At 72.4% G+C, this 57,671-nt stretch carries 43 protein-coding genes and 1 tRNA gene (2 of these 44 cut by a window edge); 21 read left to right on the top strand and 23 right to left on the bottom strand.

The features are described from left to right. The 13 genes from ACUYMY_RS05980 to ACUYMY_RS05920 form a co-directional block, all read left to right on the top strand. Positions 1-551: the final stretch of a uroporphyrinogen-III synthase gene (locus ACUYMY_RS05980; RefSeq protein ID WP_481704973.1), read on the top strand. Its footprint begins 586 nt before the window's first position; 551 of the gene's 1,137 nt are visible here — the last part of the coding sequence; its start codon lies off the left edge, out of view; its stop codon occupies positions 549-551. 156 nt (positions 552-707) lie between these two features. After that, the gene (gene deoC, locus ACUYMY_RS05975) at positions 708-1,406 is read left to right on the top strand and encodes a deoxyribose-phosphate aldolase (protein ID WP_481702700.1); all 699 of its coding nucleotides are present in this window, start codon (positions 708-710) and stop codon (positions 1,404-1,406) included. 22 nt (positions 1,407-1,428) lie between these two features. Then, positions 1,429-1,659, top strand: coding sequence for a hypothetical protein (locus ACUYMY_RS05970; protein WP_481702699.1), 231 nt, complete (start codon positions 1,429-1,431; stop codon positions 1,657-1,659). A 575-nt stretch (positions 1,660-2,234) separates the two neighbouring features. Next, positions 2,235-3,023: a glycosyltransferase family 2 protein gene (locus tag ACUYMY_RS05965; RefSeq protein ID WP_481702698.1), complete on the top strand. Its 789-nt coding sequence runs from the start codon at positions 2,235-2,237 to the stop codon at positions 3,021-3,023. Position 3,024: 1 nt separating this feature from the next. Continuing rightward, positions 3,025-4,011 carry a glycosyltransferase family 2 protein gene (locus ACUYMY_RS05960; protein ID WP_481702697.1) on the top strand — a complete coding sequence of 329 codons (987 nt, stop codon included), beginning with the start codon at positions 3,025-3,027 and terminating at the stop codon, positions 4,009-4,011. Positions 4,012-4,343: 332 nt separating this feature from the next. Next, positions 4,344-8,057, top strand: a complete 3,714-nt coding sequence (locus ACUYMY_RS05955) for an Ig-like domain-containing protein (protein ID WP_481702696.1) — start codon at positions 4,344-4,346, stop codon at positions 8,055-8,057. Positions 8,058-8,165: 108 nt separating this feature from the next. Then, positions 8,166-9,257: a hypothetical protein gene (locus ACUYMY_RS05950; RefSeq protein ID WP_481702695.1), complete on the top strand. Its 1,092-nt coding sequence runs from the start codon at positions 8,166-8,168 to the stop codon at positions 9,255-9,257. Positions 9,258-9,270: 13 nt separating this feature from the next. Next, a complete protein-coding gene (locus ACUYMY_RS05945) occupies positions 9,271-10,089 on the top strand; it encodes a glycosyltransferase (protein ID WP_481702694.1) in 819 nt (272 codons plus the stop codon). Then, entirely contained in the window at positions 10,079-11,362 is a 1,284-nt protein-coding gene (locus tag ACUYMY_RS05940) for a lipopolysaccharide biosynthesis protein (protein ID WP_481702693.1), read from the top strand. The genes ACUYMY_RS05945 and ACUYMY_RS05940 overlap by 11 nt, the downstream gene beginning before the upstream one ends. A gap of 8 nt (positions 11,363-11,370) precedes the next feature. Next, a complete protein-coding gene (locus ACUYMY_RS05935) occupies positions 11,371-13,149 on the top strand; it encodes a glycosyltransferase (RefSeq protein ID WP_481702692.1) in 1,779 nt (592 codons plus the stop codon). Further along, complete coding sequence (locus ACUYMY_RS05930) at positions 13,146-13,478, top strand: hypothetical protein (protein WP_481702691.1); 333 nt, start codon at positions 13,146-13,148, stop codon at positions 13,476-13,478. The genes ACUYMY_RS05935 and ACUYMY_RS05930 overlap by 4 nt, the downstream gene beginning before the upstream one ends. Next, positions 13,475-13,681 carry a hypothetical protein gene (locus ACUYMY_RS05925; RefSeq protein WP_481702690.1) on the top strand — a complete coding sequence of 69 codons (207 nt, stop codon included), beginning with the start codon at positions 13,475-13,477 and terminating at the stop codon, positions 13,679-13,681. The genes ACUYMY_RS05930 and ACUYMY_RS05925 overlap by 4 nt, the downstream gene beginning before the upstream one ends. Further along, on the top strand, positions 13,678-14,730 hold the full coding sequence (locus ACUYMY_RS05920; RefSeq protein WP_481702689.1) for a hypothetical protein: 1,053 nt from the start codon (positions 13,678-13,680) through the stop codon (positions 14,728-14,730). The genes ACUYMY_RS05925 and ACUYMY_RS05920 overlap by 4 nt, the downstream gene beginning before the upstream one ends. Before the next feature lie 50 nt (positions 14,731-14,780). On the opposite strand, the gene mfd is transcribed toward ACUYMY_RS05920, so the two are convergent. Continuing rightward, positions 14,781-18,443, bottom strand: coding sequence for a transcription-repair coupling factor (gene mfd, locus ACUYMY_RS05915; protein WP_481702688.1), 3,663 nt, complete (start codon positions 18,441-18,443; stop codon positions 14,781-14,783). Positions 18,444-18,576: 133 nt separating this feature from the next. Between mfd and ACUYMY_RS05910 the strand changes: the two genes are divergently transcribed. The 3 genes from ACUYMY_RS05910 to ACUYMY_RS05900 all read left to right on the top strand — a co-directional run bounded on the left by ACUYMY_RS05910 (position 18,577) and on the right by ACUYMY_RS05900 (position 19,850). After that, on the top strand, positions 18,577-19,044 hold the full coding sequence (locus tag ACUYMY_RS05910) for a VanZ family protein (protein WP_481702687.1): 468 nt from the start codon (positions 18,577-18,579) through the stop codon (positions 19,042-19,044). An 81-nt stretch (positions 19,045-19,125) separates the two neighbouring features. Continuing rightward, positions 19,126-19,629: a DUF2505 domain-containing protein gene (locus ACUYMY_RS05905; RefSeq protein WP_481702686.1), complete on the top strand. Its 504-nt coding sequence runs from the start codon at positions 19,126-19,128 to the stop codon at positions 19,627-19,629. Continuing rightward, entirely contained in the window at positions 19,629-19,850 is a 222-nt protein-coding gene (locus ACUYMY_RS05900; RefSeq protein ID WP_481702685.1) for an SCO4848 family membrane protein, read from the top strand. Before ACUYMY_RS05905 ends, ACUYMY_RS05900 begins: the two co-directional genes overlap by 1 nt. 57 nt (positions 19,851-19,907) lie before the next feature. Here the strand turns inward: ACUYMY_RS05900 and ACUYMY_RS05895 are convergent, their stop codons facing one another. Further along, complete coding sequence (locus tag ACUYMY_RS05895) at positions 19,908-21,215, bottom strand: acyltransferase family protein (protein WP_481702684.1); 1,308 nt, start codon at positions 21,213-21,215, stop codon at positions 19,908-19,910. 181 nt (positions 21,216-21,396) lie between these two features. Between ACUYMY_RS05895 and nhaA the strand changes: the two genes are divergently transcribed. Further along, positions 21,397-22,737, top strand: coding sequence for a Na+/H+ antiporter NhaA (gene nhaA / locus ACUYMY_RS05890; protein WP_481702683.1), 1,341 nt, complete (start codon positions 21,397-21,399; stop codon positions 22,735-22,737). Here nhaA and ACUYMY_RS05885 read toward each other — a convergent pair. The 19 genes from ACUYMY_RS05885 to ACUYMY_RS05795 form a co-directional block, all read right to left on the bottom strand. Next, positions 22,734-23,375, bottom strand: a complete 642-nt coding sequence (locus ACUYMY_RS05885) for a NeuD/PglB/VioB family sugar acetyltransferase (RefSeq protein ID WP_481702682.1) — start codon at positions 23,373-23,375, stop codon at positions 22,734-22,736. The genes nhaA and ACUYMY_RS05885 overlap by 4 nt on opposite strands. 283 nt (positions 23,376-23,658) lie before the next feature. Continuing rightward, the gene (locus ACUYMY_RS05880) at positions 23,659-25,146 is read right to left on the bottom strand and encodes a sugar transferase (protein ID WP_481702681.1); all 1,488 of its coding nucleotides are present in this window, start codon (positions 25,144-25,146) and stop codon (positions 23,659-23,661) included. 199 nt (positions 25,147-25,345) lie between these two features. Beyond that, positions 25,346-27,988 (bottom strand): AAA family ATPase, encoded by a 2,643-nt coding sequence (locus ACUYMY_RS05875; protein WP_481702680.1) that lies wholly within the window; start codon positions 27,986-27,988, stop codon positions 25,346-25,348. A 17-nt stretch (positions 27,989-28,005) separates the two neighbouring features. Next, entirely contained in the window at positions 28,006-30,708 is a 2,703-nt protein-coding gene (locus tag ACUYMY_RS05870; RefSeq protein WP_481702679.1) for a helix-turn-helix transcriptional regulator, read from the bottom strand. Positions 30,709-31,009: 301 nt separating this feature from the next. Then, the gene (gene sufU / locus ACUYMY_RS05865) at positions 31,010-31,489 is read right to left on the bottom strand and encodes a Fe-S cluster assembly sulfur transfer protein SufU (RefSeq protein ID WP_481702678.1); all 480 of its coding nucleotides are present in this window, start codon (positions 31,487-31,489) and stop codon (positions 31,010-31,012) included. Next, positions 31,486-32,832, bottom strand: coding sequence for an aminotransferase class V-fold PLP-dependent enzyme (locus tag ACUYMY_RS05860; protein ID WP_481702677.1), 1,347 nt, complete (start codon positions 32,830-32,832; stop codon positions 31,486-31,488). The genes sufU and ACUYMY_RS05860 overlap by 4 nt, the downstream gene beginning before the upstream one ends. A 381-nt stretch (positions 32,833-33,213) precedes the next feature. Then, positions 33,214-35,895 carry a helix-turn-helix transcriptional regulator gene (locus tag ACUYMY_RS05855; protein WP_481702676.1) on the bottom strand — a complete coding sequence of 894 codons (2,682 nt, stop codon included), beginning with the start codon at positions 35,893-35,895 and terminating at the stop codon, positions 33,214-33,216. Positions 35,896-35,905: 10 nt separating this feature from the next. Further along, positions 35,906-38,626, bottom strand: a complete 2,721-nt coding sequence (locus tag ACUYMY_RS05850; protein ID WP_481702675.1) for a LuxR C-terminal-related transcriptional regulator — start codon at positions 38,624-38,626, stop codon at positions 35,906-35,908. A gap of 149 nt (positions 38,627-38,775) precedes the next feature. Next, positions 38,776-39,363, bottom strand: a complete 588-nt coding sequence (gene pth, locus ACUYMY_RS05845) for an aminoacyl-tRNA hydrolase (protein ID WP_481702674.1) — start codon at positions 39,361-39,363, stop codon at positions 38,776-38,778. Between the two features lie 82 nt (positions 39,364-39,445). Next, positions 39,446-40,051, bottom strand: coding sequence for a 50S ribosomal protein L25/general stress protein Ctc (locus tag ACUYMY_RS05840; RefSeq protein WP_481702673.1), 606 nt, complete (start codon positions 40,049-40,051; stop codon positions 39,446-39,448). A 260-nt stretch (positions 40,052-40,311) separates the two neighbouring features. Next, positions 40,312-41,292 (bottom strand): ribose-phosphate diphosphokinase, encoded by a 981-nt coding sequence (locus tag ACUYMY_RS05835; RefSeq protein ID WP_345882417.1) that lies wholly within the window; start codon positions 41,290-41,292, stop codon positions 40,312-40,314. Continuing rightward, on the bottom strand, positions 41,293-42,906 hold the full coding sequence (gene glmU, locus ACUYMY_RS05830) for a bifunctional UDP-N-acetylglucosamine diphosphorylase/glucosamine-1-phosphate N-acetyltransferase GlmU (protein ID WP_481702672.1): 1,614 nt from the start codon (positions 42,904-42,906) through the stop codon (positions 41,293-41,295). It abuts the gene before it with no gap. A gap of 111 nt (positions 42,907-43,017) precedes the next feature. Further along, a tRNA-Gln gene (locus tag ACUYMY_RS05825) sits at positions 43,018-43,089 on the bottom strand. A 154-nt stretch (positions 43,090-43,243) separates the two neighbouring features. Then, the gene (locus ACUYMY_RS05820) at positions 43,244-43,456 is read right to left on the bottom strand and encodes a hypothetical protein (protein ID WP_481702671.1); all 213 of its coding nucleotides are present in this window, start codon (positions 43,454-43,456) and stop codon (positions 43,244-43,246) included. A 114-nt stretch (positions 43,457-43,570) separates the two neighbouring features. Further along, positions 43,571-45,451 (bottom strand): ABC-F family ATP-binding cassette domain-containing protein, encoded by a 1,881-nt coding sequence (locus ACUYMY_RS05815; RefSeq protein WP_481702670.1) that lies wholly within the window; start codon positions 45,449-45,451, stop codon positions 43,571-43,573. A 57-nt stretch (positions 45,452-45,508) separates the two neighbouring features. Next, complete coding sequence (locus tag ACUYMY_RS05810; protein ID WP_481702669.1) at positions 45,509-46,489, bottom strand: 4-(cytidine 5'-diphospho)-2-C-methyl-D-erythritol kinase; 981 nt, start codon at positions 46,487-46,489, stop codon at positions 45,509-45,511. Positions 46,490-46,499: 10 nt separating this feature from the next. Continuing rightward, on the bottom strand, positions 46,500-47,369 hold the full coding sequence (rsmA, locus tag ACUYMY_RS05805; protein WP_481702668.1) for a 16S rRNA (adenine(1518)-N(6)/adenine(1519)-N(6))-dimethyltransferase RsmA: 870 nt from the start codon (positions 47,367-47,369) through the stop codon (positions 46,500-46,502). Between the two features lie 149 nt (positions 47,370-47,518). After that, positions 47,519-48,679, bottom strand: a complete 1,161-nt coding sequence (locus tag ACUYMY_RS05800; protein WP_481702667.1) for a ubiquitin-like domain-containing protein — start codon at positions 48,677-48,679, stop codon at positions 47,519-47,521. Between the two features lie 248 nt (positions 48,680-48,927). Continuing rightward, positions 48,928-49,884 (bottom strand): TatD family hydrolase, encoded by a 957-nt coding sequence (locus tag ACUYMY_RS05795; RefSeq protein ID WP_481702666.1) that lies wholly within the window; start codon positions 49,882-49,884, stop codon positions 48,928-48,930. A gap of 125 nt (positions 49,885-50,009) precedes the next feature. Here ACUYMY_RS05795 and ACUYMY_RS05790 point away from each other — a divergent pair, with 125 nt between their 5' ends. From ACUYMY_RS05790 to ACUYMY_RS05780, 3 genes are read left to right on the top strand one after another with little or no spacing between them, the layout of a single operon-like run. Then, entirely contained in the window at positions 50,010-51,104 is a 1,095-nt protein-coding gene (locus tag ACUYMY_RS05790) for an AAA family ATPase (RefSeq protein ID WP_481702665.1), read from the top strand. Between the two features lie 12 nt (positions 51,105-51,116). Then, positions 51,117-52,538: a DUF58 domain-containing protein gene (locus ACUYMY_RS05785; RefSeq protein WP_481702664.1), complete on the top strand. Its 1,422-nt coding sequence runs from the start codon at positions 51,117-51,119 to the stop codon at positions 52,536-52,538. Beyond that, positions 52,535-54,922, top strand: coding sequence for a transglutaminase TgpA family protein (locus tag ACUYMY_RS05780; RefSeq protein ID WP_481702663.1), 2,388 nt, complete (start codon positions 52,535-52,537; stop codon positions 54,920-54,922). Before ACUYMY_RS05785 ends, ACUYMY_RS05780 begins: the two co-directional genes overlap by 4 nt. Positions 54,923-54,979: 57 nt before the next feature. Here the strand turns inward: ACUYMY_RS05780 and ACUYMY_RS05775 are convergent, their stop codons facing one another. Next, complete coding sequence (locus ACUYMY_RS05775; RefSeq protein ID WP_481702662.1) at positions 54,980-56,473, bottom strand: NAD-dependent succinate-semialdehyde dehydrogenase; 1,494 nt, start codon at positions 56,471-56,473, stop codon at positions 54,980-54,982. A gap of 191 nt (positions 56,474-56,664) precedes the next feature. Then, positions 56,665-57,588: a 16S rRNA (cytidine(1402)-2'-O)-methyltransferase gene (gene rsmI / locus ACUYMY_RS05770; RefSeq protein ID WP_481702661.1), complete on the bottom strand. Its 924-nt coding sequence runs from the start codon at positions 57,586-57,588 to the stop codon at positions 56,665-56,667. 47 nt (positions 57,589-57,635) lie between these two features. Between rsmI and ACUYMY_RS05765 the strand changes: the two genes are divergently transcribed. After that, a protein-coding gene (locus ACUYMY_RS05765; protein ID WP_481702660.1) for a dolichyl-phosphate-mannose--protein mannosyltransferase crosses the window boundary here: on the top strand, positions 57,636-57,671 show its start. The gene runs 1,626 nt beyond the window's last position; only the first 36 of its 1,662 coding nucleotides appear in the window; it begins with the start codon at positions 57,636-57,638; the stop codon falls past the right edge of the window.

Genomic DNA, 57,671 nt, shown 5'->3' with positions numbered 1-57,671 from the left:
CGCTCATCGCGGCCATCTGCGCCGGGGACCTCGACGTCGTGACGTTCACGAGCGCCCCCGCGGTCGACGCCCTCTTCAGCACCGCGCACGAGCTCGGCGTCTACCCGCAGCTCATCACGGCGATGCGCCAGCGCGTCGCGACGGCCGCCGTCGGGCCCGTCACCGCGGCGCCGCTCGAGGCCGCCGGGCTGCGCCCGTGGGTCCCCGAGCGCTTCCGGATGGGCGCGCTCATCAAGCTCGTCACCGACAACCTCGCCCGGCGGCAGGTGCGGCGGCTCACGACGCCGGCGGGCGACGTCGAGCTGCGCGGCCGCACGCTGAGCGTGGACGGCACCGAGCTCTCGCTCCCGCCCGCGGCGATGCTCCTGTTCAGGACGCTCTTCGACGCCGGCGGCGCCGTCGTGCCCCGCGACACGCTCGCGCGCCTGCTCTCGCAGTCCGGCTCGAACCACGCCCTCGACATGGCCGTGAACCGGCTGCGCAACGCGCTCCCGAGCGCGGACATGGTCCAGACCGTCGTCAAGCGGGGGTACCGGCTGCGGGTCGTGTAGCCGCGCGGAGGCACCATGACGGGGCCGGTGCCGGGTTCGACCCGGCACCGGCCCCGTGCTGTGCCAGCAGTGCCGTGTGCCAGTGTCGCCCTGTGCCAGTATGGGATGACCCGAGGGGGCGACCCCGAGGACGGACCCGACCGAAAGGACGCCGCCGTGTCTTCCGCATCTGCCGAGCTCACCCCCCAGGACCTCGCAGGCTACATCGACCACACCCTGCTCAAGCCCGAGGCGAGCGAGGCCGAGATCCTTCGGCTGTGCAGCGAGGCGGTCCAGTACGGGTTCAAGTCCGTGTGCGTGAACCCCGTCTGGGTCAAGACGGCGGCCAAGGCCCTGCGCGGCTCGGGCGTGCTCACGTGCGCTGTCGCCGGGTTCCCGCTCGGGGCGACGCCGACCGACGTGAAGGTCTTCGAGGCCCGCGGGGCGACGCTCGACGGCGCCGACGAGGTGGACATGGTCATCAACATCGCCGCGGCCCGGGCCAACGACCGCGGTGCCCTCGTCGAGGACATCCAGGCCGTGGCCGAGGCGGTGCACGGGAGCTCCTCGGTCCTCAAGGTCATCATCGAGACCTCGCTCCTGACCGACGAGCAGAAGGTCCTCGCGTGCGAGGCCGCCGTCGAGGCCGGAGCGGACTTCGTGAAGACCTCCACAGGGTTCAACGGGGGCGGCGCGACGGCCCAGGACGTCGCGCTCATGCGGGCCACGGTCGGTCCCGTCATCGGGGTCAAGGCCTCGGGCGGCGTGCGCACCGCGGACGATGCGCGGGCTATGATTGCTGCTGGCGCCACGCGGATCGGCGCGAGCTCCGGCGTCGCGATCGTCACCGGCGGCTCGGGCGCCGCTGGCTACTAGACACTTCGCACCAGGGAGAGACATGTCCGACGACCTGAACAAGCGCCCTCTCGAGAACGACAACAACCTGGCCGCGAGCGCCGTGGTGTTCGTCATCCTCATGGCCATCTTCCTGCTGGGGCTCTACCTCGTGCAGTTCCTGACGTTCACCACCTGGTGGCCGATGGCGGCCCTCATCGGCCTCTTCGCGCTCGCGTACTTCGTCCCGATGGCGATCATGGGCGCCTCGGACTCGGGCGACGACCACCGCTGACAGCTTCAGTGCCGCGCTCCCAGCAGCAGGGATCGTAGCGAGGCGCCCTGGGATGTGAATCCCGGGGCGCCTCTTTTTGTGCGCCCGAGGCGCCCGGGCCTGGTCTTCTGGCGGACATGTACCGATCCTAGAGAGCCTTGATGGCGATCGCCCGCGTAGCGAGTACCTCATCGAGTGCTCGGGCACTACTTGCCGTCTCTGCCGGCCCCCGAGCGCAGAACACCGCATCCTGAGCCCTTGCGCGGAGTCGATTCCTTGTGCGAGTAGCAGCACGGCCGAGGGGAAAGTACACGAGTGCGAGGATCCTGAGTACTACCGTGCGCGCAGGCTGGGCGATGTGCGTACTCGATACTCGTGACACTCCAATTTGGCGGAATCTACGCTCGGCTGAAGGGCAGAACCTGAACACCCGTGGGTTGGGGAGGCACACGGGGTCTGGTTCCCGAACTGCTCTCGACCTATTCGCACCATAGCCGGGTTCTCCAAGAACCCCGCGAGCACATGAAGCGGTGAGCGCCGTGTCAATAGCCAGTCAGGTTCCCAGCCTCCCCGACCAGGAAAGGTCGTCCTCGGCCTTGGTCAGCGTCGTGATCCCGACGCTCAACGAAGCGATGAACCTTCCATGGGTTCTCCGCCGCATGCCGTCCTACGTCGACGAAGTCGTCATTGTGGACGGGCGCTCCACGGACCTCACGGTCCAAGTGGCGCGTTCTCTTCGTCTCGACGTCACGATTGTGGCGGAGCCCAGACGAGGGAAAGGCTTGGCGATGCGAGCCGGCTTCGCGGCCGCAACGGGGGACATCATCGTCATGCTGGATGCCGACGGAAGCATGGATCCCCGGGAGATTGGCTGGTTCCTGGCCCCAATCCAGCACGACTATGACTTCGTCAAGGGCTCCCGCTACGTCACCGGCGGCGGCTCGGAGGACATCACCTGGCTGCGCAGCATGGGGAATCGCACCCTCACTCGGCTGGCAAACACCGTCCTCCACAGCAACTATTCCGATCTCTGCTACGGCTACATCGCCTTCCGCCGTGAGTGCCTCGAAATTCTCGAGCTGGCGTCTGACGGCTTCGAAATCGAAACCGAGCTCATCGTCCGTGCGGCCCGCGCAGGACTGCGGATCGCAGAAGTACCCAGCATCGAGCTGAACCGGATCTCGGGCGACTCGCATCTGCGCACGTTCCGCGATGGGTGGCGGGTCCTCCACACCCTCGCGCGCGAATGCGTGCGGTGGGATGCCCCCACTGCCGGTGCCCGGCCCGAGTCGCTGCGCCGTGTCCGGTACACGTATCCAGACGTCCGGTTCCCCCGAACGCCCACCGATCCCAGAAGCGTTCTGGCCCCGATGGAAGGAATGTGAGATGCGGATCGCTGCAGAACCTCCGTCAGTCTCAGTAGTGATCTGCTGCTACACCATGGATCGGTTTGACCTGCTCATGCGGGCCATCCAGTCAGTCAGGGTGCAGACGTACCCTGCCCAGCAGATCTTGGTCGTCGTCGACAACAACCCCGACCTCTACAAGCGGCTCATCGCCTCGGTCAGGGATACGACGATCATGGAGAACGCTGGCTCCCGGGGGCTGTCGGGGGCACGGAACACCGGCGTGAGCCTGGCAACCTCGGAGGTCGTTGCCTTCCTCGACGACGATGCTGAAGCGAACCCCGACTGGCTCGAGCGGCTCACCGCCCTCTACGACGATCCCGACGTCCTGGCAGTGGGCGGCAGGGTTGAACCCGCATGGGAGGCCGGCCGGCCCGGGTTCTTCGGGGCGGAGCTGGACTGGATTGTGGGCTGCACCCACCAGGGGCTGCCCAGGATTGCCTCGGAGGTGCGGAACGTCATTGGCGCGAACATGTCGTTCCGCCGGGACGTCCTCGTGCAGGTCGGGGGATTCAATACGTCGCTTGGGCGCCAGGGCACAGTGCCCTTGGGCTGCGAGGAGACCGAAATCTGCATCCGCGCGACCATCGGCAGTCCAGGATCACGCGTCGTGTACGAGCCCGCCGCCGTCGTTCGCCACAGTGTGCCCGCGGCCAGGGGAACGCTCAAGTACATGCTGTCGCGCTCCTGGTCGGAAGGGATATCGAAAGCCCGCGTCAGCCAGATCGTGGGCCATAAGAGGGCTCTTGGCCCCGAACGCCGCTACGTCAGGCGGGTGTTGCCGCTCGCCGTCATCACCGGGCTCGGCGACTGGCTCCTGCGAGGCGAGAGCGATGGTCTCCGCCGAGCGGGCGCGATCGTCGCGGTCCTTGCCCTCACGACTGCGGGCTATGTGAGAGGCCGGCAGCTGGCCTCTTCTGAGGCCGGAGCCGTGAGCCGTTCCAACTCTGGGGAGCAACATTGGTAGAGAATGGACAGTCTCGACGGGCGCCGCGGCATATGCGGCTTCGGGCACTTCTGACAACGCTGCTGCTTGCGCTGGGCAGTCTCATGATGCCCCTGGCGGCCTCGGCTGCTACGGGTGATGTCGGGGTTGAGGGCCCCTCGCATTCGGGGACTGGGACACCGACGGGGACGAAGCGGGCGACGAGTGCGCTGTGGTTCAACGACGGGATCTGGTGGGGGAACCTGTGGGACACCGCCAGCTCGAGGTTCGAGATCTTCCGGTTCAATGCCTCGTCGAGCTCGTGGACCAGCACAGGTCTAGCGACGGACGCGCGCGCGAACACGCACCATGACGTGCTGTGGGACGGGACGACCTTGTATGTGGCGAGCTATCGGTTCGTCAACGACGGTCTGCCCGCTGAGCCGAACTTCCCGTCGACGATGCGGCGTTACAGCTACAACTCGAGCACGAAGACTTACTCGCTGCTGGGTTCTTCAACCATCAACAACTACAAGGTGGAGACCCTGGTCATCGACAAGGACTCGACTGGCCGAGTGTGGGCGACCTGGCAGCAGGGCAACCGGATCTATCTGAACGTCACCGGCACGGACGGCAAGACGTGGGGGACGCCGTTCCAACATCCTGCGTCGCTGAGCAACGTGTCTGTGGACGACACGTCGGCTGTGATCGCCTTCGGTCCCGGCAAGATGGGCATCATGTGGAGCCGGCAAGTCGGCGACTCCACCGATGGCATGTACTGGAGCTATCACGTCGATGGGGCCTCGAACACCGCCTGGACCACTCCTGTGGCGGCGGTGAAAGGCCTGCACAGCGCCGATGACCACATGAACCTGAAGTGGCTGGACTCCTCGGGGGATCAGGTGTTCGCCGCTGTCAAGACGTCCTTCACGGCGGCGTCCGAGCCGCTGATCCAGCTGCTGGAATTGAACGGTACGACGTGGACGGCGCACACGATCGCGCATGAGTCGGAGTGCCCGAACCGCGTGATCGTCTTGATTGACGAGAGCACGCGGATGCTGCGCACCTTCGCCACCTATCCGAAGCCGAGTGGCACGACGAACGCCGGTGTCTGTACTAGCTCGGGGGGTGCGATCTACGAGAAGACCACGCCGCTGAGCAACATCAGCTTCACGACGGCGAAGACGGCTCGCATCGTGGACGCCGACCAGTATGTGCACAACGTGACCTCGACGAAGCAGAACCTCAACAGTGCGGCGCGGCGCACGGCGAACAGCGGTCTGCTGGTGCTCGCCGATGTGAATGCCACCAACCGGTACTGGCACTTCTACGATCCCAGCAGTGGCGGCGGTGATACGACGGCTCCGACGGTGACGGGGACCTCTCCGGCTGCTGGTGCGACCGATGTGGCAGTGACGACGGATGTGACCGGGACGTTCTCGGAGGCGATGGACGCCTCGACCATCACAGGGACGACGTTCACGCTGACGGCGGGAACGACGACGGTGCCGGCCGCCGTGACGTACAGCAGCACGACCAAGGCTGCGACGCTGAACCCGAGTGCTGACCTGGCGGCGGATACGACGTACACGGCGACGATCGAGGGCGGCTCGAACGGGGTGAGGGATGCTGCCGGCAACGCGCTGGCGACGGACAGGACCTGGACCTTCACGACGGCTCCCGCGGGCGGCGGTGACACGACGCCCCCGACGGTGACGGACACGTCTCCGGCTGCCGGTGCGACCGGCGTGGCGGTGACGGCCAATGTGACCGGTTCGTTCTCTGAGGCGATGGACGCCTCCACGGTCACGACGGACACGTTCACCCTGCAGGCGGATACGACGCCACCGAAGCCACTGGCGGCCGCTGTGACGTTGGACAGCACCAACAGGGTCGCGACGCTGAACCCGGATGCTGACCTGGTGGCGGGCACGACCTACACGGCGACCATCAAGGGCGGCTCGAGTGGGGTCAAGGATGCTGCCGGCAACGCGCTGGCATCGGACAGGACCTGGACCTTCACCACGGCTCCCGCCGGCGGCGGTGACACGACGCCCCCGACGGTGACGGACACGTCCCCAGCCGCCGGCGCAACCGGCGTGGCAGTGACGACGAATGTGACCGGGACGTTCTCGGAGGCCATGGATCAGTCGACTGTCACGTCGGCCTTCACCCTGCAGTCGGAGACTTCGCCGACGCCGGTATCGGCCGCCGTGACGTACGACAGCACGACCAAGGTCGCGACGCTGAACCCGAATGCCGACCTGACGGCAGGCACGAAGTACACGGCGACCATCAAGGGCGGCTCGAGTGGGGCCAAGGATGCTGCCGGCAACGCGCTGGCGACGGACAAGACCTGGACCTTCACCACGGCTCCCGCGGGCGGCGGCACGTCGGAGACCGTTACGCTCACGGCCATCGCTGACAGCTACGTGTCCAACGGGACCGGGCTGTCGGGGACGAACTTCGGCACGGGCACCATGCTCGGCGTGGACAACAGCCCGGAGGAGCGCACGTACCTGAAGTTCGACCTGTCCGCCTATGCGGGCAGGACGCTGGAAAGCGCGACATTGCAGCTGCGCAGCGCCGGGAGCGGCTCGACGGGCACGCAGAACGTCAAGCTGGTTGCCGACGACAGCTGGACCGAGGCTGGGATCACCTACAGCAACCGTCCGACGCTCGGCACGAGCATCCTCGGCACGCTCGGCCCGACGACGACCAACACCGACTACAGCGTCGTGCTGACGGTCGGCGCCCTGACCGGCGAGCTGGGCCAAGAGCTCTCTCTCGGCCTGGACACCACCAGCGGCGACGGCCTGGACCTCAACTCCAGAGAGGCCGGCAGCACCGCCGCACCCAAGCTCGTGCTGACGCTGAGCGGCGGCGGCAGCGGTGGTGGCGATACGACGGCCCCAACGGTGACGGGTACGTCTCCGGCTGCCGGTGCGACCGGCGTGGCGGTGACGGCGGATGTGACCGGGTCGTTCTCGGAGGCGATGGACGCCTCGACCATCACGTCGAACACGTTCACCCTGCAGACGGGGACGACGCCGACCACGACGGTATCGGCCGCCGTGACATACAGCAGCACGACCAGGGTTGCGACGCTGAATCCGAATGCCGACCTGGCGGCGGGCACGACCTACACGGCGACCATCAAGGGCGGCTCGAGTGGGGTCAAGGATGCTGCCGGCAACGCGCTGGCGACGGACAGGACCTGGACCTTCACCACGGCTCCCGGGGGCGGCGGTGACACGACGCCCCCGACGGTGACGGACACGTCCCCGGCTGCCGGTGCGACCGGAGTGGCGGTGACGGCCAATGTGACCGGATCGTTCTCGGAGGCGATGGACGCCTCGACGGTCACGTCGAGCACGTTCACGGTGAAGGCCGGGACGACGACGGTCTTGGCCGCCGTGACGTTGGACAGCACCAACAGGGTCGCGACGCTGAACCCGAATGCTGACCTGACGGCAGGCACGACCTACACGGCGACCATCAAGGGCGGCTCGAGTGGGGTCAAGGATGCTGCCGGCAACGCGCTGGCGACGGACAAGACCTGGACCTTCACCACGGCTCCCGCGGGCGGCGGCACGTCGGAGACCGTAACGCTCACCGCCATCGCTGACAGCTACGTGTCCAACGGGACTGGGCTGTCGGGGACGAACTTCGGCACGGGCACCATGCTCGGCGTGGACAACAGCCCGGAGGAGCGCACGTACCTGAAGTTCGACCTGTCCGCCTATGCGGGCAGGACGCTGGAAAGCGCGACATTGCAGCTGCGCAGCGCCGGGAGCGGCTCGACGGGCACGCAGAACGTCAAGCTGGTTGCCGACGACAGCTGGACCGAGGCTGGGATCACCTACAGCAACCGTCCGACGCTCGGCACGAGCATCCTCGGCACGCTCGGCCCGACGACCACCAACACCAACTACAGCATTGTGCTGACGGTCGGCGCCCTGACCGGCGAGCTCGGGGGAGTTCTCTCTCTCGGCTTGGACACCACCAGCGGCGACGGCCTGGACCTCAACTCCAGAGAGGCCGGCAGCACGGTCGCACCCAAGCTGGTGCTCACGTTGAAGACGTAGATCGAGGGCCGGCATTGAGGCCACCGCGAGGACAGCGCGGGCACCGTCGACTGCCGGCACCGTGCACACCAGCAACATCATCCGACACCACTCAGATAGGGGACGACCATGCGCACCAGACACACCAAGGCAGTGCACTTCGACATCCACGGCCGCGCCACGATCCGCGTCGACGCGAAGGCGCCCGCGGCGAGCCAGCTGAAGACGATGCTGGCGTGCTTCGCTACCGAGACGGAACGGCCGGCCGACATCCTCGTCGATGACACGCCGGAGGAGATGCCGGACGCTGGCCTGCTCGAGCACGAGCTGCTCTACACGGACAAGAGCGTGCGTTTCCAGGCCGACCGGGTTCAGGTCGTGAGGGACGCAGAGCAGTGGCGCATCCACGGGCCGGGCGAGCTGCTGACCACAGTGGTCCCGGTACTCGATGCCGCCATGGTCGGTCGAGGAGCCGGCATGATCCATGCGGCGACCATGGCCTATCGGGGCCATGCGATCGCGCTCCCCGCGGCCGGGGGGACCGGTAAGACGAGCACCGTCGCCAAGCTGATGCGGCGCGAGGGGTGGTCGTTCATGGGCGACGACTGGGCCTTCCTCTCCGAGGACGCCACGCTGCTCGGCTATGCGAAGCCGATGTTCATCAAGCCGCACCACCGGGCCATCTACCCGCACCTGTTCGAAGGGCCGCGGAAGCCCCTCGTACCGCCGCGGCTCTCGCAGAGCGTCAGCCGCCTCACCACGCTCGTGCACCCGTACGTCATCCGCTATCCGCGCCTCGCGGACTTCTCCCGGCGGTGGTCGCCCGAGCACCGGATGGTCACGCCGGGGATGGCGTTCCCTGGGCGAGAAGTGACGACCTCGGCCCCGCTCGCGGCCGCCGTCTACGTCGAGCGTTTCGAGGGCACCAGGTCTCGGCTCGCTGAAAAGACGAGCGAGTGGATGGTCGACCGCATGCTCGGCAACTTCCACATCGAGATGGCGGGCTTCTCCCAGCGGGTCGTGACCGGCCTGGCGGCAACGTCCGTCGTCCCGTGGCGCGAGCACTTCGCGGCGAAGGGGGTCGTGCTGAACAAGGCGCTCGACGGACGGCCCTGCCACCTGCTCCAGGTGCCCTCCGCATACTCGGCGGACGAGGCGTCGGACGACATCGTCCGGCATCTCGAGGAACTGCTGCCATCTGTCCTCGACGAGCAGGCCTGAGAGGTGAGACGCAGTGGGTAACAGCCCTGCCGAGGTCACTGCCGTCGTTCCGGCCCGGAACGCGGAGCGCCTGCTCCCGCGCTGTCTGGAGGCACTGCGCCAGTCCGGTGTCGCCGAGATCATCGTGGTGGACGGATTGTCCACTGACGGCACCGTCGACCTCGCCCTCGCGGCCGGTGCCCGGGTCGTGAGCGATGAGGGCCGCGGCCTGCCGTGGGCTCGAACGCTCGGTGTCCGGAGCAGCAGCACTCGGTGGGTCCTGCTCGTCGACGCCGACGTCGTGTTCGGGCCCACCGGAGTCGCGGACCTGCTCACGGAGCTGGTCGAGGGCGGCTACGACGCCCTCCAGGCCGGTCTGGAGAGCGTCGCTGGGCCGGGCTACTGGGGGCAGGCGCTGGCACACCACCATCGCACCGGCCGCAGCCGCAACTGGTTCGGGCTCGTGGCGACGATCGTCGACCGAGACCTGATGCTGGGCGTGGGTTTCGATGACTCCTTCAAGTCTGGGGAGGACATCGAGCTGCGTTGGCGGATGCGGGAGTCGGGGCTGCGAACCGGAGTGTCACGCCGAGTCCTCGTCGAACATCGTTTCGCCTCAGACGACTTCGACTTCGCCCTCGACCAGTTCCTCATGGACGGAACCGGATTGGGACGGATGATCCGCAAGCACGGCTGGCGCGGTGCCAGGTTGGCGCTGCTGCCCGCTGCCGCGGCAGTCCGTGGCAGCGCGTTGAGCCTCGCCGCGGGCCAGCCCCGGTGGCTGCGCTACTACGTGGCCTTCTGCTGGTACAACTACGCAGCCATGGCAAGGAGTCTCGCTCATGAGCACTGAAGTGGGGAAGGTTATCAAGGAGGCTCCGACGATCCGGCATTCCGCCCTGCACAGCTCGCTCGGCCTCATCCTGGGCAAGGCCGCCCAGACGGGCGCCGGCTTCGCCTTCTGGATCATTGCCGCGCATGCGGCCTCCGTCCGTGAGGTCGGGCTGACCACGGCCGCGGTCTCGGCCGTGATGATCTGCACGCAGCTAGCGGTGCTGGGCACCGGGTCGGCCGTGATCGTCTCGGTGGGACGAGGGGAGCCGCCCGGGCGGGTTCTGGACGCCGCGTTCGCCATCGTGGGGATAGCCGGCACGCTGCTGGCCCTCGGCTACCTCGTGCTGCAGTCGGCCGTTGCGGCGGATACGGCCGTGACATCGGTTCTCTTCTGGCTCACGTTCCTCGTCGCTGCCGTCACCGGCACCCTCGTCATCGTGCTGGACCAGGCGCTCGTGGCGTTGGGACGCGGTGCCAGTGCAACCCTCAGGTACGTCCTCGGCGGCGGGGTCTCACTCGGGGCTGCGGCGCTCGTCGGTTGGCTGGGGCAGGGCGTCCCCGCCGATGTGCTGATGGCCTGCTGGACGCTCGGGTCGACCGTGACCTGCGTGGTCGGTGCGGTGCAGCTGCGACGACTCGTCGGCTACCGGCCCCGACCGTCCTTCCGCTCGGCTCGCGGCCGGCCACTGCTCGCGCTGGGCATTCCGCACCAGCTCCTCACGCTCACCGAGCGGGCCCCAGGGCTCGTGCTGCCGCTCCTGCTCGCGCACATGGTCGCGCCGGAGGCCGCTGCCTACTGGTATCCGGCATGGATGGTGGCCTGGGCCGCCTATACTGCTCCGACGCTCATGGGGATCGTCCAGTTCTCCGAGGGTGTCCGCGAACCGGACCGTCTGGTGTCGACCACCATGGCGAGCTTCCGTTGGTCGCTCGTCGTGGGAGGTCTGGCAGCCGCCGTCCTCGCCCTTTTCGCCCACCCGCTGCTCAGCCTGCTGGGTGAGCGGTACGCCGAATCTTCCGCCGGCGCTCTCCAGTGGTTGGCGGCCGGACTGGTGCCTTACGCAGTGCTGCAGGCCTACAACGCCGTCTGTCGGGTCCGCGGTCGCTCCCTGGAGGCGATCATCGTCGGCGTGGCGCTCGGGGTCGCCCTCTGCGCCTCAGCGCTGTCGGCCGCCGACAGCGGCGCCACGACGATGGCCCTGACGTGGCTCGTGGTGCTCTCCATCGGGGCTGCGGCCGTCGGCCTCCGGCTGGTCGCCGTCCTCCGGCGCGTCACTCGGGACGCACGATGAGCCGCGTGATGGCCGGCAGGCTTGATGCGACCGTCCGCACCGTGGGGCGCTGGAAGCCCCGTGAGGTGTGGTGCGCAGTGGCAGGCGCCGTGTCGCTGGCGCTTGCTGTGGCGGCCGCCTTCACGGTGGCCGTGCCGGTGAACAGCGATTTGGGGCTCGTCGCCGTGCTGCCCTACCCGTTCTGGATCGGGGTCCTGCTCCTGAACATCGCCTTCATCGTGGCGCTGCGGGGGGATGCCTCGGGTCCAGCCCGCCGTCTGGTCATGCTGTGGCTCATCGCGGTGCTCGTGCTCATGCTCTTCGGAACCGCGGCCTTCGTGACGGACGTGCCGCGGGGGGAGGTCGCGTTCCGCCATCTTGGGGTCGCGGATGCTCTCACGGACAGCCAGGGGATCAACCCGAGAATCGACGCGTACTTCAACTGGCCGGCTTTCTTCGCCCTCCTGGCGACGGTGCTCCAGGCAACCGGTCTCGACCCCATAGCCGTTGCCCTGTGGGCGCCGGTGCTCAACATGGGTCTGTGGCTCGCCGCCCTGGGCGTGCTGGTGCGCTACCTGACGAGCGATCCGCGTCGCCGCTGGCTCGTGCTGTGGATCTTCTGCCTCGGCAACTGGCAGGACCAGGACTACCTGTCTCCTCAGGCCTTCGGCTTCTTCCTGTACCTCGTCGTGGTCGCGCTGCTCCTCGGCCCGTTGGCCGCGCGGCCGTCCGAGTTCCGCGGCTTCCGACGCGCCGATCTGGCAGCGTGGTGGCGGGGGCGGACGCCCGCCGAGCCCCGGCCGGCGCACAGGGTGGGCGCCCTCGCGGTGACCCTCCTGCTCGTCATGGTCATCTCCGCGAGCCATCAGCTGACGCCGTTCATGGCGCTCATCGCCATGACCGCACTCACCCTGACTGGACGTCTCTGGCCCAGCCGGCTGCCCCTGATCACCGCGGTCATTCTGGGGCTCTGGCTCGCCTTCCCCGCGAGCACCTTCCTCGCCGGGCATCCGCCCCTGCTTGACGCAGGGATTGAGGCCGCGATCGACGCGAATGTCGTCGACCGCGTGTACGGGACCGCTGGGCATGTGGTCGTGGTGCAGGTCCGGATCATTCTCACCCTCGTGCTGTGGGCGCTGGCCGCGGCGGGGGCGGTGCGCGACTGGCGCAGCGGCCGCCTCGACCTCCGCGTGGTCCTCCTCGCCGTCACCCCGCTGCTGCTCTTCCCTGTGCAGTTGTACGGCGGGGAGATGCTCATCCGCGTCTCGCTGTTTGCCCTGCCTTTCGTGGCCTTCCAGGCCTGCTCGGTCCTGCTTCCCACGGGCGGCAGCACCCGCCCCTCTGTCCCCGCCGCGGGTGTCCTTGCGCTCACCGGGTTCCTGCTGGCCGTGCTGACCGTGACGGGCCGGTTCGGGAACGCCCAGTACGACGTCTTCACTGACGAGGAGATCACCGCTGTCGCCGCCGCGCAGAGTCTCGCGCCGCCCGGCTCGGCGATCATCTCGGCTGCCCACCCGACGCCGTGGCGCAGCGAGGCGTACCTCGAACACCGATACAGGACGATCGAGGATCTGTGCCGGAACGACTTGTCGACGGCGACGTGCGGCCCACTCGTCTACGACTACGCACGGCGCAATCCCGCCGGCGCCATCATGCTGCTCACGCGCTCGTCGGAGGCGAGCCTCGTGATCCAGGGCGCCAGCAGCGCGGACGGCCTCGCCGAGCTCGAGGCGTGGCTGAGCTCGCAGGACGGCGTGGAGATCGCGTTCGGCAACGCCGACGCCCGCGTGTACCGGGTGACGCCATGAACCGCGTCAGCCGGACCACGGCGGCGCTCGCTCTCGCGGCCGTGGCGCTGTCCCTCGTGACGCTCGTCGGGCTGCCGACGCCGCTGCAGGCGGTCGCCGCGCTAGCCGCCCTCGTCCTGCTCCCGGGGCAGGCCCTGGCCCGACTCACGCCGGTGACCGACCCCGCGCTCGTCGCGCTGCTCGTCCTGGCGCTCGGTCTCGGCGCGCTCACGGCGGTGTCCACGGCCATGTTCTACCTCGCTGTGTGGTCGTGGCAGGCGTGCGTTGTCACGATGGGCGTCGCCACCGTCCTGGCATGCGCAGCACGCGCACGGAAGGAAGCATCGTGATCGACCTGGTGGCGGCACTGCTCGCAGGTGCCGCCCTGCTCGTCACCCTCGTCACGCTCGAGGTCCGACGCGCAGGGCCAGATCCCGGGCCGCCCAGCCGCCGGAAGCTCGTCGGCCGAACGGTGAGCCGCTGGGCCATCGGCGTCATGTGGGCGATGTTCCTGCTCCTCTTCCTTCCACGCGTGCTGGGACTGCTCGCATGAGCCGCGCGGCGTTGTGGTGGCTCCTCAGCGACGTCCACCTGGGCGTGTCCGACGACGATCCCAGACGTCCCAGCAGAGTGCTGCCCGAGTTCCTGCGCCGCGAGGTGCTCGCAGCCTCCGATGCCCGGCGGCACGTGGCCTTCGTCGGTGACACGTTCGAGCTGGTCGGGCTCACCGAGGAGGAGAGCCTGGCCCGGCTCGAGTCCATCCTCGCCCGCCACCGAGATGTGTTCCAGGCGCTCCAGGCGTGTGCGGCCCGCGGCGTGCGGCTGCACTTCGTGTGCGGAAACCACGACGTCGAGCTGGCCCGGCCCTCGGTCGCAGCCCGCCTGTCGGCGCTGCTGTCGCCGCTCGAGCCCACGCGGGTCCGGGTTCACCCGTGGTTCCTGCACGTGCCCCACGTGCTGGTCGCCGAGCACGGGCACCAGCACCACGCGCTGCACCGGATTCCCGAGGTGCTCCGCACGGCGGTCAACGGCACAGACGAGCTGGACCGACCGCCGCTGGCCGCCTGGCACGCCCATCCTCCGAGGCCGCGCCTGAGCCGTCTCGGAGCCCTGGCCCGCGCCTGCCTGGCATCGGAGCGCGCGGAACGCCGCGTCCAGACACTCGCCTACGAGCATCTGCTGCAGACCGAGTCGCTGCGGCTCGGGCTCGAGGGGGCGGCCATTCGCGACCTGGCGCGGCTGTCTCGGTTCCGGACGGCGTCGGCGCTCCCGATGGCCGCGACCCGCATGGTGCTCGCGGCCGCCGGGCACAGCATCACCGGCCAGGATGCTCCCGCGTCAGCGGCCCGGTTCGCACGTACGCTCGAGGCCTACGGTTCCGGGGTGGCCTGGTACGTCTCCGGCCACACCCACCGGGCCCTCGAATCGACGCTCGAGGCGTGCTCCACCCGGTACATCAACACCGGCACATGGTCTTCGGACGTCCGCGGCCGCGGGCCTGACCAGTCCGACCGGCTGGCGTTCCCCTACGCCATGGTCGGCGTGGCCAGCGACGGCGCCACGAGGGGCGGGCTGCGGTACTGGCATCCCGACGGCGGCTGAGCCGTACCCGGCGTCGCCGCACGGGCCGGGCGGACGGCTGCCCCCCGGAGTCAGGGGGTGAAGACCGCGTCCAGGACCTGGCCCGCCCAGGCGAGGATCTCGCCGTCGACGAGGTCGCGGCCTCCGATCGGCGCGGACTTGGGCTTCGGGATGAGCACAGCATTGAGCGCGGGCTTGAACTGCGCCCCCTTGTACATCCGGGTCAGCCGCATGACCTTCGACTCGGGCAGGTCCGCGGGCGCGAACTTCACCATGTTCCCCTGGAGGGCGACGTCGGTCAGGCCCGCCGCACGGGCCCGGACCCGGAAGCGCGCGACAGCCGCGAGATGCTGCACGGGCGCGGGCGGGGCGCCATAGCGGTCCTCGAGCTCCTCCATGACCTCGTCGATAGCAGCGTCGTCCGTGGCGGCGGCGAGTTTGCGGTAGGCCTCGAGCCGGAGCCGCTCCCCCGGCACGTAGTCGTGCGGGAGGTGGGCGTTGACCGGCAGCTCGATCTTCATCTCGGCCGCCTTCTCCTCCCCCTCGCCGCGGAAGTCCGCGACGGCCTCGCCGACGAGCCGGATGTAGAGGTCGAACCCGACGCCCGCGATGTGGCCGGACTGCTCGCCGCCGAGCAGGTTGCCGGCGCCGCGGATCTCGAGGTCCTTCATCGCGAGCTGCATGCCGGCGCCGAGCTCGTTGTGGGCCGCGACGGCCTTGAGCCGCTCGAGCGCGACCTCGCCGAGCGGCTTCTCCGCCGCGTAGAGGAAGTACGCGTACGCGCGCTCGCGCCCGCGCCCCACGCGCCCGCGCAGCTGGTGCAGCTGGGAGAGCCCGTACTTGTCCGCGCCGTCGACGATCAGCGTGTTGGCGTTCGAGATGTCCAGGCCCGTCTCGATGATGGTCGTGCACACGAGGACGTCGAAGCGCTTCTCCCAGAAGTCCACGATGATCTGCTCGAGCCGGCTCTCCGACATCTGCCCGTGCGCAACCTCGACGCGCGCCTCGGGCACGAGCTCGCGGATCTGCGCCGCGATCTTCTCGATCGACGAGACCCGGTTGTGCACGAAGAACACCTGGCCCTCGCGCATGAGCTCGCGCCGGATCGCCGCCGAGACCTGCTTGTTCGTGTACGGGCCCACGTAGGTCAGGACGGGGTGCCGCTCCTCGGGCGGGGTCGCGAGCGTGGACGTCTCGCGGATGCCGGTCAGGGACATCTCGAGCGTGCGCGGGATCGGCGTCGCGGACATCGCGAGGACGTCCACGTTGGTGCGCATCTTCTTGAGCGCCTCCTTGTGCTCGACGCCGAAGCGCTGCTCCTCGTCGATGATCACGAGCCCGAGGTCCTTGAACTCGACCTCCTTGGACAGGATCCGGTGCGTGCCGATGACCACGTCGATGGAGCCGCTCTTCACGCCGTCGAGCGTGTCCTTGGCCTCCTTCGCGCTCTGGAAGCGCGAGAGGGCGCGCACGTGCAGGGGGAAGCCCGAGAAGCGCTCGGAGAAGGTCTCGTAGTGCTGTTGGGCGAGCAGGGTCGTGGGCACGAGGACGGCGACCTGCTTGCCGTCCTGGACGGCCTTGAAGGCAGCGCGGACGGCGATCTCGGTCTTGCCGTAGCCCACGTCGCCGGAGACGAGCCGGTCCATGGGCACCTCGCGCTCCATGTCCGCCTTGACCTCGTTGATCGTCGTGAGCTGGTCCGGCGTCTCGATGTAGGGGAACGCCTCCTCGAGCTCGCGCTGCCACGGCGTGTCCGGGCCGAAGGCGTGCCCCCGCGAGGCCATGCGCGCCGAGTACAGCCGGATGAGCTCGCCCGCGATCTCCTTGACCGCCTTCTTGGCCTTGGACTTCGTCGCGGCCCAGTCGGCGCCGCCCATCTTCGACAGGGCCGGGGTGTCGCCGCCGACGTACCGGGTCACCTGGTCGAGCTGGTCGGTGGGGACGAAGAGCCGGTCCCCCGGTGCGCCGCGCTTGCTGGGCGCGTACTCGAGCACGAGGTACTCGCGCGCGGCGCCGTCGCCGGAGCCGGCGATCTTCCGCTGCACGAGCTCCACGAACTTCCCGATCCCGTGCTGCTCGTGCACCACGAAGTCGCCCGCGTGCAGGGACAGAGGGTCGACGGCGTTGCGCCGCCGGGAGGGCATCTTCCGCATGTCGCGGGTCCCCGAGGCGCTCGCGCGCCCGAGCAGGTCGGCCTCCGTCAGGAGCCCGAGGCGCAGCCCGTCGAGCACGAAGCCCTTGCCCGCGGGCGCCGTCGTGATCTCGATGATCCCGGGTTCCGGCTCCCGCTCGAGGCTCTCCACGCGGCTGCACGGGATGCCCGCGTCGTGGAAGAGCTCGGCGAGGCGCTGCGCGGGGCCGGGGCCGTCGGTCGCGACGACGAGGCGCCACTCGTCCCGGACCCGGCCGCCGATGAACTGCATCATCTCGGCCACGTCGCCCTGGTACCCGCGGGGCTCCCGCGCGGCGATCGTGACGACGTCGACGTCGAGCACCGTCTCCTCGTCGACGCCGAGCGACGTCACCGACCACCACGAGATGCCGCGGCCCTGGGCCGCGGCACGGGTGTCGGCGAGGGTCGCGAAGCTCGCGTCCTCGAGCCGGCCGATGTGCTCCAGCTCATCCCCGCTCCCCCCACCCACGGCGAGGCTCACGTCGAGCGGCGCGGCGCCGCCGTCGGACGCCGTGGCCCACGCCGCGGCGAGGAACTCCTCGTTCGTCGCGGCGAGGTCGTGGGCACGGGTGCGGACCTTCTCGGGCTCCATGACGAGCACGAGCGAGCCCTCGGGCAGCTCGCCGATGAAGGGCACCATGCGGTCCACGAGCAGCGGCGCGAGGGACTCCATGCCCTCGACGGCGATCCCGCCGGCGATCTTCTCGAGCAGCTCGTCCGCCGCGGGCAGCCGCCCCCGGAGCTTGGCCGCTCGGCTCATGACGGCGGGCGTGATGAGCAGCTCGCGGCAGGGCGGGGCGTAGAGCGACGTGGGATGGTGCACGTTGGGGCCCGCGAGCGAGCGCTGGTCGGCCACGGCGAACCAGCGCATCTGCTCGACCTCGTCCCCGAAGAACTCGACGCGGACCGGGTGGTCCTCGGTGGGCGGGAAGACGTCGATGATCCCGCCGCGCACGGCGAACTCGCCGCGGCGGCTCACCATGTCCACGCGCGCGTAGGCGGCATCGGCGAGCGAGCGGACGACGTCGTCGAACGCCCGGTCCTGGCCGACCGCGAGCGAGACCGGCGCGAGGTCTCCGAGCCCCCCGACGAGCGGCTGCAGCACGGCGCGGATCGGGGCGACGACGACCCTGAGCGGTGCGGTGCCCGCACCCGATCCAGCGCCGTCGGCGCCCGGGTGCGCGAGGCGGCGCAGGACGGCGAGCCGGCGGCCCACCGTGTCCGAGCGCGGGGAGAGCCGCTCGTGCGGCAGCGTCTCCCAGCTCGGGAAGAGCGCGACGGAGCCCGGGTCGAGGTACGCGCCGAGGGCGGAGACCATGTCCTCCGCCTCGCGTCCGGTCGCGGTCACCGCGAGCACGACGGCGCCGGGCTCGGGGAGGCTCTCGAGCACATCCGCGAGGATCACCGGGCGCAGGCCCGCGGGCGCGGCGACCTGGAGGTCCTGGCTGCGGCGGCCGGCTGGCTTGGTGGCGTACTCGCGCAGCCGCGCGATGCTCTCGTCCTCGCCCACGGCGCGGCGCAGGCCCTCGAGGCTGGCGGGGCGAAGCACGTCGACGGTCACGGTGACTCCTCACGAACAGCACGAAAGCCCGGACTCTGGGACAGGGGCCGGGTGCTGTCCCAGCTTAGCCAACGCCCCGCGCGGGCGTCAGCCGACGCCGGCCCCGCGGGCGCCGGCCCCTAGCATGGAGGCGATGGACAGACCCTCCCCCTTCCGGCGCTCCGCCCTGTGGCCCGCCGCCCTCGTCTACCTCGCGGGGGTCGCCGCCGTCGTGCTCTGGCCGGACCCCGTGGACCGGCCCGCGTCCGGGGACCTGGCCGCCGCGATCGCGTGGCTGCACGCGCGGGGCCTGCCCGGCTGGATCGGGTACGTCCAGATCGAGTGGCTCGCCAACGTGGCCTTCTTCGTCCCGTTCGGGGCGTTCGCGGTGTTCCTGCGGTTCCCCGCGTGGGCCGGGGTCCTGGCCGGCGCGTGCTTCTCGGCGGCGGCCGAATCGGCCCAGCTCGTGTTCCTCCCCGAGCGCACCGCCTCGCTCTGGGACATCGCCGCCAACGCGCTCGGGACCGTGCTCGGCGCGGCGGCCGCGTCCGCCGTCGTGCGCCTGGCGCCCCGGCGTCACAGTGCGCCCAACCCGGCAGAGCGGACCGCAACGGACCCCTAGGATGGGTGACGGCGCGCGCCCCCTCAAGCGCTCCGCCGGTGCGGACATCCCGCCAAACCCCAGTCCTGACGGAAGGATCCCATGGCCCTCGAAGCCAGCACCACCCTCAACCACCCCGTCGACCGCGTCGCGGCAGTCTTCACGGACGAGGCGTTCCAGAAGCACGTGAGCGAGCTCGTCGGCGGCCGTCTCGAGTCGTTCTCGGTCGAGGGCGACGTGGCCGGCGCGTTCACCGCGACGGTCGTGCGCCAGGTGCCGACCCAGCGCCTCCCCGAGATCGCCCGCAAGGTCGTGGGCGAGTACCTCAACGTGACCCAGACCGAGAAGTGGAGCGCCCCCGAGGCGGACGGCTCGCGCCAGGCCGACATCACGGTCAAGATCGCCGGCGCCCCCGTGGACGTCGCCGCCGTCCAGCGCCTTGCGGCCGACGGCGCCTCGACCCGCGTCGAGCTCTCCGGCACCGTGACCTCCTCCGTGCCGCTGCTCGGCGGCAAGATCGCCTCCGCCGCAGAGCCGCTCGTGGGCAAGGCGCTCAACATCCAGGCCGCGCAGGCCGATGCGTGGCTCTCCGGGCAGATCGGCTGATGCAGCTCCCCGTCGCCCTGTCCTGGCTGCTCATCGTGGCCGGCGTGTGGAACCTCGTGGTCTGGCCCCAGTTCCTGCGCCGCGTCATGAAGGATCCGCGCGCCCGGGACGAGCAGGGCCGCGCGACGCGGTTCCTGACCGTGCACCTGTTCCTCGTCGCGATCTCGGTGACGCTCGGCGTCGCCGTCGCGATCGTCGGGATCCGGACGCTGGTCAGCTGAACCGACGGGGCTGGGCTCTGCGCCCGGCCCCGTCGGCTCGGCCCGCCGGCCGGACTGCTAGGCGAACCTGCGCCCCAGCCACCGCGCGATGCGGTGGCTGGGGCGTTCCACGATGCGGTGGAACGCCGTGGCCACGGCCAGCGACGCGGCGAGGCCGAGAGGCATCGAGACCCACAGCGCCGCGAGGCCGCCGCCCGCCGGCGGGCCCACGAAGTGGTATGCCGCGACGACGATCGGCTCGTGGGTCAGGTAGAGGCTGAACGAGACGGTGCCGAGCCACGACGCGGCCCTGCCCGAGAGGACGCGCACCGCCGGCCCCCAGTGGAGGGCGACGACGACGAGGGCCACCGCGGCGCCCGACCAGGCCCAGTGCGCCGCGGGCGTGCCCGTGCCGAGGGCCCATGGCAGCCACAGGCCGGTGAGGCCGACCGCCAGGAGGCCTGGCCAGATCCAGCGGGACCGCGTCTGGCCCCGGGCCCCGGCGCCGAGGCGGGCGGCCCAGGCAGCGAGCTGCTCGCGGTGGCCGGCCAGGAGCACGCCGAGCATGAACAGCGGCAGGTCGCGCAGCACGCCGTCGTTCGAGAAGCCGCCGCCGACGACGGTCGCGCCCATCGCCGCCCACACCGCCCAGCGCGGGGCATGCAGGCGGGCCGGCAGTGCGAGCCCGAGCACGAGGTAGAGCGGCAGGAGCAGGGAGAACCACATCTCCCAGCGCAGCGACCACAGCGGCGGGACGACGAGTCCGTCGGTGAAGAGCAGGGTCATGTCCCCCGCGATGCGCTCCCACGTCACGCGCGCGCCCATCGCGTCGACCCAGCCGCTGCCGGTCTTGGGGCGCGGCACGAGCGCCCAGACGGTGGCGGCGAGGGCGACGGCGCCCCACACCGGCAGGTAGAGCCGGGCGAGCCGCTTCGGGTAGTACGCGCGCCACAGGCGCGGATCGCGCCACGGCTGCGGGGCCCCGGCCGCCCCGCCGCGCGTGAACGCCGCGCCCTTCGTGAAGGGCAGCGCGAGCACGAAGCCCGAGAGCACGAAGAAGACGTAGACGGCGCCAGTGCCCTCCCAGAGGACATGCAGCGGCGTCTCGACGAGCCACCACTCCCACGTCCCCGGCATCGCCGTGCCCGAGTGGTACGCGAGCTCGCCGAGGCGCGGGACCGTCAGGAAGGTGTGGCACACCAGGACGGCCAGCGCCGCGAGGCCGCGGAGGCCGTCGAGGGATGCGAGCCTGGGGGCCGCTCCGGCCGCTTTCTCAGGGGCACGCGCGGGCGCCTGCTGGGCCGGCGCGGAGCGGGCGATCACGGCAGTCGCCGTGCCCCGGGCCGCGTCGTGTTCCTGGCGTGGGTCGAGTCCGAGATTCTGCATCGGGGACCAACTTTACCATTTCGTGACTTTCTGGTCCCAGGGCGGGGTGGACGACGGCGTGTCCCGGCCGGGCTTCCGGCCTCCGACCGCTGTTCGCGCCCCGGGCAGGTACAGTGGACCCTGGTGTGCCGGGAAGTCTGGTCGGCGAGTCCGAGCCGTCCCCTGCCCAGGAGCCCACGCCATGGCCACCCCGCAGTCTTCCCCCACTCCCCCACCCGGTTCCCCCAGCCCCAAGCGCGTCTTCGCCCGCGGGAGCTACCCCGAGTACCGCCGCATCGCCGAGATCCTGCGGCAGGAGACCGTGGGCGGCGCCCTCCTGCTCGTGGCCACCGTCGCGGCGCTCGTCTGGGCCAACTCCCCGCTGGGCGAGGGCTACTTCGCGCTGCGGGACACCAAGATCGGATACGAGCCCTGGCACCTCGAGTTCAGCGTCGGGACATGGGCAGCGGACGGGCTCCTCGCGCTCTTCTTCTTCGTCGCCGGGCTCGAGCTCAAGCGCGAATTCGTGGCCGGGGACCTGCGCCGGCCTGCGACGGCGCTCGTGCCGATCGTCGCCGCGTGCGGCGGGGTCGCCATGCCCGCGGTCCTCTACACCGCCGTCAACCTCGCCGCCGGCTCAGACGGGCTGCGCGGCTGGGCGATCCCCACGGCGACGGACATCGCGTTCGCCCTCGCGGTGCTCGCGGTCATCAGCACCCACCTGCCAGCGGCGCTGCGCACGTTCCTGCTCACGCTCGCCGTCGTGGACGACCTCATCGCGATCGGGATCATCGCCTTCTTCTACTCGTCGGGCCTCGAGCCGGGCTTCCTCGCCCTGGCCCTCGTCCCGCTCGGGCTCTTCGCGTTCCTCGTCCAGCGGCGGGTGCGCGCCTGGTACCTGCTCGTACCGCTCGCGGTGGCTACCTGGGCGCTCGTGCACGCCTCGGGCATCCACGCGACCGTCGCGGGCGTCCTGCTGGGCTTCACGGTCCCGGTCCTGCGGAGGCGGAAGGATGGCGGACCCGAGTCGGGCCCAGGGCTCGCCGAGGCCTTCGAGCACGCGCTCCGCCCGCTCTCGGCCGGCGTCGCCGTGCCGGTGTTCGCCTTCTTCTCCGCCGGCGTCGCGCTCGGCGGCCTCGAGGGCATCGCGTCGGCCTTCACGGATCCGGTAGCGGTTGGCATCGCGGTGGCCCTCGTCGTCGGCAAGATGATCGGCGTCTTCGGCTCGACGTTGCTCGTGACCAAGACCCGGCACGCGGACCTGGACCCGGACCTCACGTGGATCGACGTGTTCGGCCTCTCGCTCCTGGCCGGCGTCGGGTTCACGGTCTCCCTGCTCATCGCCGAGCTGAGCTTCGGTGCAGGAAGCGTCCACGACGAGCACGCCAAGGTCGCCATCCTCGGCGGCTCGCTGGCCGCGGCGCTGCTCGCGACCCTCGTGCTCCGGGCCCGCAACCGGCACTACCGGCGCGTCGAGGTTGCCGAGCAGGTCGACGCCGACGGCGACGGGGTGCCCGACGTGTTCCAGCGCTCGCAGGACTAGGTACTGCCCTCCTTGAGCGGGCCGGCGGGGACGCCGACCCACGTCTCGTGTGTGGGCACGTCCGTCAGGACCACCGCTCCCATCCCGATGACGGAATATGCCCCGACGAGGCTCCGATCACGCACGCTCGCGTTCATGCCGATGAACGCCCCACGGCCCACCCGCACCGACCCGCCGAGGCACACGCCCGGGGCGAGGGTCACGAAGTCCTCGATGACGTCGTCGTGCGTCAGGACGACGCCGGGCTTCGCCACGACGTGCTCGCCCAGGAAGACATCGGCGGTCAGCACGACGTTGGCGAGCAGGATGCTCCCGCGCCCGACGATGCAGCCCTCGGGGATGGAGATGCTCGGATGGACGAGCGTCGCGTAGCGGCCCGCGTCGAAGCCGAGCCCCGCGAGCCGGCCCACGGCCCGCTCCCGCGCCGGCCCCGAGCTGATGCACAGGGCGACTTGCGCGTGCCGGTAGGCCTGGACGAGCTCGAACGGGCCCAGGACGTGGGCGCCGTCGATGTCAGTGGTCCTGAGGGAGTCGTCGTCGTCGAGGATCCCGACGACGTCGTACTCGTCGCCCTCGCGGACCATCGCCATCGCCTCGCGCGCTAGCCCGCTCGCGGCCAGGAGCAGGAGCTCGCTCATCCGTGCCTGCCAGTGGCAAGGACGGTACCGGCGACGTGGTCGACGTCGTCCTCCGTCATCTCATGGCAGAGCGGGATGAGGCTCATGAGAGGCCCGGATTCGTCCGCATGGAGTTGCTCGCATGTCCGCGGTGGGCCGCCGAGAGCAGATGAACGGGCATCGGACTGTGCTCCTTTGCTTCAGGTGCGCGACGAAAGTGTGCGGGCGCGTAGGGGAGGGTGACCTGGTGTGGGCGGGTAGGTGGGGGGCGGGTAGGTAAGGGCGGCTGGGTGGTACGGCAAGATCAGGAGGCTCCGGCATGGCTGACGATGGTTCTGACGGTGCGCCAGAGGATCCTGAGGTCTCCGGTCAGGGACCAGTCCTCGATGTAGTACAGGTCGAGGCGGGCGGCGTCGTCCCACGAGAGCCCGGAGCGGCCGTCGATCTGCCACAGACCGGTGATCCCGGGCTTGATGAGCATCCGAGGGTGGGCGGAGCCCTCGTAGTCGGCCACTTCGCGGGGCAGCGGGGGCCGCGGCCCGACGAGGCTCATCGTCCCCTCGAGGACGTTGAGCAGCTGCGGGAGCTCGTCGAGCCCGAAGCGGCGCATCCAGCTTCCGCAGCGCGTGATCCGTCGGCTGTCGGGGACCATGGTGCGGAAGGTGAGCATCCGGAACGGCGCCCCACCGCGGCCGATGCGCTCCTGGCGGAGGAGGATGGGCCCCTCCGAATCCAGCCAGACGATGAGGGCGAGGGCCAGGAAGAGGGGCGAGAGCGCGAGGAGGGCCCCCGCGGCGAGCACGACGTCGAGCCCGCGCTTGGCCCAGTGCTTCGCACCTGAATAGTGCGGCAGTTCGACCTCCATGAGGGGAAGCCCCTCGACAGGCCTGACGTGGATCATCGGCCCCGCGACGTTCGTGAGCCCGGCCGAGAGCACGAGCTCGACCCGGTGCTCCTCGAGCCGCCAGCCGAGCTCGCGGATGTACTGCAGGCCGCCGGGGACCTGCCCGGCGACAATGACGGCGGCGGCGTGCTTGAGCGCGACCGTCCGCACGACGTCGTCCGTCGAGCACAGCACGGGCAGCCGCTCGGCCTCGACGATGAGGCTCTGGCCGCGCCGGCCGCCCGGCAGGGCAACGCCGAGCACGTTGTACGCTGCCTCCGGGTTCTCCGCGATGCGCCGGACCACGCCGCGGACGTCCTCCGGCTCGCCGACGACGACGGCAGGCGTGAGGAACAGCCCGCTTCGGCGCTGGCGGTTGAGCCACGTGCGGCTGAGCCAGCGAGCGGTGAGGAGCCCGAGGAGCCCGGCCGGGAGCACGACGCCGAACAGCGCCCCCGGGAACTCGACCTGGAGGACGAGCAGGACCAGCGCGGCGCCGCCGAAGACGTGCATCGTTGCCGTCACGACCCGCCTGTACTCCTCGGAACCGACGCCGAATACCGAGGTCCTGCGGCTCCCGTAGCCCCCGAGAGCCGCGATCCACGCGAGCCCGAGAACAGCGAGGACGCTGAGGATGGGCACGGCGCCGGAGCCGGAGCCGGTGAGCCACGAGGGGGCGACGGCGTAGATGCCCAGGAGGCAGGAAAGGACGACGCCGGCATCGGCCGCCAGCAGGAAGCGCGCGTAGCGCCGCGGCCAGGCCTCGGCGGCCGCCGACCGGGCGATGCGGGGCCGCGGGGGCGGGAGGAGCCCGGTCACCCGTCCGGGCGGCCAGGCCGTGTGCGTCTGCACCGGGCCGAGGCCGCCCGTGGCAGCCTGGCGCCATTGCTCGGTTTGCTGTGCCGCCATGGTGGGCCTCCGAGGGAACGATGGGAGTCGCCTGTCTCCCCTCTCCAGTACACCGAGGTGCGCCCTCGAAGCGCACGAGTACCGCGTACGCGTTCTGCGACGGGCTGGGAGGCCGCCGCCACTCGGGCGGTACTCAATGGCATGCGGCCGCCGGGGGTGGACTACTCGGATGGACCCGCTGGGCCGGCTGGGAGACGCCTCAGTCGAGCACGGCGTCGGGAAGCTCGTCCCGGCCCTTCACCCCGAGCTTGGCGTAGCTGCGGTGGAGGTGCCCCTCGGCAGTGCGGACCGAGATGGAGAGCCGCTCGGCGATGTCCCGGTCGGCAAGCCCCTCGAGGGCGAGGAGGACGATGCTGTGCTCGCGGGGCGTGAGCTGCTGGGCGGCGAGGAACTGCTCCTCGGGCGAGACGGGCAGCCCCTGGCAGTCTGCCGCGCACTGGCGCGCGAGGGCGCCCGCGCGCCGCGCGGCGGCCCTGTCTCCATCCCGGTCGAGGGCCTGGGCCGCCCGGGCGTAGGCCGAGCGGGCCTGGCGGGGAAGCCGGGGGCGCAGGGCGTGGCCCGCCTCGAGGTAGCTCTCGGCGCTCGCGTCGAGGAGGGCCCGCGCCCACGCGCCCCAGGCGTGCACCCACTCGCCCTCCGCGGCTCGGGCCAGCTCGGCCACACGCTGGGCCGGGGCTGTCTCCCCGAGCTCGAGCGCGAAGATCTCCGCGATCAGTTCGAGTCCGGGCAGGCCCGCGCGCCCCTCGCGGCGAGCGGCCGCGTGCAGGCCGCGAAGCGCGTGCTTCTCCCCGAGCCGATGGCGGGCGACGGCGCGGTGCAGCTCCGCGAGGACGCGCCGCACGTGGTTCCCCTGCTCGGCGGCGGACTCGGCCTCGGCGAGGCAGGTCAGCGCGCGCTCCTCGTCCCCCGAGGCAGCCGCGGTGACCGCGGCAAGGGCAGCCGCGAGCCCGAAGAGCTGGTGCGGGTCGTGGGCGCGCAGGCTCGCCACGGCCTCGGGCAGGATCGCCGCTGCGTCGCCGAAGCGGCCCATGCGCACAAGACCGTAGGCCTGGCCGCACAGGAGGGCCGGGCCGCGCCCGATCGCGCTGCGGGATCTGGCCTCGAGAGCGTGCCCGAGGCCCTCGTCGGCGAGGTCCCAGCGCCCGCACTGCAGCCCCGCGAGGAGGTGGAGCGCGAAGGCGCCCTCGGCAATGGGCAGAAACTCGCCGTCGGCGTCCGCGGCCCCCTGCAGTGCCGACGAGGACTCCGCGGCCGCCGCGAAGTGGCCCGCGGCGAAGCGGCTCTCGGCCTCGAGGAGGCTCCGCAGGAGCTGGCCTGTCGGGCTCTGGCCGGGACGCAGCCCGGGTCCCTCGGCGGGTGCGCCGGCGGTGAGAGCGCCATAGTCGCCCCTGTAGGCGGCGCGCATGGCGTCGACGAGGGCGCAGCGCTCGTCGACCGCATCCAGCAGGGCTGGATCCACCGGGCCGCGAGCAGCGAGGAGCGCCACGCGGGCACGGAGCCGGCCGAGGTCCCCGGCGATCAAGCCGTCCTGGCGCAGGGCCAGCCGGAGGTGGGCGAGCAGGAGGCTGCCGCCCAGGAGCGAGCCCGGGGACGCCCCGCTGTCCGGCGTCTGCTCGAGGACGTCGATCGCATCGCTCGTGTCGCCGAGGTCGTGCAGGGCTCGCGCGATGCCCGCGCGCAGGCGAAAGCGCTCCGCGGGGGACCTCAGGGAGCGGCCGAACGTGAGGGCGAGGCCTGGGCGGCCGCCCGCGAGCGCCTGGGAGAGCCCCCGGGCGATCACGTCGTCAGGGACCTGGACGCCGCAGTCGAGGTCGAGTTCGAGCCGGCGCAGCCAGTGGAGCCCCCCGGCGACGGGGTGCTGCGAGAGCCGCTCGCGCATCTGGAGTTTGCGCGACGCCGTTGTCACGCGGCGGATGGCATCGGCGCGCATCGGCTGGGCCAGATGGAGCCCGTCCGGCGTCGGCGTCAGCCAGCCGCCCTCGACGAGCCGCGCCACGACGTCGCCGTCGAGCAGGCCGCCCTGCGCGAGTGGCTCGGCGAGCGCGACGAGGACCACGGCCTCCCGTTCGCCGGGCGCGAGGGCCTCGAGCTCTCCCCCAATGGTCTCGGCCAGTGCCCCGCCCCAGCTCTCGAAGGAGGGCCTGAGCGCCCAGACGCCGTCCTCCCCCACGATCGAACCGTTGGCACGTGCCTCGTGAACGAGCCGCGACAGCAGGTGGGGGTTGCCGCCGCTGATCCGCGTCAGGACCCCGGCGGCAAGCCTGCTGAGCCGACCCCCGAGCAGCTGCTCTGCCGCCTCTGCCGTCTCCGCCGCGGAGAACGGCTCGAGCTCGTGGTGCTCGGCCATGCCGTCGTTCCACAGCTTGAGCAGCGCGTGGGGCAGGCCAGGATGCGTCTGCGCCGCGGCGAGGAGGCGCACCTGCGACGAGGCGGCGATCTCCGCGAGGATCCCGGCGCTCTCGTCGTCGAGGTCGTGGGCGTCGTCCACCACGACGACGACGCCGCGCCCCTCGGCGCTGTGGGAACCGAGATCGCTCCAGACGGCACGCAGCACGCTCACTGGGTCGAGCGCCGCCGCGGGCTTCATGGTCAACAGGTGCGGCGCGAGGGCCCCGTAGGGAACGGAACGGAGGGCGTGGGCCGCGGTCACCCGCCGGACGGCCTCGCGGGACGAGAGCCGGCCGATGATGCGATTCAGGAGCGTGCTCTTCCCGGCCCCGGCCTCCCCCGTGATGAGGAGGCTCACCGGATGGCTGCCGGCGAGGGACTCCCCCAGGGCAGCGCTGAGATCATGCCACTGCTGGCCCGGGCCTCGTGCCCCGCTGCGCTCTCCCCCATCCATGGCCTGTCGTCCTCGCGCTAGATGAGCCCGGCCAGTCCGGCGCGGGACGAGATCCCGAGCTTCGTGAAGATCTGGTAGAGGTGGCCCTCGACCGTCCTGACCGAGACTCCGATGGAGTCAGCGATCTCCCTGTTGCTCGCCCCTCGTGCCGCGAGCGCCGCAACCTCCCGTTCGCGGGCCGTGAGCGAGAGGGCCGGCGTGCGTGGCACGAGCGGCAGCGAGGGCAGCCGCTCGGCGAGTGCGTCGAGGCGGGACTGGGCCAGGGCGGCAGCCCCTGAGCGCCCGAGGTCGCGCGCGATGTCGACGGCGAGCGCCGTCGCATGGGCCTCGATCCCGTCGAGCCGGAGCGCGGCCGCGTCCTCCGCGGCGCCGAGGAGCGTGTCCGGGTCGTTCAGGCGCAGGCCGCGGGCCACGGCCCCCAAGAGCCGCGTGAAGCGCGAGGCGGTCTGCTCGGCCAGGGCCTCGACGTGACCACGGCCGTCGTCGTCGCCGTCGTCCCGGACCACGGCCTCGAAGAGCGTCAGGCACGCCGTCGTGTACCTGCCCGCGGCCTCCTCCTCCGCAGCGAGGGCACGGAGCAGGCCGGACGCTTCGGCGTCCCCGAGCCACCGCTTGGCCATGGCGGCGCAGAAGTCCGCGGCCCACGCGACCCGCCAGGACGGGGAGCGCTGCGCCGCCGCTGCCTGGTCGAGGTAGCCGCGCGCCTCGGCCTCGTCCCCAAGCTGGGCGAACGCGAAGGCTGTCGCCGCGTAGGCGAGGCTCAGCCGCCCCTCGAGGCCGGTGTCCTCAAGGTGGACCGTCCCGGCCAGGAGTGCCCCGAGGGCCCTCTCCCCATGACCCGCCAGGAGGTGGGCCAGGCCCTGCCCGATCTCGACGTCGCCCCCGTGGAGCCGCAGCTGGGAGGACCCCCGCCCGGCGTACAGTCCCGCGAGATCGTGGCAGCGCCACCACTGTCCCGCGAGGAGGCACGACTCGAGCAGGGCGGCGTAGCCGGACTCGGACGCGTCGACCATCCCCCGGGAGCCGCTCTGCACGAGGGAGTCCGCGAGGGCCACGGCATCGTCTGCACGGCCCGTAGCAGACCACACATCGGCGAGGAGGAGTCCGCACGCCCGGCGGTAGGCGGCGCTCCCGCCGTGGCCCTGCCAGCGCGAGCGCAGCCTCTCGGCGAGCCCCTGGTAGCTGCCGGTGAAGCAGCGCTGCTCGAATTCTGCCCGCTCGAGCAGCTCGAAGGCCTCGACCGCTTCGGGCGCCTGCCCGCCGGACGCCGCGATCTCTGTCCGCAGGGCCGCGATGACGTCGAGCGGGTCCTCGCGTCCCGGGAGCCAGCGCAGGATCCGGCATCGCAGGAGGACGCGCCTCGCCGCGTCCATGGGTCCGCCGCCGTCGCCGGGGACGGCAACCTGGGCGCCCAGCGCGTCGAGCGCGGCGAGTGCCTCCTCCCAGTAGCCGAGCTGGGCGAGCGCCTCGGCGCGGTGCAGCCGCGCCTCGGCGGCCGCGTCGTCGTCGTCCGGGACGAGCGCGGCGAACCTCAGGGCGCGCTCGGGGTCTGCGAGCGAGATGGCCGCGCCCGAGGCGGAGGCCAGGAGGGCCCCGCCGATGCCGGCCCCCGAGTCGAGGGACCAGTCCGCATAGGCGACGAGGTCCCCGGGGGTCCCTCCGGGCTCGGGGGCCGCGTCGCGGTCGAGCATCTCCCGGAGGCGACGCCGCCGTTCCTGGGTGAGCCGCTCGCGCACGATGTCTGCCATGCGCGGTTCGGCGAGGGCAACCCCGCGCTGGGCCGTCGCGTCCACGCGCACGAGCCCGGAATCCTCCATGTGCACGATGACGTCGACGCCGAAGATGGCAGCGAGCGTGGCGAGCGGCACGCGGCGCGCGACGGCGAGCAGCTCGATGACCTCGCGCACGTCGTGGGGCTCCTTCGCCCAGCGGGCCCGGAGGAGCTCGTCCATGCCCGAGCTCGTGGGGGCCTCGATGGGTCGGCGCAGCGTCCACACGCCGCGGCGGGAGACGAGGTTGCCGTTCTCGATCTGGCGGCGGACGATGCTCGGGAGCGCGAGGATGTGCCCCGCGCACGCCTCGTACAGCGACGACACCGCCGAAAGCGAGACGATGCCGCCCAGGAGGGTGAACAGGAGCTCGCGCGTGAGCAGCGGCGTGAGCGTGCCGAGCTCGACCGTGCGGAGCCTGCCCCTCCGGACGAGCCGGGCGAGGTCGAGGGGGAGGTCTGCGGACCGCGGGGCGACCCCGACGAGCTTGGCCGCGCCGTGATGGAGCAGGTGGGCGATGACCCCGGTGCTCTCCTCGTCGAGGGGCGCCGAGGTGTCCACGAGCAGCACGGTCTGCCGTCCCGCCGCATCCCGCTCGAGGAGCTCCTGGACGCCCATGAGGATGCCGAGCGGCGAGTCGAGGTACTCGGGGGCGACCCGCGCGAGCAGGAAGCCCAGGGCCGAGTAGGCGCCCGCCGACGGCGTGGTCGAGGCGTGGATGTGCTGGACGTGGACGTCCCCGTCGAGGGCGGCGACGATGCCGGAGGCGAGGAAGGACTTGCCCACCCCTGGAGGCCCCGTGACGACGACGCCGAGCACGCCTGGGCGCCGGAGTTCATCGAGTGCCATCTCGAGTTCGCGCCGGCGGGCGTGGGCCGCCCAGCGCATCCGCTCGGACTGCCGGTCCGCACCCGAGACGAGCCATGGGCCCTCCGCGGGGGGCCTGGTCACGGGGACAACATCCAGGCTCGCGGTGCTGGGCCCACCGTCAACCCACGCGGTGCTCGCCGCCCTGATAGGCAGATGGTCAATGGTCATGGCCCCCGGTCCTGACGCTGGCTGACGGACTAGGGCTCCAAGGCTACTCAGGCGCACTTTTATAACAAGTGTTTGTGTTCTAAACGCTGCAAAGTCGAGTACTCCCCCAGGGCGACCAAGTAGCCGGCCGAAGGGCAGCCTGCGTACAATCCCGGACGGCCCGAGTACCGCCACGCCCGAATACGTGCCTCCCGCCCCGCCAGGGGCGAGGCCGCTAGGGCTCTGAGCGTGCCTGCCGTGCGGCGTCCTCCGCCGCGACCCACGCGATCATCGCGCACTTGACGCGCGCCGCATACCGCGAGACGCCCTCGAACGCAGCGGCGTCGCCGAGCACCTCCGGGTCCGCCTCCACAGCGCCGCGCGAGCGGAGCATGTCGCGGAACGCGGCCACGAGCGCGTCGAACTCCTCGAGCCCCGTCCCCTCGGCCAGCCCGTGGAGCACGGACGCCGAGGCCATCGAGATCGAGCAGCCCTGCCCGTCCCAGCGGAGGCTGCGGATCGCGCCGTCGGCAACCTCGACGCGCACGGTGACCTCGTCCCCGCACACGGGATTGAGCTGGTGCGACTGCCCGACCCCCGGAGCGCCCTCCGCAGGGCCGTCGGCGGCGGCACCGGATGCTGCTCCGAGCCCGCTCCCGTGGCGGGCCTTGGCGTGCTCGAGGATGAGCTGCTGGTAGAGCGAATCGAGGCTCATCGGGCCACCCCGAAGTAGGCGCGCACGTCGGCGAGGGCGTCGAGGAAGACGTCGACCTCCTCCGTCGTCGTGTACAGGTAGGCGCTCGCCCGGGTCGAGGCCGTGAGCCCGAACCGGCGGTGCAGCGGCTGCGCGCAGTGGTGGCCCACGCGGACGGCGACGCCGCGGCTGTCGAGGTACTGGCCGACGTCGTGCGCGTGCACGCCGTCGACGTCGAAGGCGGCGAGGCCGATCCGGCCGCTGCCGTGCCAGTGCTCCCCGGGCCCCGGGCCGAGGAGCCGCACGCCGTCGAGGCGGGCGATCCCCTCGGCGAGGCGCTCGCCGAGCTGCGCCTCGCGCGCGTGGATGCGGTCCATGCCCGTGTGGGCGAGATAGTCGACGGCGGCCGCGAACGCGATGGCCTGGGAGATCCGCTGGGTGCCTGCCTCGAACCGCTGGGGCGCGGGCAGGTACTCGGCGCGCTCCATCGTCACGGTCGTGATCATGGACCCGCCCACGAGGAACGGCGGGAGCGCGTCGAGGAGCTCGCGGCGCCCGTAGAGCGCCCCGATGCCTGTCGGCGCGAGCATCTTGTGCCCCGAGAAGACGGCGAAGTCGACGTCGAGGGCCCGCAGGTCGAGGGCGAGGTGCGGCGCCGACTGGCACGCGTCGAGGACCACGAGGGCGCCCACGCGCCGCGCGAGCGCAACGAGCTCGTCGACGGGCGCCACGGTGCCGAGGACGTTCGAGGTGTGCGCGAAGGCCACGACGCGCGTGCGGGGCCCGATGATGGTCGCCGCCTCCTCGAGGCGGAGCCGGCCCCCGTCGTCGACGGGGATCCAGCGGAGGGTCGCGCCCGTGCGGAACGCGAGCTCCTGCCACGGGATGAGGTTCGCATGGTGCTCGAGCTCGGTCACGACGATCTCGTCGCCCGGCCCGAGGGCGAGCCCGCGCGTCTCGGCCCCTCCCCGGCCCCGCTCGGCCCAGAGCGACGCCGTCGCGAGGGACTGCGCGACGAGGTTGACGGCCTCGGTCGCGTTCGAGGTCCACACGAGCTCGTCCGGGCTGACGCCCACGAATGCCGCGACGGCGGCCCGGGCGTCCTCGAACGCGTCCGTCGCGCGGACCGCGAGCTCGTGCGCCCCCCGGTGCACGGCGGCGTTGCGCTGCTCGTAGAACTCCTGCTCGGCCTCGAGCACGCTGCGCGGGTTCTGGCTCGTGGCGCCCGAGTCGAGGTACACGAGCGGGTGGCCGTTGATCTCCTGGGCGAGCGCCGGGAAGTCGTTCCGGATGCGTTCGACCTCGGCGTCGTCGAGGGCCTGCTGCGCGTGCTGGAGGGTGCTCGGTGTCTTCACCAGGGCCACGGGAGGGGCTCCTTCGGGGGACTGATCGAGGCTGCGGAGGCAGCCTGCGGCGAATACGGCACGTGGACGTACCGCAATTCATTCTCCCATGGTGCGAGCGTGGGGTCTCAAGGGTGCAGCGTGCACCAGAGAGCCGGCGACGGCTGGGGGGAGGAACCTTGGTCTCGGGGAGGTTCCGACGTCGCCGGCTCTGTCCTTGGTGAGCCAGTAGCCGGTGTGGCTTGGGCTACTGGAACAACAATGTCACCCCTGCCAAGGGCCCCGCACGCGTAATTGGTACTCGTGTTTGCCCCGTTCGCGCGGGCCGGACTACTTGGGCCGGCCGGGCCTGTACTCGATTTGTCACAGGGCTCTCCCCACCAACGGGCAGGCGGGCCCGCGTCAGTTCGAGAGCATGCTGAAGGCGGGCGCGAGCTGCTCGCGCCGCGTGACCCCGAGCTTCGCGTAGGCGCGGTACAGGTGGCCCTCGACCGTGCGCACGGAGACCGTGAGCCGCTCGGCGATCTCCCGGTCGCTGAGCCCGGCCGCGGCGAGCGCCGCGATCTGCCGCTCGCGGCGCGTGAGGGTCTTGGTCTCGGTCGTGGCGGCCGCGGCCCCCTCCTCGCCCAGCTCGGCATCGCATTCGGCCTTTGCCGTCCAGGCGGCCTTGGCCTCGCCGCGGCGCAGGTTCCGGTCGAGGATGCGCGAGGCCTCGGCGAAGCATTCCCGCGCGTAGCGGATGGCGCCGACGGCCCGCAGGTGCTCGCCCGCCTCGAGCAGGGCCTCGGGCGTGCCGTCGGCGAGCGCCGCGGCGAGGCGGGCGACGAGGTCCGGCCACGGCCCCCTCGCGGCGCGCGCGGCCGCGAGCAGCTCGTCGAACCGGTCCCGGCCTCCCGACTCGAACCACAGGACCTCGGCCTGGAGCGCGACGTCGACGCGCCCGCCCCCGGCCGCCTCGCTGAGGCACTCCGCGAAGGCCTCGCGGGAGCCCTCCCCGGGCGTGACGATGAGCTCCGCCGCCGCGGCGAAGACGCCCACGAGCGGGCGGAGGAACGCCGTGGTCGGGCGCTCGGGGTCGAGCGCGTCGAGCAGGAGCGCCTCCGCCTCCTCGCGGTGCCCCAGGAGCGCTCCCGCGTAGGCCGCGATCGCGGCCGTGATGCACAGGACCTGCTGCGGATCCCGCTCGCGCAGGTTGTCCACCGCGGGGACGAGCCGGACCCACGCCTCCGCGTGCCGGCCCTGCCGCAGGAGGGCCAGGCCCCGGCCGGACTCCGCGGCGGCTCCGACGGAGATGAGCCCCGCGTTGGATTCGGCGAGGAATCGGTCGAGGGCGCGGTCGGCCGCCTCCCACTCCCCCGCCGCGCAGGCGGCGAGGACGAAGCGTGCCGCCGCGAACCCGGCGATGAACGGGTGCTCCGCGCCGCTGACCCCGAGCCGCTCGAGCGCGGCCGCGACGAGGGCCATGCCCCGGTGGGGGTCCCCGCGCGCCACGAGCAGCTCGGCCATGAGCGTGGCCCTCAGGACGCCGGCGGTGGCGTCCTGAGCGAGTTGGCCGGCGTCCGGCCCGGCATCCGGGCGGTCCTGGCCCTCCTCGAGCCACGCGGCCACGCCGCGGTAGTCTCCCGCGAGGGTGTCCGCAAACACGGTGAGCAGGCGCCCGACGGCGACGGCAGAGGTGGCGACGCCCTCCGTCTCGGGCGACGCCGCCTCGACGGCGGTCGCGACGAGCTCCTCGGCGTCCCGCCGGATCGCCGCCGGGTCGTGGCCGAGCGCCGAGCGGCTCATGGCCCACAGGAGGCAGCCCGCGAGGCCTGGGCGGACGCGGCCGTCGCGCCGCACCGACGGCTCGAGCATCGCCGCGGCCTCCGCGTACCGCCCGCGGTTGTAGGCCACGCAGCCGAGGACCTCCTGCGCGGCTCCCCGCAGCTCGGGGTCCTGGATCGCGCCGGCAGCACGCACGGCGAGGGAGTTCTCGAACAGGCGCACGGAGAGCTCGGCGGCCTTGAGCAGGATCGCGTCGTCCATCTCGAAGCCGCAGTCGAGGGCCCACGAGACCGCGCGCAGGAGGCCCTCGGCGGTCGCCGTCTGCTGGGTCATGTAGCCCGTCGCATACTGGCGCAGCTGCACCGAGCGCGCGAGCGGGATGAGCTTGACCATCGCGTCGCCGTACATCGGATGCCGCAGGCGCAGGACGCCGTCGGGTCCGTCCGGTGGGCGGATGATGCGCTTCGCCACGAGCTGGCGCACGACGTCGGGCCCACAGTGCCGCTCGACGAGCTCGAGGGGCGCGGGCTCGGCCACGACGATGAGGCTCAGTGCGTCCCGCTCCTGCGCCGTCAGGCGGGTGAGCTGGTCCCGGGCGAGGCCGACGAGCCCGTCCCCCCGGCGCGTGAGCTCTCCCGTGAGGATCCACGTGCCGCCGCGCAGCTCGAGCGAGCCCTCGCGCCGCGCCTCCTCGACGAGCTGCCCGAGCACGAGCGGATTGCCCTCGGACTCCTGCCAGAACAGCCGCACGACGGAGGGCAGGAAGCGGCCCAGGAGGGTCGACTCGAGGTACTCGGCGGCCTCGTCGACGGTCAGCGGGGCCAGGTCCACGCGCTCGACGCCGCCGTCGAGCCAGAGCTCGAGGAGCGGCTTGGGGAGGGCGGCGCCGCTCGGGGAGGCGATGATCGCCTTGGCCCAGCGCGCGCCGATCAGCTCGGCGACGACCTCGCTCGAGGCGGTGTCGAGCTCGTGCGCGTCGTCGATGACGAGCAGGAGCTCGTGCTGGCGGCCCCGCCGCAGCATCTCGACCTCGCGCCAGAAGGCCCTCAGCACGGCCACGCGCGAGTCGGCCTGCTCGGCCGGCAGACCGCCGAGGAAGGGGGCCAGGACGCCGAAGGGGACCTTGCCCAGGGCCGGGCTGCCGTGGATGCGGAGGGGCTCCATCTCCTCGCCGAGCGCCTTCGCCGCCGCCTCGAGCAGCACGGACTTGCCCGCCCCCGACTCGCCCATGACGAGCACGGCCGCGGTCCCGCGCCTGTGCAGGATCTCGGCGCAGCGCTCGGTGTCCTTGGTCCGTCCGAACGTCCGTTCCGTCTTCATGGTCGCCCCCTCACAGCACCTCCGAGAGTTCGGTGCGTGTCGACACCGCGAGCTTCGCGAACACCTGGTACAGATGCCCCTCGACCGTGCGCACGGACAGCCCCAGGTCCTCCGCGATCTGCCGGTTCGACGTCCCCCGCGCGGCGAGGATCGCGACCTCGCGCTCGCGCTGGGTGAGCACCGGCAGGGCACGGCTGGGGATGACCGGCAGCACGGGGACCCGGCCGGCGAGCCGGTCGAGGCGCGCCTGCATGATGCGGGCGGACACAGGGTCCTCCGAAGCACGCGAGCAGTCGATGCCGATGGCCACGCAGCGGGCCTCGAGCGCGTCGAGCTCGAGGCTGGCCGCGATGTCCGCCGCGCCCGTCAGGTCGGCGAGGCTCCCGGTGCGCGTCCCGCGGGCCAGCAGGAGGCCCAGCTTCGCGAGGGCGCCCTGACGGTGGGCGCACACATCCTCGAGGAACTCGAGCACGTCGTCGGACGCCTCCACGGTCGCTCCGACGAGCTTGATCCCGGCCCGCGTCCACCGGCCCTTGCGGACGTCCTCGCGCGCGGACTGGATGAGCCGGGCGGCGGCGTCCTGGTCGCCGATCCAGCGGCGCGCCATCTCGGCGCAGAACTCGATCGAGGACTGCGTCGCGTAGCTGCACACCCCCGTCCAGGCGTCGAGCTTGGCGAGGTAGTGCCGCGTCGAGGCCGCGTCGCCCTGCTGGGCGTAGGCGAGCGCCGTGGCAGCGTAGGCGGAGCCGAGGGTGTTGAGCACGGGGTACTGCTCGAGCATCGCGATCGCGGACAGGAGCGAGGGCACGGCCTCGTGCCCCCGGCCCGCGTAGACGTAGGCGACCCCGATCCCGAGCTCCACCGCCGCGCCCATGCTCTTGATCCGGGCGAGGGGCCAGGACGGCGAGCCGCGCAGGAGCGCGAGGCACTGGCGCCAGTGCCCGTTGAGCAGCAGGACGCTGAATCCGCGCACCGAGAACTCCTGGCGGGCCCGCGCCCCGCTGACGGAGCTGTCGAGCTCGCTCGAGACCTCGTGCATGAGGGCCAGGCCCTCCTGCTCGCGCCCCATGACGGTGCGGGCCTCCATGAGGATGCACTGGAACACGACCCGCAGCTCGGGGTTCGCCGTCTCCGGCGCTGCGACCACGGCCTCGAGCCGGTCGATGATCTCGGCGAATTCGCCGATGAAGGCGAAGTGCTCGAACTCGGCCAGGTCCAGGATCTCGGCCGCGCGCCGCAGCTCGGCATCGTCCAGGTCTGGGACCGCGGCGGCACGGGCCTTGAGCCCGGCCCTCGCCTCGTCGATCATCGCGGGGACGTCCTTGCCGAGGCCCTCGATCCAGGACATCGCCTCGGCCCGGGCCGAGACGAAGCGCGCAAGGTCCGACGGCGACTCGGCCTCGAGCTCTTCGGCGGAAACCTCGTCGAGGTAGGCGAGGGCCTGGCGCGGGACCTGGAGCAGCTGTGAGGCCCTGGCCCGCAGCCGCTGGACGGTCACCCAGGACCCCGGCACGCGCTCGACCCCCTCGAGGCACTCGAGCGCGAACTGGGGGTCGAAGAGCCGCAGGGACGCCGATGCCGCGGCGATCGCGTGCCCGACGGGCAGCGTCGCGTGGCACTCGCGCGTCCACGCGGCGAAGCCGAGGAGTTCGACGGTCGAGAGGCTCTCGAGCGGCGGCGTGCTGTCACCGAGGAGCATCTGGCGGAGCTGGCGCCGACGGGGCACCGAGAGCCAGCCCCGTACGACGTCGCCCACGAACGGATCCGTGAGCGAGACGGAATGCCTCCCGCCCTCGTCGACGGTGATCAGGCCGGACTCGTCCATGTCCGCCACGACGGCGGGGTTGAAGACGGCGGTGAGCGCCTCGAGCGGCATCCGGCGGGCGCAGGCGAGGGCCTCGATGACGGTCTGGACCTCGGCCGGCTCGCGCTCGAGGCGGGCGCGCACGAGGTCGTCGAGCTGGCGGCTCCCGCTCGTGTCGGCGTGGGACGACAGCGTCCACACGCCGTTGACGGGGCGCAGGCCCCCCGTGTCGAGGAGCTCGGAGACGCTCAGGAGGAGGATCTGCGGGTTGCCCCGGGAGAGGGCATGCAGCTGGAGCCCCACGGTGCGCGGCACGAGCCCGCCGAGCAGCTCGCTGAGGGCATCGAGCGTCGCCTCGGGCGAGATCGCGGTCAGCGGGATGTCCCGCAGGCGGTCCTCGGTGAGCATCCAGTGGAAGTCGGGCGGAAGGTCGCTCGTGCGGTCGGCGATGATGACGAGCTTCGCGGTGCCCGTGATCATGATGTTGATGAGCGTCGCCGTGCTGAGCTCGTCGAGGTTGTTCGCGGTCTCGAGCGCGAGGACTGCCGGCTTGCCGGCGGCGTCCGCGGCCAGGATCTGCAGGATCCCGCGCATCGTCGAGCCGGGGTCGGTCTGGGCGTCGGGGGGCAGCCGGGCGAGCAGGAGGGCGAGCGCGCCGTAGGGCGTCTCGCTGCCGACGATCGTGCTGCGCAGGCGCACAGCGTGCATCGAGCCCTCGAGGTCGGCGAGCAGCGCGGAGGCGACCGCGGACTTGCCCAGGGTGTTCTCACCGGAGATGACGATCCCATAGCTGCGGGGGTCGGCGAGGACGGCGGCGCCTTGGGTGATCTCACGGTGCCGCACGGTCCGGGCCCAGCGGAGCCTGTCGCTCGCGCGCATCTTCGCGCTGCGGAGCAGCTCGTCGGCATCAGACAGGCCTGCTGCCAACCTCTCATCACCTCCGCCCCCAGCGTCGGCGTCCCCCTGGAGAACGTCGTGGGGACACGATACAACGCGCCCCACCGACAGAGGCAGGGCCCATGACCAGAACTGGACGCTAGCGCACGGGGACCGGAACGGGCCAGATGTGGAGCGCCTCAGGCCTTGGCAGGATGGAACTTCTGCTGGGCGGCGAGCAGGCCGTCCTTCACGAGCATCTCGGCGGCGTCCGCGGCCTCGTCGAGGAGGAAGGGCAGGTCCTTGCGCTCGGTGGAGCTGAAGTCGCGGAGCACGAAGTCGGCGGCGTCCATCCGGCCGGGCGGGCGTCCTACGCCGACGCGCACGCGCAGGTAGTCCTTCGTGCCGAGGGCCTTGGAGATGTCGCGCAGGCCGTTGTGGCCGCCCTCGCCTCCCCCGATCTTGAGCCGGACGGTGTTGAAGGGGATGTCGAGCTCGTCGTGGACTGCCACGACGTGGTCCGGGGCGATCCCGTAGTACTTGGCGAGGGCCGAGGCCGGGCCGCCGGAGACGTTCATGTACGTGAGCGGCTTGGCCAGGACGACGCGCGGGCCGCCGATGCCGAGGCGCCCCTCGAGGACCGCCGCGCGGGCGCCCTTGTGCGAGGCGAACTTCCCGCCGACGCGGCCGGCGAGCTCGTCGAGCACCATCTGGCCCACGTTGTGCCGGTTCTGGCTGTATTCGGGGCCAGGGTTGCCCAGGCCCACGATGAGCCACGTCTCACTCATGCTCTCTCCTTGCACACTCGCCGCGCACAAGAGGCGGCCCGCCCCGGCTGGGACGGGCCGCCTCTTCTCGCTCGGAAGCAGACTACTCGGCAGCCTCGGCCGGGGCCTCCTCGGCAGCGGCCTCGGCCTCTGCGGGAGCCTCCTCCTCGGCCACCTCGACGGCCTCGGAGACGTTGACCACGAGGGTCTCGGGGTCGGTCAGGAGGGTGACGCCCGCGGGCAGCTGGATGTCCGAGGCGTGCACGTGCTGGCCGGCCTCGCGGCCCTCGACGGAGACCTCGAGGGCGGTCGGGAGGTGGGTGGCCTCGGCCTCGATCGAGACGGTCACGGCCTCCTGGTTGGCCACGGCGCCTGCGACGACCTCGCCGTTGACGTGCACGGGGACGTCGACCGTGACCTTCTCGCCGCGGCGGACGGTGAGGAGGTCGATGTGCTCGATGGTCTGGCGGACGGCGTTGCGCTGGATGTCCTTGACGATCGCGAGGTGCTCGTCGCCGGCGATGTCGAGGGTCAGGAGCGCGTTGGCGACGCGGACGGCGAGCGTGGTCTCGCGGCCGGGGAGGGCGACGTGGACCGGCTCGGCGCCGTGGCCGTAGATGACGGCGGGGATCTTGCCGGCGACGCGGGCGCGGCGGGCGTAGCCCTTGCCGAACTCGGTGCGCAGCTCTGCTGCGAGCTTCTCGCTCATGATGTCTCCTTCGGTTGGTGAGTCATTGGCGCGAGGTCTGCACGACCTCCAGCGGCCAGCCCAGGGGCATCGCGAAGGAGCTCTCAGACCCAGTCGATCACGGTGCGCCACACGGGCGGGCGCTCCCTCGCCAAGGTTCGCCGTCGAGTCTACCAGCCCAGAAGAGCAGCGCACGACGGCGAGGCTCACCGTGGGTGGTGATCCTCGCCGTCGTGCGCTGCTCGCCGTGGGTACTCTGCTGGGCTCAGCCAGGCCGGGCGCTAGCTGCGGCCGTCGAAGAGGCTCGTGACCGAGCCATCGTCGAAGACCTCGTGGATCGCGCGGGCGATGAGCGGGGCGATCGAGAGGACCGTGAGCTGCTCGAAGCGCTTCTCCGGCGGCAGCGGCAGGGTGTTGGTCACGACGACCTCGCGCGCGCCGGACTCCGCGAGGCGCTGCGCGGCCGGGTCGGAGAACACGGCGTGGGTCGCGGCGATGATGACGGAGCGGGCGCCGGCGTTCTTGAGCACCGCGACGGCGCCGGCGATCGTGCCGCCGGTGTCGATCATGTCGTCGATGAGCACGCAGTCGCGGCCCTCGATCTGGCCCACGACGGTCTTGGACACGGCCGAGTTCGGCACGTTGACATCGCGCATCTTGTGCACGAACGCGAGCGGAGCGCCCCCGAGCCGCTCGGCCCACTGCTCGGCGACGCGGACGCGGCCCGTGTCCGGCGAGACGACGGTGACCTTGTTGAGGTCCACGCGCGTGCGCACGTAGTCGGCCAGGAGGGGGATGGCCATGAGGTGGTCGACGGGGCCGTCGAAGAAGCCCTGGATCTGGGCCGTGTGCAGGTCCACGCTCATGAGCCGGTCGGCGCCGGCGGTCTTGTAGAGGTCGGAGATCAGGCGGGCCGAGATGGGCTCGCGGCCGCGGTGCTTCTTGTCCTGGCGGGCGTAGGGGTAGAAGGGCGAGACGACCGTGATCCGCTTCGCGCTCGCGCGCTTGAGCGAATCGATCATGATCAGCTGCTCCATGATCCAGTTGTTGATCGGGGCCGGGTGGGCCTGGATCACGAACGCGTCGGTGCCGCGCACGCTGTCCTCGAACCGGACGTACGTCTCGCCGTTGGCGAAGTCGTAGGCCGAGGTCGGCAGCAGCTCGGTGCCGAGCTCCTTGGCGATCTCCTGCGCGAGCTCCGGATGGGCACGCCCGGAGGCGAGGACCAGGCGCTTCTCGCCGTGGGCCGTGATCTCGGTCATCTACTTGCCTTCTTCTTTCTTCAGGGGGGATGCGGCGGAGGAAGGTTCGGCAGTGCCCGCGGCAACGCCAGCGGCACTCTCGGCGGAGCCGGAGGAGAGCGTCCCGCGGGCCCGGGCCGCGGCTTCGGCCGACGGCGAGCCTGGCCGGTGCGCCTCCGTCCAGCCCTCGGCGTTGCGCTGGGGGGCGACCGAGAGGGCGAGCGCGCCGGCGGGGACGTCCTTGCGCACGACGGCGCCGGCGCCCGTGTAGGCGCCGTCGCCGACCGTCACGGGGGCGACGAAGACGGTGTTGGACGCCGTGCGCACGTGGGCGCCGATGACGGTGCGGTGCTTGTTGACGCCGTCGTAGTTGGCCGTGATGTTGCCGCAGCCGATGTTGGTCCCCTCGCCGATCTCGGCGTCGCCGACATAGCCGAGGTGGGAGAGCTTGGCGCCGCGGCCGATCTCGGCGTTCTTGGTCTCGTAGAACGCGCCGATCTTGCCGTCGGCGCCGAGCCGGGTCCCCGGGCGCAGGTACGTGAACGGGCCCACGGTCGCGCCCGGCCCGATCTCGGCCTTCGTCCCGTCGGTGCGCTTGACGGTCGCGCCCTCCCCCACGAGCACATCCGTGAGCGTCGTGTCGGGGCCGATCACGGCGTCGCGCTCGACGACCGTCGCGCCGTGCAGCTGGGTGTTGGGCTTGACGGTCACGTCCTCGGCGAGGCGGACGGTCGCGTCGATCCAGGTCGTGGCCGGGTCGACGACGGTCACGCCCGCGCGCATCCACGCCTCGACGGTGCGCCGGTTGTGCTCGCGGGCGAGGGCTGCGAGCTGGACGCGGTCGTTGGCGCCCTCGACCTGCCAGCGGTCGTGGGTCACGACGGCCTCGACGCGGCCGCCGGCCTCGCTCGCGATCACGAGGACGTCGGTGAGGTACTTCTCGCCCTGGGCGTTCTCGGTCGTGACCTTGCGCAGGGCCGTGCGCAGCGTGCCGGCGTCGAACGCGTAGATGCCCGAGTTGACCTCGCGGACGGCGCGCTCGGCCTCGGTCGCGTCCTTGTGCTCGCGGATGCCCGTGACGGTGCCGTCCTCGCCGCGCAGGATCCGGCCGTAGCCTGTCGGGTCGTCGAGCACCGCGGTCAGGACGGTCACGGCGTTGCCCCCGGCCTCGTGCGCCGCGACGAGCTCGGCGAGCAGCTCGGTGGTCAGGAGGGGGACGTCGCCGTACGTGACCACGACGGTCCCGGCGAGCCCGCCCTGCTCACCCGCGGAGGCCAGCTCGGCGTCGAGCGCGTCGAGGGCGACCTCGACGGCCCGCCCGGTGCCCGGCAGGTCGTCCTGGTCGACGACGAGGATGCTCGGGTCGATCGCGGCGATGTGCTCGGCCACGAGGTCCCGCTCGTGGCGGACGACGGCGGCGAGCCGGCCGGGTGCGAGGCCGGCGGCGGCCGCGATCGCGTGCGCGACCATCGAGCGCCCGCCGAGCTGGTGGAGGATCTTGGGGGTGCGGGACTTCATGCGCGTGCCGGCGCCGGCCGCGAGCACGATCACCGCTGCAGGATGCCGAACCTCCGGTTCCTGCGCCTCCGGCGCCTGTGATGCGGGTGCGCTCTGTCCGGGGGTGTCACCATTCACGGTCGCTGGCTCTCCTGGTCGATCGGCTCCGGCGTGTGGCTGCCCGCCGTTCCCGCCGGGCCCACCGGGGCTCCTGGGGCCCGGCATGCCCGCGTCGACGGCGGCGCCACGTTCCGCCCCTAGGATTCGAACCTAGACTGCACGGCTCCAAAGGCCGGCGTGCTGCCGTTACACCAGGGCGGAGTGCGGTGCGTCGGGCGGGCCCGGGGGCGGGCGCGCGCACGCGACGCAGCGGCACAGTGCTCAATTCTGCCACGGATGGCGCCGCCGCCTGCACGGGGCCGCCGGGGAGCGGCGAGGCGCCCGGCGCGGGTTGGGCTTCCGGCCCAGTCCCGGTTCAGCCGGCAGCGGGCCCTCGGCGCGCGACGTGGGCGAAGTCGGTGACGTGGACCATGTGCCGGCCCTGGCCGCCATCCTCGCGGACCCACAGGACCGAGCCGTCGGCGGCCTTGTCCTCGACCACGCCGCTCAGGTGGAGCCGGCCGGGCGCCGAGACCGTCACGGCGTCACCGGGCACCACGCTGATGAAGTCGTCGCTGCGCTCGACCATGCGCTGTTCCGCCTTTCGTCGTCCATCCCCCTGCTGGCGCTGTGGCGAGCCTAAGGGCCCGAGGCGCACGGGGGGTTACCTCGCGGTAAACGATCGGCCGTGGCGGAAAGTTCGCTACTCGAGGACCTCGGAGGCCTCGAGCCAGGCCAGCTCGAGCTCCTCCTTCTGGGCCACGAGGCCCGTCAGCTCGGTGTTGAGCTCGCCGAGCTTCGCGTAGTCCTCGGCGGAGGCGGCCATCTGCGCGTGCAGCTTCTCCTCGCGCTCCGCGATCTTCCCCAGCTGGCGCTCGATGCGCGAGAGCTCCTTGCGCGCCTCGCGCTTCTCGGCCTCGGTGAACCGGGACGGGGCCGAGGCCTCCGCACTCTGGGCAGTGGACGACGTCGTGCTGCCGCCGCCCTGGGCGCCGCCCACGCCCACCGGCCCCGCGCCGCCGGCTCCCGCTCCCGCTGCCCCTGACGCGGCGAGCGCCGCCTCCCGAAGGGCGAGGTACTGCTCGACGCCGCCGGGCAGGTCCCGGATGCGGCCGTCGCCGAGGAGGGCGAGCTGGTGGTCGGTGACGCGCTCGAGGAGGTAGCGGTCGTGGCTCACGACGACGAGCGTTCCCGGCCAGCCGTCGAGCACGTCCTCGACCGCGGCGAGCGTGTCCGTGTCGAGGTCGTTCGTGGGCTCGTCGAGCATGAGCACGTTGGGCTCGCCGACGAGCAGGCGCAGGAGCTGCAGGCGGCGCCGCTCGCCGCCGGAGAGCTCGGAGATGCGGGTCCACTGCTTCTCGTTCGTGAAGCCCAGCTGCTCGACGAGCTGGCCCGCCGTGAGCTCCTTGCCGCCCACGCTGAAGGTCTGCTTCTCGCGCTGGATGAGCTCGACCACGCGCAGGTCGGCGACGTCGTCGAGCTCGCGGACCTCCTGGCTCAGCACCGCGGGCACGACCGTCTTGCCGCGCTTGACGCGCCCCGAGGTCGGCGCGATCTCGCCCGAGAGGAGCCGCAGGAGCGTCGACTTGCCCGCGCCGTTGACGCCGACGATGCCCACGCGCTCCCCCGGCGCGAGGCGCAGGGTGATGCCGTCGAAGAGCGGCGGAGCCGCAGAATCCAGCCCGCCGTCGCCCGAGTAGGACAGTGTCACGTCCTCGAGGTCGATGACGTCCTTGCCCAGGCGCGCCGTCGCCATGCGGGACAGGGCGACGGTGTCCCGCGGCTCGGGCACGTCGGCGATGAGGGCGTTGGCGGCCTCGATGCGGAACTTCGGCTTCGACGTGCGGGCCGGGGCGCCGCGCCGGAGCCACGCGAGCTCCTTCTTCATGAGGTTCTGCCGCTTGGACTCGACCACGGCGGCCGCGCGGTCGCGCTCGGCGCGGGCCAGGACGTAGGCCGCGTACCCGCCGTCGAACGGGTCGACGATCCCGTCGTGCACCTCCCACGTGTCGGTGCAGACCTCGTCGAGGAACCAGCGGTCGTGGGTCACGACGAGGAACGCGCCCTCGTTCGCACGCCAGCGGGTCTTGAGGTGCCGCGCGAGCCACGCGACGCCCTCGACGTCGAGGTGGTTCGTCGGCTCGTCGAGCATGATGACGTCGTGGGGCTCGATGAGGAGCTTCGCCAGGGCGACCCGGCGCTTCTGCCCGCCGGAGAGGGAGCGCACCTGGGCGTGCCAGTCGACGTCCTCGACGAGGCCGCCCATGATGTCCCGGATCTTCGGGTTCGAGGCCCACTCGTAGTCGGCGCGGTCGCCGACGATCGCGACGCCGACCGTGAGGTCGCCGTCGAGCACGTCGCTCTGGTCGAGGTAGCCGACGTTGACGTCGCGGCGCCGCGTGACCCGGCCGGCGTCCGGCTCGAGCCGCTGGGCGAGGAGGCGCATGAGCGTGGACTTGCCGTCGCCGTTGCGGCCCACGATCCCGATCCGGTGGCCCTCGTCGAGCCCCACCGTGACGCCGTCGAGCACCGTGCGGGTGCCGAAGGAGATGCTGAGGTTCTCGCCGCCGAGCAGGTGTGCCAAGGGATGGGTGTCCTTCTGTGGAGTCGGCCGGGTGAGTGGGAGGCCGGGAAAAGCGAACTACAGCAGGGTATCGCTCAGGATCCGCGCGCCCGGAACCGGGCCGTGCACCGCGCGGGCCTCGACGCCGCGGTGGGCGAGGGCGTCCACGAGCTCCGCCGCTGCCTCGGCGTCGCGCGCGAGGAGCGCCACGGTCGGCCCGGAGCCGGAGACGAGGGACGCGAGCGCGCCGTGCGAGTCCGCCCAGCCGAGCGTCTCGCGCAGCCCCGGGGCCAGCTCGATTGCTGCGCGCTGGAGGTCGTTCACGAGCAGGTGGGAGAGCCGGCCCGCGTCGCCGCTGCGCAGGGCCGCGAGGATCTCGGGCTCGACCTCCGTCGGCTCGGGGGCGACGATGCCCCCGGCATCCCTGAGCCTGTCGAGCTCGGCGAACACGGCCGGGGTGCTGAGGCCGTAGTCGGCGGGCACGAGGACCCAGTCGAGGCGCGCGCTCGCGAGCGCCGGCGAGAGCTGATCCCCCACCCCGAGCCCGACGGCGGCCCCGCCGAGGAGCGCGAACGGCACGTCTGCGCCGAGCTCCGCGGCGAGGTGGGCGAGCTCCTCCTTGGACAGGCCGCTGTCCCAGAGGGCGTCGCACGCGAGGAGGGTCGCGGCGGCGTCGGCCGATCCGCCGCCCATCCCGCCGGCGACGGGCACGCGCTTGGTGATCTCGAGGTGGACGCCCGTGGCCCCCTCGGACACGTCCGCCATGAGCCGGGCGGCCCTGACGGCGAGGTTGCGCTCGTCGAGCGGGATCTCCACGCCCTCGAGGTCCAGCGTGCTCTCGGGGCTCAGGCTCACCGTGATGCCCGGCTGGGGCGTGCTCGTGGCCGTGACCTCCTCGAAGAGCGAGACCGCCAGGTACACGCTGGCCACGGAGTGGTAGCCGTCCGGCCGCAGCGGGCCGACCTGGAGCGAGACGTTGACCTTGCCGGGGGCCTTGGCCCGGACCGAGCGCTGCCTGCGGGGCTGGCCGGTGCTGAGTCCTGGGGGTGGTGTGCGCATGCCCCCCACGCTATCGGCCGGCCGTGCGCTGCTCGGCGATGCGCGCGAAGTCCTCGATGCCGAGCACCTCGCCCCGGGCCTTGGGGTCGACGCCCGCGGCGACGAGGATCCGCTCGGCATCGGCGCCGCTGCCGGCCCAGCCAGCGAGCGCCGCGCGGAGGGTCTTGCGCCGCTGCGCGAACGCCGCGTCGATGACGGCGAAGACCTCGGCGCGCGTCGCCGTCGTGCGCGGCGGCTCGGTGCGGGAGAAGCCCACGAGCCCCGAGTGGATCTTCGGCGCCGGCCAGAAGACGTTCATGCCGATCACGCCGGCCTTGCGCATCGTGCCGTACCACGCGGCCTTGACGCTCGGGACGCCGTAGACCTTGGACCCGGGCTCGGCCGCGAGGCGGTCCGCGACCTCCTCCTGGACCATGACGAGGCCGTGTCGGAGGCTCGGGAAATGCTCGAGCAGGTGCAGGACCACGGGGACGGCGACGTTGTACGGGAGGTTCGCGACGAGCGCCGTCGGCGCGGAAGAGCGCCCTGCGGGCAGCTCGGTGACCTTGAGCGCGTCCTTGAGCACGAGGTCGAAGCGGCCGACGGCGTGCGGCCGCCACCGCGCGACCGTCGCGGGCAGGCGTCCGGCCAGGACGGGGTCGATCTCGATCGCGACGACGTGGGCGGCAGCGTCGAGGAGCCCGAGGGTCAGGGAGCCGAGCCCGGGACCGACTTCGAGCACCGTCTCCTCGGGGTCGACCTTCGCGGCGGCGACGATCCGACGGATCGTGTTGCCGTCGATCACGAAGTTCTGGCCGAGCGTCTTCGTGGGCCGGATCCCGAGCTCGCCCGCGAGCGTGCGGATGTCGGCGGCGCTGAGCAGGGGCAGGCGTTCTGTCACCCGAGCATCCTACCGACGCGCGAGGCCCCGGCCGGGCTGCTGCCCGGCCGGGGCCTCGGGTGTCCTCGGTGCTGCCTCTCTGTGCGGCCTCAGCCCCCCACAACGTGGCGGCAGCCCCACGGTGACAGGCCGGCCTTGGCTCGCCGGCCTCAGCCCCCCACAACGTGGCGGCAGCCCCACGGTGACAGGCCGGCCTTGTCGTAATACGTGTTGGCGACGGCGATCTGCTGCTCCTTGGTCGCGAGCGAGGCGTTCGGGGCGTACTGCCCGCCGCCGTTCGCGAGCCACGAGGGGATGTCGAACTGGAGCCCGCCGTAGTAGCCGTTGCCGCTGTTGATGTTCCAGCGTCCGCCGGACTCGCACTGGGCGATGGCCTCCCACATCGCGAGGCGGTCCATGGGCGGGGCCGCGGCACCGGTGTTCTGGCTCTTGGGCTTGGTCCCGACGAGGACCTTCTGCGCGACCGGCTCCTTCGTGACCGTCTCGGAGACGAGCGTCCGGGTGGCCTCGCGGCCGTCGAGGGACACGACGCGGTACTGCTTCTCGACCGTGCCCGCGACGCCCTTCTGGACCACCTTGCTCTCACCCTCGGTCAGCTCCGCCGACTCGGTCTTCTCGGTGCTGAAGGGGAGCGTCTCGGTCACGGCCGGCGCCTCGGAGACGTCGACGCGCGTGATCTTGAGGGCCATGTTCGCCACGAGGGGCGAGGCGGCCGGGGCGGAGATGCGGTCGCCGGGGCCTGGGGCGATCTCGAGCTCGGCCAGGAGATCGGCGACCGTCGCGGCCGTCGTCGTGCGCGTGACCGGGCGGCCGTCGACGACGACCGTGACGTCCTTCGGCGTCGTGATCTGCACGACGGTGCCCTCGGTCGCGAGCTGCGTGCCGCCGTGGAGCGAGACGACGGAGCTCGAGGCGACCCCGAGCTCAGCGACGAGCTCGTCCACGTTCGCGCCGGTCGTCTCGACGGTGCGCTCGGCGCCGTCGAGCTGGACCGTGACCTGCTTGGCCCGGCTGACGGTGATCACGGAGCCGTTGGCGACCGAGGCGTCGAGCGACGGCGTGATGCGGTCGCCGTCGCTGACGTCCACGTCCGCGCTCTCGACGATCTGTCCGACCGTCCCCGCGAAGGTCGTCACGGTGCTGGCCTGTCCGTCCACGGTCAGCGTGACCGTCTTGCTGTTGGCCACGAACGCCGTGGTCCCCACGGCCAAGGCGGCCACCACGGCGGCCTGCCCCGCGATCCGGAGGGGGGAGCGCTTGGGGCGCGGAGGGGTCGTCGTCAGTGCGCGGTGCGCGGAGTCTCTCTTCACAGGTGCCCGATCGTCGATCCACCCGGGCACGGTGGGCGACGGACGGGCGGCAGAGGCATGGTGGATCAGCCCGCCGTCGTACGACGGCGGACGCGCGCCAGTGCAGCTTCCCGCCCGGGAGTGCGCTGGCCGGATGGCCGAGGGCGAGCGTCCGGCGGCCTGCTCCGACCCCGGCTGTTGGACCCACTGTAATCAAAAAGTTATGCAGGGCCAAATGAGGTCACGGAATGATGACGAGGCGTGGCGCGTCAGTCCCAGCTGCCGTAGGCCTCCTCGGTGTTCGCGGCCAGCCGCCCGCACAGCTGAGCGAGGTCCGCGCCGAGCTCCTCGGCCATGGCCCGGACCGTGTACGGCACCATGTAGCTCGCGTTGGGCCGGCCGCGGTACGGGTGGGGGGTGAGGAACGGCGAGTCCGTCTCGACGAGGAGGCGCGAGGGCTCGGCGATCGCGAGGGCCCGGCGGAGGTCGTCGGCGTTCTTGAACGTCATGGTCCCCGAGAAGGACATGAACCAGCCGTGCTCGTTGCACAAGCGCGCGAGCTCCTCGTCCCCCGAGAAGCAGTGGAACACGACCCGCTCGGGAGCGCCCTCCTCGGCGAGGACGCGGACGACGTCGTCGTGCGCGTCGCGGTCGTGGATCTGGAGGGTCTTTCCGAGCCGCTTCGCGAGGTCGATGTGCCAGCGGAACGAGTCGAACTGGACCGTCAGGGCCTCGCCCTTCGTGCGGAAGAAGTCGAGCCCCGTCTCGCCGATCGCCCGGACCCGGGGGTGGGCCGCGAGGGCCTCGATCTCGGCGTAGGCCGTCTCGAGCTCGCCGCGGGCCGCGTACCGCGGGGCGTCGTTCGGGTGGAGGGCGACGGCGCCGAGCAGCCGCGCGTCCGCCTCGACCGCCTGGACGGTGAAGCGGGACGAGGGGAGGTCGCAGCCGACCTGGACGGCGCGGCCCACGCCGACGGCCTCGGCGGCGTCGAGCGCGTCCCGGACACCGACCTCGACAAGCCCGTCGCGGAAGTTCAAGTGCGTGTGGTTGTCCACGACCGGGACAGGGAGGGGCTCCGGGGCCGGCGGGTACTCGAGCCTGCGCCGGCGGCCCGACTCGTCCGTCGCTGCACGGCGGTCATGCCCGCCCGCTCCCCCGGCCGCTGCGTCTTCTGCGTCTGCGTCGTCGGTCCAGCGGTAGGCGGCGGGGGGCAGGGAAGAGCACATGGCCTCCACTCTAGAGGGGTTCCGTCAGGGGTCCGGACTGGACGCCGGGTGCCGGTCCGGCGGCCAGCGGGTAACGTGTCTCATAGCGTGACGGGGGTCACAAGGCATTCCCAGGAGGGGGACCCATGGACGTCCACCACAGCGGCCAGGCCGGGATCGGCGAGCACGTCACGGCCCTGCGCCCGGTCCGACGCCCGGAACAGGGCCCGCCGGCCTCCCCCGCAGGCGCGCCGCGCGACGCCGAGCCCATGGACCCGGACCGCTTCGGCCCGCTGTGCACCGGCATCCTCGCGGCGATCGGGCAGGTCATGGACGGCCAGTCCGCGGCCGCCGAGCTGGCCCTGACGGTGCTCCTCGCCCAGGGGCACCTCCTCGTCGAGGACGTCCCGGGCGTGGGCAAGACGATGCTCGCCAAGACCCTCGCCCGGACCATCGACTGCACGGTGAGCCGGATCCAGTTCACCCCGGACCTCCTGCCGAGCGACGTCACGGGCGTCTCCGTCTACAACCAGGCCACGCGGCAGTTCGAGTTCCGACCCGGCCCCGTCTTCGCGAACATCGTGATCGGCGACGAGATCAACCGCGCCTCCGCCAAGACCCAGTCCGCGCTCCTCGAGTGCATGGAGGAGCACCAGGTCACCGTGGACGGCACGTCCTACGCCCTGAGCGAGCCGTTCATGGTCGTCGCGACGCAGAACCCCATCGAGATGGAGGGCACCTACCCCCTCCCCGAGGCCCAGCGGGACCGCTTCATGGCGCGCATCTCGATGGGCTACCCGGACGCCGCCGCCGAGGCCGAGATGCTCGAGAACCACCAGTCCGTCTCCCCGCTCGTCCGGCTCGAGCCGGTCGTGAGCGAGGACGAGGTCCGTGCGATGGCCTCGACGGTCCGGGCCGTGTTCGTCTCGGCCCCCGTCAAGGAGTACACCGTGGCGCTCGGGCGGGCCACCCGTGCCAGCGAGCGCCTTCGGCTCGGGGCGAGCCCCCGTGCCGTCCTCCAGCTCCTGCGCGCGGCGAAGGCCCGGGCGGCGCTGTCGGGGCGCGACTTCGTCCTCCCGGACGACGTCGCGGTCATGGCCCCTGCCGTGCTCGCCCACCGGCTCGTCCTCGACCGCAGGGCCGCTGGCAGCGGCCTCACCCCGGCGGGGATCCTCGAGGGGATCGTGGCCTCGGTGCCCGTGCCGGCCTCCGGCCCATCCGCCCCGCGGCGCAGGGGCTGAGGGAGGCGCACGATGCGCACGGGTGCCCGGACCGACTGGAAGGGTGCGCTCACGCCCCGCGGGTGGGGGTTCGTCGCGGCCGCCGTCCTCGCGCTCATCGCGGCCCAGGTCATGGGCCGGCGGGACCTCCTGCAGCTGACCGTCTTCCTCTCGCTCGTCCCCGTCGCGGCCCTCGCGTCCAACCTGCTCTTCCGCCCGTCGATGGAGGTCCGGCGGGTGCCGCGGCCCGACGTCGTCGAGGCCGGCACCACGACCGAGGTGAGCCTGCGCCTGAGGCACAGCGGCCTGCTCGCCGGCCGCATGTCGATGGCCGAGCACCTGCCCGCGACGCTCGGCACGGGCCCGGCCTTCCTCTACCCCGGGCAATCGGTCGCCCGGGACGGCTTCAGCAGCTACCGGTACCAGCTCGGCTGCCCACGGCGGGGGGTGTACCTGATCGGGCCCGTGGAGGCCCGGTACACGGACCCGTTCGGCCTCGCCGAGCGGCACAGCCGGATCGGGGACGCGACCCGGCTCGTCGTGACCCCGGCCTCGGTCGCACTCGCCGCGGCGGTGCTCTCCGGCACCCGGGGCGCGGACGGCGTCGTCGCGACCCGCGTCCAGTCGACCCCGAGCGACGACGACGTCATGACCCGCGAGTACCGCCACGGCGACCCCATGCGGCGGGTCCACTGGGCCGCGACCGCGCGGCACGGCGAGCTCATGGTCCGGCAGGAGGAGTCCGCGACGTCGCCCGAGGCGACCCTCGTGCTGGACGTGCGCCGCCAGGCGTTCCCCGGCATGGCCCACGCCTCCGGCGAGGGGCCCGAGTCGCCGGCGTTCGAATGGGCCGTCACGGCCGCCATGTCGGTCGCCGCCCACCTCGCCGAGCGCGACTACTCGCTGCGGCTGCTCGACACCGCGGGCGGGCTCGCGCTCGCCCACTCGGAGTCCGCGCCCGAGCCGGACGCGCCCTCGTACTCGGGCCCCGACGGCCTCGCCTCGATCGCGGAGGGCCTCGCCGCGATCGCGCCCCGCTCCCCCGGCCCCGGGCAGCAGGCCCACCGCCCGGCGGACCAGGCCGGCGACCAGACCGGTGCCCCCTCAGCTGCCTCCGTCGGCTTTTCCGAGCTCCTCCTTGACCGGCTCGACGCCCACCGCTCGCGCGGGCCGATCGTCGTCGTCCTCGGCGCGACCGATGCCCCGGCAGCGTCGATGCTCGCCCCCGCGGCGGCCTTCGCCGACCGCGCCCTCGCACTCATCGTCACCTCCCGCGCGGGCGGATCGCAGGCGGCGGCGGAGGTGCTGCGGGACGCCGGGTGGCGCGTGGCCGAGGCGACGCCCCGGATGGCGGTCGACGCCGCGTGGCTCGCGCTCACGGTCGACGAGCCGGCCGCTCCGCACGCCCCGGGCGCCGCTGCACACGGTTCAGCCCACTCGAGGGGGGCCTCGTGAGCCCCCCGCGCTGGAGCCACGGCGGCGCCGAGCTCTCGCTCGCCCTCTCGGTCGTGGGCGGGTCGGTCGCCTACGCGGGCGTGCTGCGCGGCTACAGCTGGCTGTACCCCGTCGCCGTCGTCGCCTGCGGAGCCCTGGGCGCGGCCGCCGTCGCCCGCGCCCTGCGCTGGCATCCGGTGGCCGTGGCCCTCGCGGGGCTTGCGGGCTGGACGGCGGCGATGTGCAACATGTTCTTCCGCTCCCAGAGCATCGGGGGGTTCATCCCCGGCGCCGAGACGGCCGGCGCGGCCCGGGAGGCCCTCGCGCAGGCCTGGGACACGGTGGTCTTCGACACGGTCCCGGCGGCGCCGAACGTCGGCATCGCGGCCGTGCTCGCGGGGGCCCTCGGGCTCATCGCGCTCGTTGCCGAGACCATCGCGCTCTCGTGCCGGCTCCCGGCCATCTCCGGGATCGCGATCCTCGCGGCCCTCGTCGTCCCGGCCGTCCTCAAGCCGCAGAGCATCGGCGCCGCAGGGTTCGCCGCGGCGGCGGCCGGCTACCTCGGGCTGCTCGCGACCGCCCGCCCCGACGAGGCCACGGCGCTCGGCGGCCCACGCCCGCCCGGCGAGCGCGCCGCGGCTGCCGTCTCCCCCGGCCGGGTCGCGGCCCTCGCCGCCGCGATCGTCGCCGGCACCCTCGTGCTCCCGCAGGTCGTCCCCGGCTTCGACAGGGGCCTCTTCCCCGAGGGCTCGCGGCTGCGCAGCCTCGGACAGAACGTGGGCCTCAACCCGCTCATCACGCTCGGCAACGACCTGCGCAGCGCCGAGGGCGTGGGCATCCTGCGCTACGCGACGGACGCGAGCGGGCCCGTCTACCTGCGTACCGTCACCGTCGAGGAGTTCGACGGCGGGACGTGGGGGCCCGAGAACCGCGACGACGAGCTCGAGTATCCGCTCGCGTCGATCACCCAGCGGGTCTCGCTCGCGGGCGCGGCCACGATCGCTGCAACCACGACCGTCGTCGCGACCGGAGGGTTCACGAGTCCGTACCTGCCGGCGCCCTACGCGCCGATCGCCGTCGAGGGCGAGCGCGGCCGGTTCGGCTGGGACCCGCAGGACCTGAGCATCAAGGGCGAGCCCGGCTCGAGCCGCGACCAGTTCTACGTGGTCCGCTCGGTCATGCCCGAGCTCACGCCGGCGGCGCTTGCCGCGGCCCGCGCCGCGCCGCGTGGGATCGGGCAGACCGTCCAGAGCGTCCCGCGGGGGGTTCCGGGCAGCGTGCGCGCGACGGCCGAGACGGTCACCGCGAACGCCGAGTCCGCCTACGGGCGCGCCCTGGCCCTCCAGGCCTACCTGCGCACGTTCCAGTACTCGGAGCAGACCCCCGTGGACGACGGCTACGACGGGACCGGGATGGAGGTCCTCGAGACCTTCCTCGAGAAGCGCTCCGGATACTGCATCCACTTCTCGGCGGCCATGGCCGTCATGTCACGCATCGTCGGGATCCCGAGCCGGATCGCCGTCGGCTTCGCGCCCGGGCGGCCCACCGGCCAGACCATCTCGGTGCCCGGCCCGGGCGCGCTCCCGGAGTTCTCGGTCGACGGCCGGGACGCGCACGCGTGGCCGGAGCTGTACTTCGAGGGGCTCGGCTGGGTCCCGTTCGAGCCCACGCCCTCGCGCGGCATCACGCCGTCGTATGCGCTCACCGACGCGCTCGGCACCGGCACGGGGACCAACTTCGACGACCTCAACGACGGCCTCATCCCGGGCGCGCTCGGGACCGCGCCGGGCACCACTCCGCAGCCCTCCGGGCCGGGCCAGGGCGGGGCTGGGCAGGGCACGCCCTGGGTGCCCGCCGCGCTGGCCGCCCTCGCCGTCCTGGGGACCGTGCTGCTCGGCGTCCTCCCCGCGGCGGCCCGCGCCGCCCAGCGCCGCCGGCGGCTCGCGCGCGGGCTCGACGGCATCTGGGAGGAGCTCGAGGCCGTCGGCGTCGACCACGGTCTCGCGCCCCACCCCGCGGACACCCCGCGGGCCTACGCGCAGCGGCTCGAGGCCTGGGAGGGCCACGACGGCAGTCTCCGCCATGCCCTCGCGACCCTCACCCGGGAGTACGAGCGCCACGAGTTCGGCCGCCCCGGCTACGAGCCGGACGAGGATGCCGCCCGGCGGGCGGTCGCGGACGTGCACCGCGCCGGGCGGCGCGCCCAGCGGCCCGTGCACCGGGCCCGCATCGCCGCGCTCCCGCCGTCGTCCTTCGCCGCGCTCGCGCGGGCGCTGCGTGCGTCCGGCCGCGGGCTCACGCGCGCGGGCCGCGCCGTGGTGCGCCCGCTGACGCCGCTGGCCCCCGCAGCGAGGGCTGCGGGGGCCAGGGCTGCGGCCGCGTGGCGGCGGCTGCGGGACCGGTGAGCGTCAGGACCGTGGGTGGCTGCCGCTGCTACTGCGCGTAGGGGTCCCGTGGAGCGATCAGCCCGCGTAGGGGTCCGCGATCCCGATGTACTGCGTCGTCGTGTACTCCGCGATGCCCTCGGCGCCGCCCTCGCGGCCGAGGCCGGACTGCTTGACGCCGCCGAACGGGGCCGCCGCGTTCGAGATGACGCCGGCGTTGAAGCCGACCATGCCGAACTCGATCTGCTCGGCCACGCGGAACATGCGGGCGTAGTCGCGGGTGTACAGGTACGAGGCGAGGCCGTACTCGCTCGCGTTGGCGAGGCGGATCGCGTCCTCCTCGGTGGCGAACGTGGTGATCGGGGCGACGGGGCCGAAGATCTCGTTCTGCAGGATCGCGGCGTCGTTCGGGACGTTCGCGAGGACCGTGGGGGCGTAGAAGTAGCCGTCGCCCTCGATCGGGGCACCGCCGGTCGCGACCGTCGCGCCGGACTCGACGGCCTCGGTCACGAGCGCGTGGACGTCCTTGCGGGCGCCGCCGTCGATGAGCGGGCCGACCTTGGTCTCCGGCTCGGTGCCGCGGCCGGTCGTGAGCGCGCCCATGGCGGCGGCGAACTTGGCGGTGAACTCCTCGGCCACGGACTCCTGGACGAGGAAGCGGTTCGCGGCCGTGCAGGCCTCGCCCATGTTGCGCATCTTGGCGGCCATGGCGCCCTGGACGGCCTTGTCCAGGTCCGCGTCCTCGAACACGATGAACGGGGCGTTGCCGCCGAGCTCCATCGAGGTGCGCAGCACGTTCTGGGCGGCGTCCGCCATGAGCCGGCGGCCCACCGGCGTGGAGCCGGTGAAGGAGACCTTGCGCAGGCGCGAGTCCTTCATGATCGGGCCGGAGATGCTGGACGCGCTCGAGGAGGAGACGACGTTCACGACGCCCGCGGGGACGCCGGCCTCGACGAGGACGGCGGCGAAGAGCTGGGTCGTGAGCGGCGTGAACTTGGCCGGCTTGATGATGACGGTGCAGCCGGCTGCCAGGGCCGGGCCGACCTTGCGCGTGGCCATCGCGAGCGGGAAGTTCCACGGCGTGATGAGCAGGCACGGGCCCAGCGGCTTGCGCTGGACGAGGATCTTGTTCTTGCCCTCGGGGGTCGTGAGGTAGCGGCCGTAGTCGCGCACGGCCTCCTCGGAGAACCAGCGCAGGAATTCGGCGCCGTAGGTGACCTCGCCGCGGGACTCGGCGAGCGGCTTGCCCATCTCGAGGGTCATGAGGAGCGCGAAGTCCTCGGCGCGCTCGGTCACGAGCTCGAACGCGCGGCGGAGGATCTCGGCGCGCTCGCGCGGGGCCGTGCGGGCCCACGCGGCCTGGGCGGCGTCCGCGGCGTCGAGCGCCGCGAGGGCGTCCTCGCTCGTCGCGTCGGCGATCTCGAGGAGCGTCGCGCCGGTGGCCGGGTCCTCGACGGCGAACGTGCCGCCGCCGGTGGCCTCGCGCCACTCGCCGTTGATCAGCAGGCCGGTCGGAACGGACGCGAGCAGCTCCTGCTCGCGCTCACGGGTGACAGCGGTGTTCTCGGACACGTCGGGCTCCTTCTCGCAGCACGCTCACCGGCGAGCGTGGGTGGACTGCTTCAACGCTAGGCCCGCCCGCTCGCACGTGTCCATGTATGACCCCACCGCGATCCAAGGGCGCGTCTGTACATCTGCACAGTCGACTCCCGCGGGATTCCGGGGTTTTTGCCCCGAGGACCGTCCCTGAGGAAGGTGGGGGCCTACCGCGCCGCGAGCACGGCCGCGTACAGCTCGCGCTTGCTCGCCCCGGCCTCCTCGGCCACGAGCGCCACGGCCTCCTTGAGCCGCGTGCCCGCCGCCACGAGCGACTCGACGCCCGCGACGAGGTCCTCGGTGCGGGCGGGCGCGGCCTCGGGCGCGCCGGCGGCGACGACGGCGATCTCGCCGCGGACCTCGTGCGCCTCGGCCCACGCGGCGAGCTCCCCCGCGGTGCCGCGCAGCACCTCCTCGTATGTCTTGGTGAGCTCCCGGCAGACGGCGAGCCGCCGCTCGGCGCCGAAGGCCTCTGCCACCGCGGCGAGCATCGCGCCGAGCCGGTGCGGCGCCTCGAAGAAGACCATCGTGCGGCGCTCGGCCCGGAGCTCGGCAAGCCGCTGTGCCCGCTCCCCCGCCTTGCGCGGCAGGAAGCCCTCGAAGCAGAAGCGGTCCGTCGGCAGGCCCGAGAGCGCGAGGGCCGTCAGGACGGCCGAGGGGCCGGGGAGCGCGGTGACCGTGAGGCCCTCGGCGACGGCCGCCTCGACGAGCCGGTAGCCCGGGTCCGAGACGGCGGGCATGCCCGCGTCCGTCACGAGCAGCACGGTCCGGCCCGCGCGCACCTCCTCGAGCAGCTCCTGGGTCTTCGACGCCTCGTTGTGCTCGTGGTAGCTCACGACGCGGCCGCGCGGGCGGACGCCCAGCCCGCTCGCGAGCCGCTGGAGCCGCCGCGTGTCCTCGGCGGCCACGACGTCGGCCTCGGCGAGGAACTCGACCAGGCGGCGGCTCGCGTCGCCGAGGTTGCCGATCGGGGTCGCGGCGAGGACGACGGCGCCGCCGCCCGGGAGCGCGCGGTGCCCGCCGGCGTCGTCCGCCGGTTCGGCTCCCGCGGTGGCGTGGGGATCGGGGGCGGGGGCCTCGTTGTGCTGCACGCGCCCCAGCCTACGCGAGCCACCTCGCGCGGGTAGCATGGGCCGGGATGAGCACCCCGACGCAGACCCGCGCGCCCTCGCAC

It is taken from the genome of Sinomonas sp. T428B, assembly GCF_056780155.1.
This window is presented reverse-complemented; position numbering and strand designations above follow the sequence as displayed.

Coding starts and splice junctions, on each gene's coding strand:
- ACUYMY_RS05970 (WP_481702699.1), top strand. CDS start 1,429: ATGTCCGACGACCTGAACAAGCGCCCTCTCGAGAACGACAACAACCTG.
- ACUYMY_RS05960 (WP_481702697.1), top strand. CDS start 3,025: ATGCGGATCGCTGCAGAACCTCCGTCAGTCTCAGTAGTGATCTGCTGC.
- ACUYMY_RS05950 (WP_481702695.1), top strand. CDS start 8,166: ATGCGCACCAGACACACCAAGGCAGTGCACTTCGACATCCACGGCCGC.
- ACUYMY_RS05940 (WP_481702693.1), top strand. CDS start 10,079: ATGAGCACTGAAGTGGGGAAGGTTATCAAGGAGGCTCCGACGATCCGG.
- ACUYMY_RS05935 (WP_481702692.1), top strand. CDS start 11,371: ATGGCCGGCAGGCTTGATGCGACCGTCCGCACCGTGGGGCGCTGGAAG.
- ACUYMY_RS05930 (WP_481702691.1), top strand. CDS start 13,146: ATGAACCGCGTCAGCCGGACCACGGCGGCGCTCGCTCTCGCGGCCGTG.
- ACUYMY_RS05920 (WP_481702689.1), top strand. CDS start 13,678: ATGAGCCGCGCGGCGTTGTGGTGGCTCCTCAGCGACGTCCACCTGGGC.
- ACUYMY_RS05910 (WP_481702687.1), top strand. CDS start 18,577: ATGGACAGACCCTCCCCCTTCCGGCGCTCCGCCCTGTGGCCCGCCGCC.
- ACUYMY_RS05905 (WP_481702686.1), top strand. CDS start 19,126: ATGGCCCTCGAAGCCAGCACCACCCTCAACCACCCCGTCGACCGCGTC.
- ACUYMY_RS05900 (WP_481702685.1), top strand. CDS start 19,629: ATGCAGCTCCCCGTCGCCCTGTCCTGGCTGCTCATCGTGGCCGGCGTG.
- ACUYMY_RS05895 (WP_481702684.1), bottom strand. CDS start 21,215: ATGCAGAATCTCGGACTCGACCCACGCCAGGAACACGACGCGGCCCGG.
- nhaA (WP_481702683.1), top strand. CDS start 21,397: ATGGCCACCCCGCAGTCTTCCCCCACTCCCCCACCCGGTTCCCCCAGC.
- ACUYMY_RS05885 (WP_481702682.1), bottom strand. CDS start 23,375: ATGAGCGAGCTCCTGCTCCTGGCCGCGAGCGGGCTAGCGCGCGAGGCG.
- ACUYMY_RS05880 (WP_481702681.1), bottom strand. CDS start 25,146: ATGGCGGCACAGCAAACCGAGCAATGGCGCCAGGCTGCCACGGGCGGC.
- ACUYMY_RS05875 (WP_481702680.1), bottom strand. CDS start 27,988: ATGGATGGGGGAGAGCGCAGCGGGGCACGAGGCCCGGGCCAGCAGTGG.
- sufU (WP_481702678.1), bottom strand. CDS start 31,489: ATGAGCCTCGATTCGCTCTACCAGCAGCTCATCCTCGAGCACGCCAAG.
- ACUYMY_RS05855 (WP_481702676.1), bottom strand. CDS start 35,895: ATGAAGACGGAACGGACGTTCGGACGGACCAAGGACACCGAGCGCTGC.
- pth (WP_481702674.1), bottom strand. CDS start 39,363: ATGAGTGAGACGTGGCTCATCGTGGGCCTGGGCAACCCTGGCCCCGAA.
- ACUYMY_RS05840 (WP_481702673.1), bottom strand. CDS start 40,051: ATGAGCGAGAAGCTCGCAGCAGAGCTGCGCACCGAGTTCGGCAAGGGC.
- ACUYMY_RS05835 (WP_345882417.1), bottom strand. CDS start 41,292: ATGACCGAGATCACGGCCCACGGCGAGAAGCGCCTGGTCCTCGCCTCC.
- ACUYMY_RS05820 (WP_481702671.1), bottom strand. CDS start 43,456: ATGGTCGAGCGCAGCGACGACTTCATCAGCGTGGTGCCCGGTGACGCC.
- ACUYMY_RS05810 (WP_481702669.1), bottom strand. CDS start 46,489: ATGCGCACACCACCCCCAGGACTCAGCACCGGCCAGCCCCGCAGGCAG.
- ACUYMY_RS05795 (WP_481702666.1), bottom strand. CDS start 49,884: ATGTGCTCTTCCCTGCCCCCCGCCGCCTACCGCTGGACCGACGACGCA.
- ACUYMY_RS05790 (WP_481702665.1), top strand. CDS start 50,010: ATGGACGTCCACCACAGCGGCCAGGCCGGGATCGGCGAGCACGTCACG.
- ACUYMY_RS05785 (WP_481702664.1), top strand. CDS start 51,117: ATGCGCACGGGTGCCCGGACCGACTGGAAGGGTGCGCTCACGCCCCGC.